Source organism: Leptothoe sp. PORK10 BA2 (assembly GCF_034932105.1).
Taxonomy (GTDB): domain Bacteria; phylum Cyanobacteriota; class Cyanobacteriia; order Phormidesmidales; family Phormidesmidaceae; genus Leptothoe.
The window spans coordinates 1-41,411 of record NZ_JAYGIG010000028.1 but is presented as its reverse complement, the minus strand read 5'-3'; the positions used below and the strand labels follow the sequence as shown (position 1 = coordinate 41,411).

The 41,411-nt window shown below is 56.4% G+C and carries 30 protein-coding genes and 1 pseudogene; 3 read left to right on the top strand and 28 right to left on the bottom strand.

The genetic code is table 11. The annotated features are described in order from the left end of the window. Positions 1–72: 72 nt before the first annotated feature. The 11 genes from VB741_RS09390 to VB741_RS09340 all read right to left on the bottom strand — a co-directional run bounded on the left by VB741_RS09390 (position 73) and on the right by VB741_RS09340 (position 21,392). Positions 73–582, bottom strand: coding sequence for a universal stress protein (locus tag VB741_RS09390; protein WP_323364907.1), 510 nt, complete (start codon positions 580–582; stop codon positions 73–75). A gap of 63 nt (positions 583–645) precedes the next feature. Continuing rightward, a complete protein-coding gene (locus VB741_RS09385) occupies positions 646–1,215 on the bottom strand; it encodes a universal stress protein (RefSeq protein WP_323364906.1) in 570 nt (189 codons plus the stop codon). Between the two features lie 45 nt (positions 1,216–1,260). Then, complete coding sequence (locus tag VB741_RS09380) at positions 1,261–1,791, bottom strand: universal stress protein (RefSeq protein ID WP_323364905.1); 531 nt, start codon at positions 1,789–1,791, stop codon at positions 1,261–1,263. A 140-nt stretch (positions 1,792–1,931) separates the two neighbouring features. Next, complete coding sequence (gene ppsA, locus VB741_RS09375) at positions 1,932–4,418, bottom strand: phosphoenolpyruvate synthase (protein WP_323364904.1); 2,487 nt, start codon at positions 4,416–4,418, stop codon at positions 1,932–1,934. Positions 4,419–4,744: 326 nt separating this feature from the next. Then, positions 4,745–5,464, bottom strand: coding sequence for a hypothetical protein (locus VB741_RS09370; RefSeq protein WP_323364903.1), 720 nt, complete (start codon positions 5,462–5,464; stop codon positions 4,745–4,747). 307 nt (positions 5,465–5,771) lie between these two features. Then, a complete protein-coding gene (locus VB741_RS09365) occupies positions 5,772–9,941 on the bottom strand; it encodes an eCIS core domain-containing protein (RefSeq protein WP_323364902.1) in 4,170 nt (1,389 codons plus the stop codon). Positions 9,942–9,946: 5 nt separating this feature from the next. Next, the gene (locus tag VB741_RS09360) at positions 9,947–11,911 is read right to left on the bottom strand and encodes an ATP-binding protein (RefSeq protein ID WP_323364901.1); all 1,965 of its coding nucleotides are present in this window, start codon (positions 11,909–11,911) and stop codon (positions 9,947–9,949) included. Further along, positions 11,908–13,545, bottom strand: coding sequence for a hypothetical protein (locus VB741_RS09355; RefSeq protein WP_323364900.1), 1,638 nt, complete (start codon positions 13,543–13,545; stop codon positions 11,908–11,910). Before VB741_RS09355 ends, VB741_RS09360 begins: the two co-directional genes overlap by 4 nt. Positions 13,546–13,584: 39 nt before the next feature. Continuing rightward, positions 13,585–18,435, bottom strand: coding sequence for a hypothetical protein (locus tag VB741_RS09350; protein ID WP_323364899.1), 4,851 nt, complete (start codon positions 18,433–18,435; stop codon positions 13,585–13,587). After that, positions 18,432–20,369 carry a hypothetical protein gene (locus VB741_RS09345; RefSeq protein WP_323364898.1) on the bottom strand — a complete coding sequence of 646 codons (1,938 nt, stop codon included), beginning with the start codon at positions 20,367–20,369 and terminating at the stop codon, positions 18,432–18,434. Before VB741_RS09345 ends, VB741_RS09350 begins: the two co-directional genes overlap by 4 nt. A 48-nt stretch (positions 20,370–20,417) precedes the next feature. Then, the gene (locus VB741_RS09340; RefSeq protein WP_323364897.1) at positions 20,418–21,392 is read right to left on the bottom strand and encodes a hypothetical protein; all 975 of its coding nucleotides are present in this window, start codon (positions 21,390–21,392) and stop codon (positions 20,418–20,420) included. Between the two features lie 38 nt (positions 21,393–21,430). On the opposite strand from VB741_RS09340, the gene VB741_RS09335 reads away from it, so the two are divergent. Beyond that, on the top strand, positions 21,431–21,652 hold the full coding sequence (locus tag VB741_RS09335) for a hypothetical protein (RefSeq protein ID WP_323364896.1): 222 nt from the start codon (positions 21,431–21,433) through the stop codon (positions 21,650–21,652). A gap of 121 nt (positions 21,653–21,773) precedes the next feature. Here VB741_RS09335 and VB741_RS09330 read toward each other — a convergent pair whose 3' ends face one another. From VB741_RS09330 to VB741_RS09260, 15 genes are all read right to left on the bottom strand, one after another. Continuing rightward, positions 21,774–22,169 (bottom strand): hypothetical protein, encoded by a 396-nt coding sequence (locus VB741_RS09330; RefSeq protein WP_323364895.1) that lies wholly within the window; start codon positions 22,167–22,169, stop codon positions 21,774–21,776. 140 nt (positions 22,170–22,309) lie between these two features. Next, positions 22,310–25,531, bottom strand: a complete 3,222-nt coding sequence (locus tag VB741_RS09325; RefSeq protein ID WP_323364894.1) for a phage tail protein — start codon at positions 25,529–25,531, stop codon at positions 22,310–22,312. Beyond that, a complete protein-coding gene (locus VB741_RS09320) occupies positions 25,531–27,777 on the bottom strand; it encodes a putative baseplate assembly protein (protein ID WP_323364893.1) in 2,247 nt (748 codons plus the stop codon). The genes VB741_RS09325 and VB741_RS09320 overlap by 1 nt, the downstream gene beginning before the upstream one ends. Positions 27,778–27,780: 3 nt before the next feature. After that, positions 27,781–28,212: a GPW/gp25 family protein gene (locus VB741_RS09315; RefSeq protein ID WP_323364892.1), complete on the bottom strand. Its 432-nt coding sequence runs from the start codon at positions 28,210–28,212 to the stop codon at positions 27,781–27,783. Further along, positions 28,209–29,804 (bottom strand): hypothetical protein, encoded by a 1,596-nt coding sequence (locus VB741_RS09310; RefSeq protein ID WP_323364891.1) that lies wholly within the window; start codon positions 29,802–29,804, stop codon positions 28,209–28,211. Before VB741_RS09310 ends, VB741_RS09315 begins: the two co-directional genes overlap by 4 nt. Continuing rightward, positions 29,798–30,496 (bottom strand): phage baseplate assembly protein V, encoded by a 699-nt coding sequence (locus tag VB741_RS09305; protein WP_323364890.1) that lies wholly within the window; start codon positions 30,494–30,496, stop codon positions 29,798–29,800. The genes VB741_RS09310 and VB741_RS09305 overlap by 7 nt, the downstream gene beginning before the upstream one ends. Next, on the bottom strand, positions 30,497–31,582 hold the full coding sequence (locus tag VB741_RS09300) for a phage late control D family protein (RefSeq protein ID WP_323364889.1): 1,086 nt from the start codon (positions 31,580–31,582) through the stop codon (positions 30,497–30,499). 29 nt (positions 31,583–31,611) lie between these two features. Further along, positions 31,612–31,779: a hypothetical protein gene (locus tag VB741_RS09295; RefSeq protein ID WP_323364888.1), complete on the bottom strand. Its 168-nt coding sequence runs from the start codon at positions 31,777–31,779 to the stop codon at positions 31,612–31,614. 58 nt (positions 31,780–31,837) lie between these two features. Continuing rightward, positions 31,838–32,869, bottom strand: a complete 1,032-nt coding sequence (locus VB741_RS09290) for a CIS tube protein (RefSeq protein ID WP_323364887.1) — start codon at positions 32,867–32,869, stop codon at positions 31,838–31,840. Next, entirely contained in the window at positions 32,866–33,384 is a 519-nt protein-coding gene (locus tag VB741_RS09285; protein WP_323364886.1) for a phage tail protein, read from the bottom strand. Before VB741_RS09285 ends, VB741_RS09290 begins: the two co-directional genes overlap by 4 nt. After that, positions 33,381–35,000 carry a hypothetical protein gene (locus tag VB741_RS09280; RefSeq protein WP_323364885.1) on the bottom strand — a complete coding sequence of 540 codons (1,620 nt, stop codon included), beginning with the start codon at positions 34,998–35,000 and terminating at the stop codon, positions 33,381–33,383. The genes VB741_RS09285 and VB741_RS09280 overlap by 4 nt, the downstream gene beginning before the upstream one ends. A gap of 4 nt (positions 35,001–35,004) precedes the next feature. Then, positions 35,005–35,463: a phage tail protein gene (locus VB741_RS09275; RefSeq protein ID WP_323364884.1), complete on the bottom strand. Its 459-nt coding sequence runs from the start codon at positions 35,461–35,463 to the stop codon at positions 35,005–35,007. 59 nt (positions 35,464–35,522) lie between these two features. Beyond that, positions 35,523–37,256 carry a phage tail sheath subtilisin-like domain-containing protein gene (locus VB741_RS09270; protein WP_323364883.1) on the bottom strand — a complete coding sequence of 578 codons (1,734 nt, stop codon included), beginning with the start codon at positions 37,254–37,256 and terminating at the stop codon, positions 35,523–35,525. Between the two features lie 54 nt (positions 37,257–37,310). Then, positions 37,311–38,174 carry a hypothetical protein gene (locus VB741_RS09265; RefSeq protein ID WP_323364882.1) on the bottom strand — a complete coding sequence of 288 codons (864 nt, stop codon included), beginning with the start codon at positions 38,172–38,174 and terminating at the stop codon, positions 37,311–37,313. Then, entirely contained in the window at positions 38,171–38,803 is a 633-nt protein-coding gene (locus VB741_RS09260) for a DUF4255 domain-containing protein (protein ID WP_323364881.1), read from the bottom strand. The genes VB741_RS09265 and VB741_RS09260 overlap by 4 nt, the downstream gene beginning before the upstream one ends. Before the next feature lie 542 nt (positions 38,804–39,345). On the opposite strand from VB741_RS09260, the gene VB741_RS09255 reads away from it, so the two are divergent. Beyond that, positions 39,346–40,065 carry a response regulator transcription factor gene (locus VB741_RS09255; RefSeq protein ID WP_323364880.1) on the top strand — a complete coding sequence of 240 codons (720 nt, stop codon included), beginning with the start codon at positions 39,346–39,348 and terminating at the stop codon, positions 40,063–40,065. A 216-nt stretch (positions 40,066–40,281) separates the two neighbouring features. Here the strand turns inward: VB741_RS09255 and VB741_RS09250 are convergent, their stop codons facing one another. Next, entirely contained in the window at positions 40,282–40,737 is a 456-nt protein-coding gene (locus tag VB741_RS09250; protein WP_323364879.1) for a hypothetical protein, read from the bottom strand. Between the two features lie 144 nt (positions 40,738–40,881). Here VB741_RS09250 and VB741_RS26295 point away from each other — a divergent pair. Further along, positions 40,882–41,016 (top strand): annotated as a pseudogene (locus VB741_RS26295) (IS4 family transposase); the annotation flags it as partial. Here the strand turns inward: VB741_RS26295 and VB741_RS09245 are convergent. Beyond that, positions 41,008–41,268 (bottom strand): CPBP family intramembrane glutamic endopeptidase, encoded by a 261-nt coding sequence (locus tag VB741_RS09245; protein WP_442786329.1) that lies wholly within the window; start codon positions 41,266–41,268, stop codon positions 41,008–41,010. The pseudogene VB741_RS26295 and the gene VB741_RS09245 overlap by 9 nt on opposite strands. Positions 41,269–41,411 lie beyond the last annotated feature (143 nt).

Sequence of the window (41,411 nt, the reverse complement as noted above, 5' to 3'; positions counted from 1 at the left end):
CCGTTACCGCCTCGACGCTCACGGCGGCGGCCTAATTCCTCCTAAGCTGATGATACCCTCATATGCTCACCTTCAAGAAGTTGAAAGCTTCTGTATCAACTGATACGATTTGAATTTATAATTGCTGGAACAGGGGGCTCGGTGATTGACATAGTGACTAACGCTGCCAACCATCATTTCCTGGGCTTGGGTCAGGCCTCGGTATCCCATCACGATCAGATCCGCATGCCAATCCTTAGCCGCTTGACAGAGCTGCCGACCGGCGCGTCCCTGATACAGATCGCAGCTAGCTTCCAGTCCATCGGCTTTGGCTTTACGCACAATCCATTCCAAACGCTTCCACCAGTCATCCACGAAGTGATTCCAATCCTTTTCGTATTGCCCCATGACAAAGCCACTGGGTTGGGCAATATGCTGGCGATCGTTGAAGTACAGCTTGGGTGGACTGCCAGGCTCTCCCTCACAAAGGACGTGAACCAGTCGGAGTTTTGCGCTTTGGAACTTGGCCAGTGAGCTGGCCTGTTCTAGCGCCTGCTCAGCCATCTCCGACCGATCGTATGCAACCAAAATGCGTTTCAACATAGCTTTTTTCCTCCCAATTTTTCGGGTAACGCTTCTTTGAACATCTCCTCTAGGGCAGACCTATTAAGCCACCGGCTTCGTGACTTCCAAGGCTTCAGCTTCAGGCGAGCTCACGGCAACAGCTGTTTTTTCTTCAACAATCGCCGCCTTGTTCCTCTGGGGATGAATGACCAAGACAGAGCAAGTTGCATGGTGGGTAACATAGTTGCTCACACTACCCATAAACAGTTCACTCAGGCCCTGTCGGCCACGACTACCAATCAGGATCAAATCCGCATTCCACAGGCGGGCAACATCGCATAGACGTTTCCCAGGCATGCCGCTGTTCTGGCTGAATTCGGCCTCTAGTCCAGCGGCCTGGGCGAGTTGTTGATAGCCCCGCAACTTTTCAAGTCCTTCTTCCTCATAGGCCTGCCAACGCCGGCTATAGTCATTCCAAGCAACTTCGGAAAGCCCCATGCCATAGGCTGGAGGCGTAGTTAAGAGGACACTAGAATCGCCATCCTCAGAGGAGGACAATACATGGACTAGCATGAGCGACGCCTGAAGTTTTTGTGCCAACTCAACCGCTGCGTCAAAGACTGCGGTACTGGTTTCGGAATGATCGAGGGCAACGAGAATTTTCTTGAACATAAGACTCTCCTTGGGCAGATAACAGGGCTGACGCCGATGGTGAGATTAAATCGATATCAGATCTTTTGCATTCAGCTCATTGGATCGGGCCTTAGCGGAGTTCCCATGGCTAATCAGTACCGAACAGGGTGAATGGTGCATTACGTAGTTACTGACACTACCCATCAACATTTCCATAATGCCTGATCGCCCGTGGCTGCCCATCACAATCAGATCGGCCTGCCATTCCTTCGCCATTGCGCAGAGCTCGCGGCTCGGATCGCCGAGGCGGATCTCACTGGACAGATCTAAACCGGTGAGACTCACGGTTTGTACTTTGTCCTCCAGCCAGGTGCGGTAGTCTTCGGCAAACTTATTCCAGCCCTTCTGATATGCTTCCAACATCGACTGACTCATGGCGGGGTGGTGATATCCGTCGAAGTAGGCGATCCGCTGGGGAGCGCCCGGCTCATAGTCTGTCAGGACATGGACCAGTCTGAGTTCTGCGCCATAGGCCTTGGCGAGGGCGATCGCCTCTTCCATTGCCGCTAAACTGAGCTGAGAGTTATCCAAGCCAACCATAATTTTTTTCAGCATCTTAATCCTCCTAATTGAATGTATGGAACATGGTCTGGGTCGATGTCAGCGCCGCTCTGCATTGAATGCATGGAACATGGTCTGGGTCGAGATCAGCGCCCGCTCTGCATTGAATGCATGGGACATGGTCTGGGTCGAGATCAGCGCCCGCTCTGCTCCAGTTCCGCAACGGCGATACGGGTCTGGAGTAAGGAATCGGGATTGAGGCTGATGGAGTTGATGCCCTGTTCTACCAAGAAGCGAGAAAATTCGGGGTAGTCGCTGGGGGCTTGACCGCAGATGCCGATCTTGCGATCGCGCCGTTTTGCAGTGGCAATCACCTGGGCAATCAGGGCTTTGACGGCTCCATTGCGCTCATCGAACAGATCCGCCACTAAGGCAGAATCCCGGTCAAGGCCCAGAGTCAGCTGGGTTAGGTCATTGGAGCCAATGGAGAAGCCATCGAAGATGTCACAGAACTGGTCTGCCAAGATGACATTGCTGGGAATCTCGCACATGACATAAACCTGGAGTCCATGCTCGCCGCGAACGAGGCCATGCTGGGCCATTTCAGCCAAAACTTTCTCACCCTCTTGGGGGGTGCGGCAGAAGGGAATCATGGGAATGACATTGGTGAGGCCCATGGTCTCTCGCACTTGTTTGAGAGCCTTGCATTCCAATCCGAAGGCTGCGCGATAGCTGGGGCCGTAGTAACGCGATGCCCCCCGCCAGCCAATCATCGGGTTTTCTTCTTGGGGCTCAAACTGCCGCCCCCCAAGGAGGTTGGCATATTCATTGCTCTTGAAATCCGACAGGCGCACCACCACGGGCTTGGGATAGAAGGCGGCGGCGATGGTGGCCATGCCCTGGGCGAGCTGATCGACGAAAAAGTCGGGTTTATTGGGGTAGAGGGCCGTTTGGGCGGCGATCGCCCGTTTCTCTTCTCCGTCCTCTAGTTCGTCGTAACGAAGCAATGCCAAGGGATGCACCTTGATTTGGTTGGCAATAATGAACTCCAACCGCGCCAGCCCCACACCGTCGCAGGGAATCGCAGCGAGACCAAAGGCCTCGGCGGGATTGCCCACATTCATCAGAATTTGCGTCTGGGTTGGAGGCAGTTCTCCCAGCTTCGTCTCTTCAATTTCAAAGTCGAGCAGCGCGGGATAAACCAGCCCCTCTTCGCCTTCGGCGCAGGAGACGGTTACCAGTTGGCCCGTCGCCAATTTGGCAGTAGCATCACCACAACCCACAACAGCGGGAATGCCCATTTCCCGAGCAATAATTGCCGCATGGCAGGTGCGCCCGCCTTGGTTGGTAACGATGGCGCTGGCCCGTTTCATAATCGGCTCCCAATCGGGGTCAGTCCGCTCGGTCACCAGCACTTCGCCAGCCTGGAACTCAGCCATGGAGGTAGCATCGGAGATCACGCGGGCGCGGCCTTGACCAATCAGGGCGCCCACAGCCCGGCCCGTGACCGCTGGCCCTGGACGAGCAGCAGGGGTCATAGTCAGACGATAGTTGCGCAGCGTACTGCCAGTGTTCTGAGACTGAACCGTTTCTGGACGAGCCTGGAGAATGAATAGCTCTCCAGTCATGCCGTCCTTGCCCCATTCCATATCCATGGGCGTCGGCATGCCGCGCACCGCGGAGTAGTGGGCCTCAATGATGCAGGCCCAGCGAGCCAGGGTGAGTACGTCGTCGTCGGAAAGGGCAAAGATTTTTTGCTCTGGCACTGGCACGGAAAGGTTTTTGGTCAGCTTGCCACCACCCACGTCATAGACCATTTTGATGGCCTTGCTGCCCAGTTGCTTGCGCAAGATCGGCCGACAGCCCTGGGAAAGGGTGGGCTTAAAGACAACGTATTCGTCAGGATTGACAACGCCTTGGACGACGTTTTCACCCAGGCCATAGGCTGCCGTGATCAGCACAGCGTTTTTGAAGCCGGTTTCGGTATCAATAGAGAACATGACGCCAGAGGTTGCCAGGTCAGAGCGCACCATTTTTTGCACGCCAACGGAGAGGGCCACTTCAAAGTGATCAAAGCCGTTAATGGTGCGATAGGAGATGGCGCGGTCGGTGAAGAGCGAGGCAAAGCAGCGATGGCAGGCATCGACGACGCCTTTGACCCCGTGGACGTTTAGGTAGGTTTCTTGCTGCCCAGCAAAGCTGGCATCGGGCAGGTCTTCGGCAGTGGCACTGGAGCGCACGGCTACGTCGACGTTGGGGGTTTGGTAACGATCACACAGCTGCTGATAGCCTAAGGCGATCGCTGCGCTCAGTTCTTCTGGGAACGGGGTTTCGAGGATCAGCGTCCGAGCCAATTTGCCGCGCTCTCGCAGGTTGGCAACATCTTCTACGTCTAGGTCTAGAAAAATTTTGCGCAGTTTGGCATCCAGGCCGGCTTGGTGAATGAAGTAGCGGTAGGCATCTGCGGTAGTTGCGAAGCCGGTGGGCACTTTGACCCCCTGGCGGGAAAGCTGTTGAATCATTTCGCCGAGGGAGGCGTTTTTGCCGCCCACACAGGGAATATCGTGGATGCCCAGGGCTTCAAAGGGCAGGAGAAACGGTGACGTTACGCTGCGCTCTAGGTTAGGGTTTTCGATGGGTTGGGGGGTACCTAGAGCTGGAGCGGTTTTGTTTTGCAGCATGGTTGTGCTTCTTTGGTAGTCTGGGCCGCATCGGTCAAATAGGCAATGGCCGCTCTGACCGACCCAATCTTGTTTTAGAGGAAGAACTTGAGGAAGTTGTGAGGGGGGCTTGGTGTTTGTCTGCCAAGTCGCTGATAGGGACTGTCCGTGCGCTCGCCCGAATGCTGATATCTTTACAAACTGCGGGCGATAGACTGGCGGCAACGGAAAGGACTGGACTCATAGGAGGCGATCTTTAGAAAGGGGCAGTCATTCAGACTGCCTGTTGGCGTAGACTCTTGCTAGAGAATCGCGTTCATAGTGTGACCGTGAAATGCACCAAGCCCTTAACAGTTGAGATCGACATCAAAATGGAAAGGATCGAGCGCATCGCTCGCACCTTGGGCAGCACTTCGACGGCTACTTTGCAGGCTATTGTGCATAGCCTGAATTTGAGCAGCGAAGCGGCCTCGACAAATGGTGAGATCAAAGGGGGGCGAAACCGTTCCGTTGTAGGTTTGAAACGCGCTGACATGTTGCTGCTCGTGGGGGGCAAGGACAGTGTCAATGGCGTCTTGCACTCGCTGCTGTTGGCAGGAAGTCAGGTGCGGAAAATCGGCAACGGACGGTAGGGTCACGGTGGTTGTGACTGTGAAAGTGGAAACCAATGTGCCGGTTACGTGGACACAGTTACTGGCACGACAGCCCTCGCAACCCTCTGCGGGAGCAGTGACCACATTCTCGGTCAAAAAGCTATTACTGAATCGAGCGCGAGTACGTCCTTGAAGGCGGAGGCTGTTGCCGTATACGACCGTTGTATAAGATTCTCCCTCACCTTCCAGATTAGGTAAAGGCTCCACAATGTTTTGAATGCCTGAAGTAGGTAAAGTTTCCGGCTCTGATTCATCTTGCTGAGTCACGTTAGCGGCTGACGGTTGGCGCTGTAGAAACAGGGGCATGCCAACCGTGCTACCCAACGCTTGCAAATTGTCTTGGCGGGCTGCTCGACGGCGGTGTAGGGAACGGCGGTAAGTAGGTCTTGGTTTGGTGGCAAAAACTGGCCGCATGGGGGCTCCGATTTTGAAGAGGGGAATTAGTGCTGATCTTTTTTGGGCCTTAGAACGTTTTTTAACCAGTCGAGAACAACTATTGCGATGAGGATGAGTCCGAACCAGCCCAAACCTGGGATGAGATGTCGCTCAATCCAAGGAGGGACAAGCTGATCACGACCGATGATGTAGCCTGCGATCGCAATAGCTACGACCACTACAAACGCTATAGAGTAATGTAGTTGCTTCGGTAAGACGTTCAAATCTATTTTTTTTCTATTCATTGTCTCTATTCTCTTAAATTTTCATTTTCAGTCTACTAATGCTAGCTCTCGTCATGAGGAGGCCACGGCCCTTTCCAACCTTCCGGACGGCGACGAGGTACAGGTCGCCTCACATCACCAGCTTCTCCACCTCGATCCCTTGCAACACGCGCACGTCCTTCCTCATGTCTGCCAGCAGTTGATCCTCTTGCACCTGAAGTATGCTCAGCCCCACCAGCTGGTGCGAGAGGATCAACCCCACCAGTTGGTGTTCCGCGTCCAGAACCGGGCGTTCTTTGGGTACTACCTGGAACTAAATCTTCTAATTCGTCCTTGAGACCTTGAATTATGGCTCGCGCGTCAGCATCCGGTACATGACCTCTATTGATAAGGTCGTCCATACCATCAGCTCTTGCTCTAATCTCAACTAGCTGTCGTCGAACATGATTCGGAAGATCCGTAGCGTTTTCCAGTATGTCGTCAATTTTATCAACGACATCTCTGCAACCGCTGCACAGATAAATAGCAACACGATTCCCAATGCGACGGATTGACAATGTATGAGATCGCCCTCCAATTCGAACAGATTGGCTAATACCGACTAAATCATTTGGATTGTGCGGCCCCCTGCCAAGGCGACGTCGCAGCTGACGCAGGCCTCTACCTCCAAGCGTTCGAATTTTACTGCTAATGTCACGAACCCCTTGGGTAGCCCTACGGCCAAGGGAGCCCACACCCCGACCAATGGCACGCCCTCCAGCCACAACGCCCCGACCAATGGCACGTCCTCCAGCCACAACGCCTCGTCCAACAGCGCGTCCTCCCGCAACAATGCCGCGACCTACGGCAGTTATGCCGCGACCTACGGCAGCTGCTCCTCTGGTCGCCGTTTGCCTTGCTAAGGCCCCCGCTCCACCGGCCCGGCGAGAGGCCCGAATCACTCCGGCTGCTCGATTGCGAACACCTGCTAAACCAGCCTGAGCACCTTTGGCTCCGACAATGCTCATTACCGCTTGGAAGCTGCCATTGATATTGCCGCTGACTTCTTCGGTTTCCCTTTGTAAGTCATCTGCGGTTTGGGCGGTGGCGACATCAATTAGGTTTTTGATGAGGGCCAATGCTTGTAGTACGAGGGCGACTTTGCCAACGGCAATGGTCCAGCCGCCAACAGTGGTGATGATAGTAGTGCAAACGGAAATAACTGGTAGTGCAATTGGAGATGCTGCCCCAAAGGTAATGAGGATGAGAGCACCCATGATGGCAGCGACTAAGCCAGCTAGGGCGGTGATGCTGCCTAATATAACGGCTAGGCCAGTGGCAATGTTGGCCGCTGAGGTGAGCAGGTTCCCTAAGGGGTCGCGCTGCCATTGTTCCAAACTAAAGAGATTGGCACCACCTGAAAGAATCATGCCAAGGCCGCCAACGGCCCCGGCGAGCAGCGATCGCGGATCAAGCAGCATTCTGGCTAAGCCGCCCCAGCCAGGCCAGCTGATATTACTCAAAATATTTTGGAACCGCCTGGACAAGGCTCTTCCCACCAGCCCAAAGCGCTCACCTGCACCAATTTGGGCCACGGAACGGCCACCCAGCTGTTGGTTAAACCAGTCAATTTCCTCACTACGCTGGTCCTCTATCTGCTGTCGTCGATCTTCACGGCTGGCCACTGATTCTGGATCAACACCGGTTACCCAAGGCGGAACATCGCTGTCAATTTCAGATCGATCTTGACGGGGACCTATTTCAACTGCAGGGGCGAGGGCGCTGGCTGCATCACCAGCAGCGGCTTCATCGGGGGCTGATCCTGCACCGCCGCCAGCAGCTTCGCCCTCCGCAGCGGGCTCAACACCAGAAGCTGGTTCGGGTGCTGCTTCAGATTCGGCAGGTTCCGCGCCCGGTTCTAGGCCGGTTTCGATGGCATCCTCAGACGCGTTGGGGGGCGCTGAGGGTTCTGGTGTTGGCACGGCAGCGGGTACGCCATCACTGGGCTGGCTGGTGTCTGCTTGGGCCTGGAGCACGCCCCCCTCTCCAGGTGTTTCACCCTGCCACGGTTGAACGGGTGGAATCCCTTGCATTTGGGTGGCATAACGCTGTTGGCTTTGGTGCAGCCGCGATTCCATCGCAAAGGACGATTCAATCAGCTGTTGCCCTTGATCATTCAGCTGGTTGGCTTGGGCATGAACCTCATTGGGGGCACTGGCCATGCCTTCTACCTGCGCGCGCGCTTGACCGGTTTGAGCTTCATGCTGACCGAGGCGCTGGTCGGTTTGATCTAGAACTTGCTGCCCTGCGCTGATTTTTTCCTGAGTCTGGGTGTTGAGTTCGGCCGCATGAGCGGCATCTGCCACTAAAGAATCGGCACGGCTGCGGGTTTGAGAGATGGCCCCATCCATCGTCTGGGCGTCGTCACCGACCTGATTGATTTTTTGCCCCTGTTCTTGCGATTTCTCAGCAGCTTCTGAGTCATCAGGGGTATTAGCTGCATTCTCGCTGGCCAGAGAGCCCGCTTCGCTCGCCATCGGACCGCTGTCTTCTTTGCCCTCATCGGCCTTGGTTTGGTAGCTAGGGGCTTCGGCTGCAACCGTTGCCTGTTTTTCTTGAGAGACGCCTAGCGCACTCTCGGCTTGGCCAATGACTTCGTGGCGATGCTGGGCGTGGTCTTGAGCCGTGGCGATGCCCTCTTCGGCTTTGGTGACTTCACCACTGACGCGGGCAATGTTCCCCCGAATGATTTCGGCATTGGCGTGCCCTTCCGCTGCTTGCGTACGCATTGCAGTACCCTGTTCGCGCAGATATTGAATGCGGCCCGCAATATCGGCAACGGCGCTATCGGCGTCTGGATCGGCGTCTAGCGGTTCGCCTGCGGCATCCACCGGTGTGACCGGTGACGGCGGTTGAACCTCAACTTCGGGACCTGGTTCGGGTTGGGCGGCGGCGGCGGCAAATGCCTGCTGGGCCAGGCCAGCGGCCTGCTCAGCGGCGCTGGAAGCTTCACCTCCTGCATTTTCTGTGCCTTCTGAACCCTCTGCCGCAGCCGTTCCCTCACCTTCCACCAAGGCTTCAGGAGCGCTCTCGGCTTCCTGCTGTGCAGCAGCAGCGGACTGCGCTATTTGGGGTTGCTCTTGGGCTGGTCGATCGACATCGGGAGCGGTATCGCCTCGGACCTCGGCAGAGCGCGATCGCAGCTCAGCTGGGTCAACTTGATTACGCGATCGCTCAGCATTCGCATTGGCAGTGCTCTCTGAATCAGTAGCGGCAGGCGATCGCTCGTCTTGGTCAGGAATTTCGTCTTGAAAGCGATTTCTCAATCGGGCACTTACCCCACCGCCATCCTCTGGATGCTGATAATCGGCGGGTTTGCGCTGTAACCGCTGAATCGGTTCATTGCCCGCCGTTTGTTGCACAACATGAGCCGATTCGTGGGACATCAGCTTCACATCATCCGCCCGTTGATTTTGACCCAGCCAAATATGATTTTTATGGGTAAAGGCTTGCGCCTTAAGCGAGTGAGCTACCTGACGATCTTCGTCGCGATCGTGCACCCGCACCGCACTCAAATCGGCCCCCAAAACCGGCTCAACTTTTTCTTTGACACCGGTTGGCAGCGGTGTGCCTGCATCACTAGGCCGAATCGATTCCGGCAAGGCTTGATGGTCAATTTCTGTCGGCGCTGAGGCCTGACGCTGAACCACCTCGTCTTCAGATGGTTCCGACTGGGCCTGCTCTTCAGCTTCACAGGCATCGCACTTGCGTTGAATATTTGGCTTGGCAGATGACAAGGGGAGAGGGTCGTCAGATCTTGAACCCGATAAAGCTGCCCGCTGAACGACGGCTTCAGCGACCTGGTCAGCTTCCTGCTCATAGTCGTCATTGGGAGGGTTGACTGTGAGCTTGGGTTGTAGCAGCGGGGATTCTTCTTCTGTGGCTTCTAACGGGATCTCTTCTTCTGCTTGATTGTCTTCTTGGCGCTGAAGGCTGTGGGATAAGGATTTCGTTTGTAAAAGTTGATCGGTTTCTTCCGCTTCTGGGGCAGCTTCTTCTGGCGCTACCTCTGAAAGGTCTTCCTCTGGTTGAGCATCCCGCTCTAGATCAGCAACCACCGACCGCTGTAAAAACAGTGGCATACCCACCGTTGTGCCACTGTCCGCTTTTCGATCCAATTTAAGGGCAACATCGGGCGCGGCGTGGGCGCTTTTGGTTGTATCTTCTGCCTTGCGGGCTTGAGCGGCTTCCATAGTGCTTACGCTCCTCCGCTAGTTTGTAGTGCGGCGGGGGGTTGGCGGCCCAGTTTGCGGTATTCGGCGCTGAGGCCTTGGACGATGTCGTTGAATTGGATAGGGCGATCGCCTGCTTGAGCCAGCACAGCCGCCGCTAAAACCGCGTTGCGAATGTGACCACCGCAGAGTTCGGAGGTGGTGGCGAGCTGGTTGAGCTGCTCGGGGGTGAGGGCGTGGCGATCGCCCAGGTGAGACTGCCAAAGTGTGCGGCGTTCTTGCGATCGCGGCTGCGGAAACTCAATCACCATATCCAGCCGCCGCGAAAAGGCTGAATCAAACCGCTGGCGGCTGTTGCTGGTGAGCAGGGTGATACCGTCGTAGCTTTCAATGCGCTGGAGGAGATAGTTGGTTTGGGTGTTGGCGAAGCGGTCGTTGGCTTGTTGTACATCGGTGCGTTTGCCAAAGAGAGAGTCGGCTTCGTCGAAAAGGAGCACGACTTCGGCGCGTTCGGCGCGGGCAAGGAGCTGGGCTAGATTTTTTTCGGTTTCGCCAATGTATTTGCTGACCACAGCGGCGAGGTCTACGCGGTAAAGGGGCATGGCCAATTGGGTCGCAAGCCAGCCAGCGGCAAGGGTTTTACCCGTACCTGAGGGGCCGACAAAAAGCGCTTTTACGCCGGGGTAGTAGCGGGTGGTGGCCGATGCGCCGAGGCCGTCGGTGAGGTTGTCGCGGGCACGGCAGCGCTGCAATAGGGTATGCAGATCTTTCTGGAGACTCTGCTGCATGACTAGGGCTTCGTCGGGGATGATTTGGGTGAGGGGTTGGGCAAGGGCGTCGAGGCCAATGCCTTCACCGCTCCAGGCCGCTGAGCAAATGTCTTCGGCGGTGGGCTGTGGGTGGTGGTTGAGGCTGCTGTAGTGGTGGGCGATGCGACCGATTTGGGCGATGCGATCGCTACTATGCCGGTGATTACGAGCCAACTCAGCGGCGAGTTCTGCATTGTCAATCGCTAGCTGCCAAAGGGCTTGACGTTCCGCACGAGCGGGAATCGGCAAAGCCCAAGTGAGGGTATCGCGATCCGGGGCGGAGAGGCTGCCGTCGGGGCCGCACAGGGCTAGAACGGGGCCGGCATAGTGGGGAATGGCGGGTAAGGAATGGCGATCGCCAGGGGCCAAATCCAGACAAAAAACGGGCACCAATCGACGGAGATACAGCCAGGGTGCGAGCCCATCTGGCAAATGCTCAGAGGATTCTATGAACAGGGGACGGCGATTGAGGGATTTGGTAAGGGCCGCTGCGACGGAGCGGCCTTCGATGGCGGAGCCGGTGCGAATGCTCAGCAGGCGATGGGGGTCGGCTTTGAAGCTGTTGGCGTATTGGCTGGCTGCGGTAAGCAGAGAGTCGGCGAGGGGGACGGGCTGCATTGTGCCGAATCCGAGCGTGGTGCCGGGAACAGTGGCATCGAGGTGGTCGAAGGCAAAGCAGAGATGGGTGGGGATGCTGAGGGTGCGTTCGGGCAGGGGAGCGTTGCTGTTGAGGATAGTGAGCAGGCCGCTTTGAACGGCGACACCGTTGAGTAAGGCGGGGATGGGAGCGCGGGGATGGCTCAGATCGCGGAAGGCGGTGGCGATCAGGCTGAGGGTGGGGCGAGAGCCGCCTAGGGGGGCTTGGACACGGGCTAGGGCGCGACCGACTAAGACATCGTCTTCAACGGCGGCGGCTAGGGCGACGCTCAGCATTTCTAGCAGGGTGAGGTGAAAGTCGCGGGAGAGTTTTAGTAAGGGGATGTCTCGGCGGAGGGGTTGGGCAAGGTAGGTTTTGAGGCCTTGCTGCCAGGTGGGGGCGGTGGCGGTGGCGGCAGTGAGCTGCGATCGCAAAAAATCTAGCTCCGGCTCCCTTGCGTCTGGAGCTGAGCCGATGAGCGTCTGTGCGATCGCAGCCAGCGCAAAGGTACGCAGTCTGAGGGGGGGATCGGCAGTTGGTGTCATGGGGTGCCTCCTGTGCGCCGCTCGTGAAAGGGTTCATAGTGAAAGGCCACCACTCGGCCAAACCAGGGCAACCAGCCAGGGTTGAGATCGAGTCCAGCTTTGCGGATGCGAATGTCTACCTGGTTAAGGTCAAAGGTGAGATCGAGGTGGGTAGGGGTAAGGGCAAGTTCGCCGGGGCGCTGGATGAGAGCTTTTAGGGTTAGGCCGGTATGGCGGCGGCTCCAGGTTTTGAGGGCGCTATACCAGAGAGGATGTAGGGGAGAATGAGGGATGAATGCGAAAGGAATGAGTGAGGTGAGGATGGGATCTTGGTTGGGAACGCCGAGCCGGTGGGCGACATAGCCTAGCAAGGTCTGGGAAAAGGTGTCGGGATCGTTGTATTGGGGTAAGTAGGCGGGTAGCTGTAGGTATTGCAACAGATTGAGCAAGTACATGAGACCGGCATAGTCTGTGTAGGTGCCTGAAAGCGTTGTGGATTGAACTAGCGGAGAGCGTTGGGGAACGGCAGCCGAAGTGCTGAGCTGACTTGGAGGAGAGACCAGTGCTGGCAGTGATTGTTCGGTGGGCGTTTCAGGCTGAGTGAACTCTGAGGTGGAAGAATTGTCAGGAAAATCAGCGACCTTTGATTGGGGTTCAGAGTAGCCTGAACCAGGCAGCGGGTTCCGTGAGTTTAAGGTAAGCGCTTCAGGCTGAGTGAGCTCTGAGGCGCGGAAGTCGTCAGGAAAATCAGCGGCCTTTGATTGAGGTTCAGAGTGGCGTGAGCTAGGCAGCGGGTTTTGTGGCTCAGTGGTCGTTGCGCTTGGGTGAGAAGAATCTGCTATCGGATCGCTGGATGGGGCTGGCGCAAAATGAAGGGAGATCTGGCGCTGGGCGATCGCCATTAGATTGTTCGTCTGCGCCAACGTAGGATGCTCAGCAACCAGACCCATGGCGGCAAGCCAAAGGGTACGCGAATCTTCGATGGGCCAGGGGTGAATCAGTGCTGCCAAGAAGGGAGCAGAAGCCAAGCCTACCGAGGGAATCGAATCAGCAAAAATTGGTACGCTCCAGCCATTTTGAGCTAAGAGTTTAGGACCATCTTCCGGTTGAAAAAGGGCAAGCAAAGGTGAGAGCACCCCTTGGCGGTAGAGATGCTGAAGGACGGTGGCCGTGGCGAAGGGTGCGAGGGGGTGAGTGGCCAAGTGAGAGAGCAGTAAATGAACCGTGTCAGCTTTAGAGAGGGCTGAGTTCCAAGTGGGCAATAGTCGGGGCCAAAACCAAGCGGTTAGGGATTGGCCCGTGCAAAGGCAATGGGCGAAGTGGCTGTAGGCGCTGAGGTCGTCGGGGAAGCTGACGACGGGGGCTTGGACGGCGGTGGGATGGGTACCGGGGGTAGCGATCGCAATCAGCTGCTGAATCTGTTTTTCTAGATTTACAGAAAGCCTCATGGCGCTTTGATCGCTGTGAATCGTACCGACATTTAAGTGGCGAATAAACAGTAGCTGACTGGTCTCAGCAGCAGGCAAACTAGCCGTGTGCAAAGCATCTTCGAGCAGGCGCTGCCCCCGCCAAACGAGATCTTGGCTGGGGGCACTCAGACTCACCTGATGGACTTGACGAGTATGGGTACGATTATGGGTAGAGGTTGTGGGCATTGGGGTTGACCTCACCTTTAAAGAAAGTTGCCTGAGAAATTATCTGAGCAAGTTGCCTGAGAAATTGCCTGAAGAACTGCTAGAAAAACGGTTGAGCGCATTAGCCGAGAAGCTGGCTGAAAAATTGGTGGCTAACTCGACGGGCGAGGCTACCGCCGCTGTCTGAACTGCTGTCTGCTCCTGGGCGACTTCGCCCGAATTGTCGATGCTCATAAAACGAACTTGGGCATTGGCAGCCAGCTGAACGGTGGCGGTGGCCGTTTGCGTGATCCGGGCAGCGGCGCGATCGCCACTGAGATCTTCAACGCGGCCTTGGGCGACAATGCGATTGTCGCCGCCATAGAGCAACACATTCATGCCAATCCGAACCCGAGCGGGATCGATGGCAATGCTGATATGGCCTCCTTTGTTAACAGAAGTGGGTTCGACAATGCGACCAGCGATAATTTGATTTACCGGGGCGGCGCTGGCGAGCAAAATGCAGATGCGTACGAGGTCGTTGAGGAGGGCAATCGCCGCTGCCTGCTGAGCTGAAACCCGCAGATATAGCCAGTCAGCGACGGACTGAAGTTCGCGCCGTTCGAGATAGTCAACGTCTCCCCAGCGGGGCAGGGCGCTAAAGTTGCGCAGGTTAATCGGGCTGTCGAATTGGCTGATGCGTTCGGCCCAGTTCAGCCGGAGGATGGGGCGAATGGCGCTGAAGCCCGCGTAAAGGCAGCCCAAGGCGCGGGTGAGGTCTTCAAATTCTTGGGCGGCGGCGGCAGAAAGGCCACTGCGAGCGTATTTGCCGTGGATCAGATCGCCTAGGGAGAGGGAGAGGGTGGCGCGATCGCGCAAGCCCTGCCAACTGGCGGCCAAGAGCGGATTGAGATCGAGCTGAGCGGTGGCGAGGCGATAGCTGCTCACGGTTTGCTGTTGGGCAATGAATGTGCGGCTAATCGATTGGGCAAAGAGGCCCGTTTGGTTGGCCGTTTGATTGGCTAAGCGCTGCAACCCTGGGTTGAAGGAGGCCGTGCTTTGCTGGGCCGTGAGCGTCGCCTGTTGAATAGCGCCGAACAGAATTTCGGGGCGATCAAAGCGGTTGAGCAACGGTGGCAGGTGGGTAAACCAGCCCATGGGCGATCGCCGCAACAGATCAGTGGCCTCTTGCAGGGCGTCGGGGAGAGGCCATTGGCGATTGAGGCAGGCGGGTCTGGCCGGGAGCTGTACACTCGGCAGCAGGCTGCGAACAGGGGTATCGGTGTCGGGGCCGAGGGTACGGGGCCGGTGATAGACCAAGAAAGGGACTTGGGTGGCGAGGATGTTCTGCCGTTTTTGATTGATTTCGCCGAGACGCTGTTGCTCTTCGGCGATGAGGCTGCGGGCGACCGAAACATCGTGGCGGGCTTCGGCTAGCTCACCCCCGATGACGGCAAGGCGGCTATCAGCCTGTTGCCGCAGGTTTTGGACGGCTTGGAGGGTTTGGCGGGCCTGTGTGATCGCCTGTCGGTAGTCCGAAATTCGCCCTTCGGCCAGGCGCAGCGCGGCCACGGTGTTGTCGAGCACACGCACGCTGGAGGAGAAGTATTCTGCTTCATCGGGGGTGGTGGGCAAATCGCCTGGGTCAACGGCAATCGATCCGGGCCTTTGCTTAATTTGGCCAAAGGTGGCATCGACCCCGCCCGGTACAGGAATATCTTTGAACAAATTGGAACTGGCGAGGTTGCTGATCACTGAGACTCGACCGGCCAAAGTGTAGTTACGCGCTTCGGGGGCGGGGGGTTCTTTTAATCGCTCGGCAATGGTGATGCTTGGGTTCACTTTGCCGATTAAAGGAGATTGTTGAACAATGCTCTCCTCGCTCTGTTTGGAAAAGAGATCTTTACTCGCCGATGACTGGGCTTCGAGCAGTCGTGTGTTGGATAGTTGAGCACCAAGCAGCGGCTCACGCGTGAGCCCAAAAGTTCCTGCTAGGCCAGTGGTGGGTGCTTCTACCACAAAGTTAGAGAGATCGAATGCGCCTACCCGGCTCACCGCTGCGCTGTCAAGATTGAACAGGGCGGGCTGGGCTAAAAGCGGCTGTTCGGCGGCCAGTCTGACTCCGCTAGAACTGAAAAGGCTAGAACTAACGACGGTGGGATTCACCACCTCTGCTTCTGCCCGTTCAAGGGTAAAAGCATTGCGAATGAAGCTAGTGGGCGCTTCAAAGCGAGTCAGCAGCAGCCCAGCATCTGTGGGCGCGCCAGGCTCCGTTGCACTAACTGAAGCTGTGGGGACTGTGTCGGTTTTGATCCGGTTGAAAAAGGCACTGAGGTCTTTTTGGGCAGCGGCAGCGGTGTCGCGTTGGGCGATCGCACTCAAAGTCGGCGATACCGAAAGGCGGCTGGCTTCTTCATTGCCCAGCACAAACTGCCGAACGCGGAACATGTCTGTGCGCACCTGCAAAAAGCCAAATTCGATTTGGTCATCAGCTTGATTGGTCAGGCGTTCCAGCTCTTGGATCAAGGCAGCCAGCCCTTTGTCATCCAAAATGGCCAGCGTGGTGTTGTCTTGTGACTGTTGGAACAGATCGCCCAGGGCGTTGGTGAAGGCGGTGCGGACGGTGGCAGGGCTGTTCGCGGCGAGGGAAATCAGGCGATCTCGCTCAGCCGCACTCAGAATGCCTTGAATGCGCAGCAGGCGGCGGACGATATCGGATTTGACAGGTGAGTCGGCCGGCAGACTGTTCAGCAGCGCATCGAGCTGCGTGTTTTCAGCGTCAGTGGCCAAACGAGGCAGCCGCACCGCATCGCGATCCAGCGGGGAGTTGGTCTGAAGGGCGAGCTTAAGGGCGGCGATGGGGGCAACCACCGTAGCGCCTGCTTGCGTTTCGAGGGCGTAGCGCTCTTCAAAAGGGGTGAGTCGTTCGTCAGCCATGAGCCAGAGCCAAGGCTCATTGGCGGCAATTTCTGTCGCGCCAGGGGGCAGGGCGGTGCCCACCCATATCTGCTCAGTGCCATCGCTGCCAAGCCGAGCGGTATGGCCCCAAGCGGCACGGCCATTGTACAGAGTGAACAGCATGCCAGTGAGGATATTGCCGGGGTTTAAGCCCACCTGATCGAGCGGAATTTCTAGGCGAACCCACTCGTCTAGGGCCGGTCGTTCGCCGAGGCGGCGGTGGCTGGTGGTGCCTGCGAGTCCACGATCGATCAAAGGATTAATCGCGCCCCAATAGGCCCGGTGCTCGCTGTCAGCGCCGAGCTGAAAGGTGAGCATCAGCTCGCTGGGGGGATGGTCGGGATCGAGATAGACGTAGGTGATCAGACGATCGCCTGCTTGCAATCGAAAGGTGGCGGCGGAGCTGGCCACGGTAAAGCCATGTTCATGCAGGCCTTGGGCGATCGCACTTTGATGCGCACTCGGACTGGTAAAGGGCGCATCGGGGGCGGCCTTTTCGCCGGTTTCGAGCTGATCGGGGTCGGGGTTGGGGTATGGGATAGGTTCCCCGGTGATGGCTAGTTGGAGGCGGTTGGCGCGATCGCGCACCAGCTGACGACGGTGCAACACGGCGGCTCGTCGATTAATGAAGCGGTTCAACGTGAGAGTAAATTCTGGATCGAGGCTTTCAACCTTAAGTAAGTTGGGGTCGTACAGCTTTTGGGGCACGGGCACCAGCAGTTTGACTTGGCTAGAAGCATCGTTGCTGACGGTGTCGTAGGGCAGCAACGATGCACTTTCCCGGAAAACCAAATCCAGCTGCTCTTCGGGGATGGGGGCGGCCTCGACGCGGTAGCCCGTGGGGAAAAAGAGCTGACTACGGACAGCAGGATTACTCGCTGTCTCAGCAGGCAAGGCTAGATTTTTGACTAGATAATTGGGCAGGCCGCCCACGGGGGGTAGCCAAGCAAAGTAATCGGCCAGCTGTTCGGGAGGAATTTGGCTGAGATCCAGTTCGCCTAGCTGCTCGGCAAATTGCTCAATGCGGGCCTGCCAGAGAAAGGGATTACCTGAGTCGGGTACGGAGATGGCGCGATGGTGGGCGCGTCCCCCTTGGCGAGCGACGGCGTGGCGATCGCTAAACAAACCCTGCCAGTTCAGATCAAAGCCCAGCAGTGCAATCGGGACGCCCCTTTCGGCCCAAGGCATGGGATCCCTGAGCTCGCGCCGGAAAATGGCATAGGCCAAACGGCTGCGCCAGCGGTTGACGGCTGCGGTCTGCGCGGTTCCCGTCTCGGCTTCTAGGGTCGGCAAGGCCAGCCATTCTGTCGGCCAAGCGTAAAAAATGAGCCGCGAGCCCTCGATCAGCTGACGGTTGGCAAAGGCCAGTCCGGCGACATCGATGTGGCAGGGGTCGCTACTGGCTTCAGCACCGCTACTCTCGGTGGTAATGGGCTGAAACAAAACAATGCCTGCTGGGGGTAAGGTCACCCCTCGGTTCACCAGCGTTTGCAGTGAATCGCCCAACCGCCTCGGTTCCAGCGGGCTATTGCCATCGCCCAAGGTGGTATCGGTGCCTGAAAGCACTTCTGGCGGGGCGTAAACGGGCAAATCACCGAGCCTCACGGTATGACGAGCCGCTAAGCGCAGTTCTTCGCCTTGTTGGCTGAGGCCTACGCCCGCTTCTATGAGGAGCAAGTCATTGAGCGGATTATCGGTAGCCGCATCGGTGGGTACAGGACGGCGGATGATCGTCGCTTCTAGGCCTTCTACGACGCCAGGGGAACGCTGCTGGCCGAGCAGGGCCAGATGGGTGTCGCGGTAAGTTTGCTCCAGCTGTAGGTTTTGATGGCTGAGGGCGCGGCCTGTAAAGAGGTTGAGGCGGCGGCGGCCGGGGCGCTGGCGGTCGGCGGTCGGTGCAGCTTCGGGTGAGGGACTGATGGCGACGACCTGCTCGTTCGGCAGCGGGTCGATAATTTTTTTAATGACGCTCATTGGATCGCCTCCAAGCGGTTGCGAACAAGGGAATTGACAGCGGCGGTATTGCCTCTGCCGGCAAGCGTGGTCAGCTCGCGGCTAAAGCTGGTGAGTTCGGTGGGTGAAAGGGTGCGGGCGATTTTATCGAGGGCAATGGCATCGCCAGAGGTGGCCAATGTATTCACCACCACGTCGTTTTCGCGAATTTCGGGGGCGATCGCTTCGAGGCGGCTCAGCCCTTCGCCCAAGCGCGGATCGCCAAACTGTTCGGCCACCCGCAGCACAGTGGCGCGGTCGATCGGCCGCTCGGTTGGCGGGACGGTTGGATCGCCCGACGGCGTTTCAATCGGTGCGTTTTCTAGCTCATTCAAGGTGCTGCGCAGCAGGAGTTCAGAGCGGCTGATCTGGGGTGAGGAGAGCAGTGAAACCACATCGGCGCGGCCCAGGGTACTGGTGCGCAGGTCGCTGAAGCGCTCACTGAGATTGAGCCGATCTAGGCGATCAATCAGGTTAGATTCCACGCTGGCATCGTCGCTGGCGAGGGGTATGGTGGTGCCAACAATATCGGCCTGATAGGGAATATTGCGCTGACGAATGTACCAAAGCTCAGCGGCATTGGCGAGCGCTGTGCGCCACAGGCTATCGACCGGGTTGGCGGGGGGCAAAATCGGCAAAACGGATTGGTTGAGCCGGGATAGTTTTTCGAGGGGGTTGCGTTTGGCGATGAGGCCGGGGGCGGCGAGGGTGAGCGGTCGCCTCAAACCGGGCTGAAAGATCGGCTGAAAGATCGGCTGTGGGGAGGGTGTTGGTGGGGGTACGGTGGCCGCCGCCAGATCCTGCCTAAAGCTATAGAGCTGCTGGCGGGTCATGGGGATAATCAGCAGCAGAGAAAGGGTTTCAAATTCTGCGGGGCTGTCTTGCAAGTCAATCGGTGGCAGGGCCAGGGAGTCTTCTACGAGGGCGGCAATTTCGTCGGTGGGGGCGACGGTGAGCTCGACGGTAACCTCAGCAGGAAAGTAGCGCTGGCTGAAGTCGGCAGGGTTGACGGCGGATTTGGGCAGGCGTCCGGCGGCGGGCAGCGTATCAAAGTAGCTGGCGGCTGAAAAGCCCGCAGTTGCGGTCGGCTCTATCTCGCGCAGCTGCTGGTCGTACTGCAGCAGGTGGGCGGAGCGCAGCGCCCGAGGCACGGTGTTGAGCCCAAGGGTTCCTTGGGCGGTGCTGCCTAGGTCGCGGCGCACCAAAAAGTTATCAATCCATCGCACCGCGCCCTGATCGAGGGCGACCATGGCCAGGGGTAGGAGGTTGGCAGGCAGGTTGGGCACGGTTTCATTGACAAAAATGTCGCGGGCGATTTGCGATCGCAACCGCTCCCCCTCCAAGTTGCTATAGCGCACCAGGGTCACCGCTGTGGCCTCGACAATTTCGCCAAATTGGCTCGTGATATTGCCTGGGCCGGTGCTGCTAGTGGGATAGCTGGCAATCAGGGTGTCGCTGTATTCCACGAGGCGCAGGCCCAGGATGAAGAGGCCGGTTTGCGATCGCGCCGGATCTCGAATCGCCTCGCCCACACCAAAGGCCGCATTGAGCATTTCAATTCGAGCCGTATTGGCCAAGCTGATCGTCAGCGGGTTTTCGAGGATGACGGACTCGCCGCTCGGGGTGACACCACAGCCGGGGGCGATCGCCACTTGAAAAGCCTCCAACTGATCGCCGGTTCCCGTTGGACGAGAGACCTCTAGACCCTGCAATACGCCAAAGCCACTCAGTCGATTGAGCGTGGCTTGACGGCCTAAAAAATACGTTTGCTCAGCGGTGAGATCCGCTGCTGCCAGGAACCGTCCATCAAAGTACAGCGGGCGGCGGCGCTCGGTAAGCAGAACCGTGCCGGTGCGCTGGAGGGTGGCGAATTCGCTGGCATCGATAAATTCTCGGGAGGGTTGGGAGGTGGCCATGGGGAGACTCCTTTGTGTGCGGAGAGACGGGGCGGAAGAGAGAAACGATTATGGGTTGGCGATCGCTATCCAGCGGGCGATCGCGCCATTGGGATAGAGGAAGCTGCGGCTGTAGTTGTCCACTTGGGCGGCGAGTGATCGCCCGCTATCTTCATCACCCGGAATGATTAGCAAGCGAGCCAGGAAAACCGATGTGGTGTCTTGGCCAGTGGCATGTTCGGCTCGGGGCTCGGGGCGATTTTGTTCATCCCAATCGGCGGTGGTTTCTTCCCAGCTCTCAAATAAAGCGGTTTGCAGTTCGCTGAGTGAAGTTGCCGTCTGCCAAGGACTGAGTGGTAGCTCCGTGGGCAGATCATTCGTGGCTTCGGGGCGCAGAATGAGATTGATTTCGTAGCTGTCTCGCAGACGGGCGGGGACGTTGGCGTTGGTGGCGTCGAAAGCGCCTGCGGCAAAGGCAGGGGTGCGTCCGCCCGCTTCGCAAACTTGGAAGCGGATGAACACATCGGCGACAATGCCGCGATTGGCAGCGCTGACGGTGATGCCATTGGGCGAGCCAGTACGGCTGATGAGCGTGTCGGCGGCGGCTCCTTGAGGGTGAGTGGCTTGCTCCTTCTGGGCGGTGGGCTGTTCGTCTAGCCAGGGCTGTAGGCGCAGGCAAGACGCCCCCGGTACTTCAATGAGGCGGCCTAGACGGTCGATGGCTAGTCCGGGCTGAACCAAAATTCGGGCCTCGCGACCATCGGGATAGAGGCGGCCAGAGTTTGTATCTTCGGGGTCTATAAGATCGTTTGGATCGCGATCGCCCGGTGCTAACGCCGATTGGAACAGGACGCGGAGGCCCGAGACGGTGCCGGAACCTTGGAGGTAGGCGAGCGATCGCGCCAACCGCCCCCGATGATACAGCTGCTCAGCCGCCAGATCGGGCGCATCGAGCAACACCCCAGCCGCGTAAAACAACCGATCGGGTAAGGCCCGATCAGCTGAGCCGGGGCCAGCCGCCAGTGGATCAAAGGTTGTAGACATAAGCCTCTCCATGCCAAACGTTACGAATTCAACAAATCATGCGGTCCTCGGATACCTCGACCTTCAGGCATTCGGTCCTCGATTCGGTCCTCGATTCGGCCCTCGACTCGGCCTTCGAATATCTGGCCTATCGAGATTCGGCCCTCGAATATCTGGCCTATCGAGATTTGGCCTATCGAGATTTGGCCCTCTTCCCCGCTCTGGGCGAATTTGAATCGTCAACACATCTGGGCGACTCTCGTTGCCATCTTCATCAATGACCACCAGAGAAAACCGATAGACACCTGGTAAAAGATCAGGGTCTACTTCAATCTTGGGTGCTCTCGTTTCAATAGGTTTGCGTAGTTCAAATTTGACCATCGTGAAAACCTAAGTAAGGACTTAGCCGTTGTCGATCGGGTTAATGGGCGTAATGGGCGGAATGGGTCTGACAATGACGGGGCCATCAAAAACGGGGCCATTGGGCCGCTCAGGAGCCTCGATTAGCTCCCAGCGGTAGGTGACAATGCGCCCGCCCACATCGCTTGAGCGATCGCCTGCCAGGGCAAAACTCTCGCGAAAGTTCACAGCTCTAGGCGCGTCGAGCACAGCGGTAGGCCGCTCACTATCTCGAATAATCACATCGACTTCATCGGGCGCAGATTCATTGCCCGCATCGTCGGTGACCACCAAGCGAAAGCGCAGCCGACCAACCGGAAAAGGATTATTCGGATCGATGGTCACTTCTACCTTAGGCTCGGTAGTTTCGACGGGTTTGTTGGGACTAAATTCAGCCATGGTGTTCTCCTTGGGTTATGCGATCAGTTTGTTCATATAAGTGTTTTAGACGTTCTCGGACGCCCCCCGACACCCAAACTTGGGGGCGCTGAGCCCGGTTCCCCCCAAACTTGGGGGCTAAGGGGGCACGGCAATCATATTTATCCATCCGGTACCTCCCCCTCTCTCAACGTCCAGCGATAGCGGCTAATACTCCGTCCCCCAGAAGCTTCGGAGTTACTGCCATCGAGGAAAAAAGATTCTCCGACTTGGGGCGATCGCTCCACCGCTGCCCGCGCCAACGGATAGTTCAAGTCGGCATTAAGGTTGCCAGTCAGTCGAGGATCTAGGCTCGCAGGCTGTTGCAAAATGTCGTAAACCCCAATCTGTGAGCGATCTAGCGTCACCGTTGGGCGGGGCTGTTCGGGTCGGAGGTAAGTGTCTCGGCCTACCAGTGCAGAGAGGGTGACTAAAAAAGGGCGGGTGGTGGTGACGACGCGTGTGAGCACATGGGCCGGTGATTCTAGCTCGGCGATGCGGCGAATGAGGCCCAGATCTTGCGGGGTGACATCGTTGTGGACATACACGGTGACACGGTAGGCGAGTCGGTCGAAGAAGGCGGCGATGGCAGCGCGATCGCTCGCATTCTCCAAAGGCAAATCCGCCTGAAACAGCGCCAAAAACTCTCGCTGGGTTTCATCGCCGAGCACCAGGGTATCTCCCACAAAGGAATTGCCACTGACCGACAGCCCCGCTGTTAGCGGATTGAGCGTATCGGCTAAATTTGCCCCGAGGATGGTGGCAAAGGTGCGCCGCAGCCGAAAATCTTCTAAGACAATTATTTCGCCGCCTTGTACAGCGCCATCGGTGCCAATATCCAAGGCATGTTTGAGACCATTGAGCGTGCCGCGCTGCCGGTGCAACTGGGGAGAAGCTTGCAGTAAGCGGCGACGGCGCGCGGCGGGGTAGCCAGGGTCAAAGGCAATGCCGACCCAGCTGCCGAGCCAGTCTAGCGACTCTGCGGGGACTGTCCGAGCATCGGTGAGTAAGTCGGCTTGGGCAATGCGGTCTTCTAGGGGGGTGAGAATGCCTTCAAAGTTGTCGAGAAAGCGCTCTAAAAAGTCGGCGGGGCTACTGATGCCGGGTGCATCGGCATCGGGGCCAAAGAGCGATTCGCGGTAAAGCGCGGGCAGATATTGGTTGAGGTAGGAGAAGCGGGAGGCGTAGGCCCGCAGGGCGGCGATTTCGGGCGTGTTGTGGCCGTCGCCTTTGAGTTCTAGGCGCACCCAAAGATAGCGACCTTGGAGCGATCGCACCTTCCGCCCCACCCGTTGAATCAGCGCCGTAAACAGCCCCTGCTGATTGCGCTGGATCGGACAGCCCAACAGCCCACTGTGATAGGGCACTTCTGAAGCTTGAGATACCCAAGCGCCCAAAGGAATCTGTCGGTCAAAGGGCGGATCGCCAGGGGTAAGCTGGCCGGGGGCAAACCGTTGGCCAAAGCGATGCTCGAACCAGTCAGCCGCATCTTCAGCTGGTGCGATGGGCTCGTCAGTCGCCGCCAAGAAGACGCGGATGCCCGTTTTGGGCGGTATCACCGCTTCTAGGTACAGCCGGTGCCAGACGGTTTGGACATTGTGGCTGTCTAAAAACTGGGGTGCGGTCGTACCGCTGGGGGCGAAGGCGCGGGTGGAGAGCGGGTAAAGGGGTTTAGGACCACTGGCGGTGGGATAGCTGGGCGGCTGGGTAACACCGTTGAAGAAAGGGCCGCTGCTGTATTGCCGGAGGGGATAGAAGCCGCCGCCAGGACGCAGGGAAATTGTGGCAGCAGGACTTTCTGGCGGTGTGGGACTTAAGGCGATTTCAGGCAGCTGATAAACCACCGATTCGCTCGTCAGCCCCGGCAGCAGCAGGGCAATTTGACGGGGGGCAAGCCATTTAAAGCTAAAGGGATGTTGGCTGCCTTCTAAGGTGATTGGCGGTTGCCAGTTCTCGCCTTGCCACAGCCGCAGTTGGGCCGACTCGCCACTCACCCAGCTGAGCAAGGCCAGTTCTCCTTGGGGGCTGGTGGCGATCGCAACCCCCAGTTCTCCAGGATTGAGATTGCCAGACCATAGCAGGTGCGATAGCGGCGGATTTGGATTCTCCTCACAGGGGCGAAAGGTGTCGGCGGTATAGGTCTGCTGCGCCTGACGCGGCAGCGGTTCGCCCTGGATGCGCACGAGCTGACGAGTGGGTTGATCGCGTCGGTTTAGGGCCCAGACGCCGCCGGCGGGATGGGCGGCTAAGCGCCAGGGGACAAAGCCTGTGGGTAAGGGTACCGAGAAGGGGTGCCAGCGATCGCGCCGATCCACCATCACCACCTGAGCGGTGTTCTCGCCCGGATTGTGCAGCACCCCATACAAAATGCCGTCGTAGCCCATGGTCAAGTCCGTAGGCCGATGCGCAGGCGGCGGCAGGTAAATGCCCACCTCGCTGCTGTCGGCGGGCAATGCACCACTCGCCACCACTCGGTTACTCGTCGCATCCCAGCGAGCTGTGGTGCCAAAGGCATCTTGTGCTTGGGGCACCGCATCCAGCAGACGCAAGGCGGCTTCAGTGGCTGTCGTTTGCAAGTTAATAAACAGCTCAAAGCGATTGTCACTCACCGATTGAATCTCACCCGAGCTAATGTCCAGGCTGTCACCAGGCAGGGTGAGACGGCCTCTCATACCGGGCTGGAATCCTCGCCCGGTAAAGACAAGGCGCTGAAAGGCGGGCGTATCAGGCGCGGTGAGGCTTTCTAAGCCCGAAATTTCTACAGGCATTTCTGCAGGAGCGGCAAGTTCGCGCAGCACCGTGAAGTGATAGGGCGCACTCTGGCGACCGTCGGGCAGCGTCAGCCGCAGTGACCAAGCCCCTGGCTGATTGGGAATGAGTGGCAAAGTTAGGATCTGGTCTGTACCAGCGGACTCTGCGCTACCAGCGGTCTCTGCGCTCAGCACGGCGCTGCGCGTGGTGTAACGCCCGTCTGGAAATCCCAGCGTCACGGTGGCTCGGGTTTGGCTGCCCAGATTGACTACCCGCAGCTGTAAATCAGTCGAGGTATCGCTGACGCGCAAGCTGGTGGGCAAAACGCCAATCATGATCAGATCGTCCCCCACGGGCGGCTGGGCAGTAAAGGTGAAGGGTTCACTGGTCGTCGGTGCCGCCTCTCCAACCGCTGGCAAAATCAGCTGTAGGCTCCAGCGGTTGGGCCAGAGGGGTAATAGGCGCTGGCTGGCTAGGCGCAAACGGCGGCGATCGCCATCGTAGGCCACCCCCGGCACATCGCCCGTGCCCTGAAGCGGCCAATCTTCGGCTTCAGAGAGCATCCAGAACTTTTGGCCATTAGCATCTGCCATCAGCACACCTCCACGACCACGGGGACGCCCACGCCCAAATCATCGCCTATCGCTGGCGGCAGGCTGGCGAGGGTGGTTGGGGTAGCCCCTTCGGCAACGATGACAGCCAGTAGCTCGGGCAGCTCCCAGGTGGCTAAGCGAATCTCCACTTGGCTGGGTTGGACTGGATTTTCTACTCGACGCCAGCTGCCGTCGGGCTGCTGGCTAAACAGATTCACCCGATCCACGCTGCGCACACCTTCTACGCGAGCTACGAGGGTTTCTAGGTCGCGATCGCGCACCGTCTGCCCCAACCGCCAACCCTGACCCGACAGATCGCCCGGAATCAAGGGCCACAGAAACTCAAACAGCGCCGTACGAATGCTGAGCAGCACACTGTCGCGGTTAAATCCATCCCGCAATTCCACCCCCACGCTCAAGCCCAAGGGCCGGTACTGGCAGCCAATCACATACAGCTCCGTGCCCAGCGGCCTACGACTGTCGAGATAGGCGTGAACGGCTTCTAAAAAGGGGCGATCGGGGCGGGGATTGGGGGGGGTGGCGCTCCCTTTGAAGGGCAAGACCATGACTGAGACGACACCGGGGATTTCATCGGCGCTGAGGCCGCCAGCTTGCGGCACCCGGTGGGGATGGAAGCGGGGCAAAATTTCGACCCGGCCAACTCGGACGCCGGGGGTGTCGGCGGCGAGTTGGCGATAGTCGCTGCTGGTGACGGCGCGATCGCGATGTCGCAAAAAAGCCGGAATGCGCTGCTCAGCCGTCGCTAAATCTTCCGCATCTTCGCCGCCTTGGGTGGGTAAAGGCTGCTGCACCTTAAGCTTGCTCACCGGATTGCCGCGCAGATCTTGCGCCGAAATTTCACTCAGGCTGCCCACGGGCAAATTGCCAGCCCGACCGCCCCCTGAACGCATTCGGGCGACACGAACCCGTTGCCCCACCGGCGGCAGCTGACCGCGCAGCCCATCGCCAAAGCGCACGGTACCGGCTTCCGCATCGAGCTGATATACCTTGTCATCGCGGTCCGCCAGCGACAGATCCTCAATGGCGCGCCAGGGTCGATAGCCTTGGTTCGGTTCGTCAATTTCAATCAGCAGACTCTGCGGATCGACAGACAGACTCGGTAGGGCGAATTCTGGGTTGGCGCTGCCGTTGCTGACCCCGATGATGCGATCGCGCAACGTCTGCCGCTGATCAATCTCAACCGCGTTAATCCCCACCCAGCTCAGCTCGAAATTACTCATCATGGCTGTGGGCCGCAGGCGAATCCAGGTGACTAAGCGAGCGGCGGTTTCGGGGTCGTCTAATCGCGGGGGGCGATCGCCCGTGCCCGCCTGCGGATCGGCCTGCACATCGTTACTGAGCGCCCCGATAAAATCAGGTGCAGGCAGGGCGAGGCGGAAAATCCCTGGACGAATGAGGCCGCCGGTGGAGTCGGCCACCTCCCGCAAGGGCAAGTACTCAGGGCGATCATTCACCTCACGGCCCGTACTGATTTCCCAAGTAAAGGGTAGGCGAGCACGCGGCCCAATTTCGAGTGCGTCTTCGCCAAAGAAGCGATCGGGCACTTCTATCAGCGGCACCGCCCCCACATTGAGCAAGGGCGACTGTCCGTTTTCATCCGTACGGCCCAAGGCCTCTCGTACCTGTGCCACTCGCTCAGGCTGAGGGGCTAGCAGCGCCAGCCACAGGCACTGGTCAATCGCCGCCGTGGCTAGGTTAAAATTTTCTGTCCCGTTCGCAAAGACGGGCGTGGTCACATAGGGCGTCGCCGCTGTTGCCGCCACCCCATAAATTTGGCTCAGCGCCGCCTGCAAATCGCTCGAAAAAGCCGCTGCTTCCGTGCTGCTGAGCGCACGCTTGTAAAAAGCCGCCGCCGTCACCGGTAAAACGGTGATTTCGCTTTGGGTTTCAAAGGGCACCGGGCCTTTGATCGTGGCGTAGGGCTGTAGCGACACGACGCCAATGGTTTCATCTTCGCGGCTAAGGCTGACCAGGCCCCGCGCCGGAATGGCAGGCCTGAGGCCCAAGCCCAACAGTCGCAAAAAGGCCAGCCGCTGACGTTCCGGAATCAGGTTAGCTCGATACAGTATGGTGTCGGTCAACCAGGCAAACAGCTCAATCATCGTCCGGCCCGGATCACCGAGTCGGGGTGACCACTCAGGGGTATGGGCGCTGACGCGATCCAGCAGTTCCTCCACTAGGTCAGTAAAATCGCGATCATCTAAAGCAGGCGGGCGAATCGGCATGGTTTATCCCTCCAACTCCATGGTCATCCCTAGCTGCTGGGCAAGGCCGCTGCGCTTGATTTGATAGACCAGTTCGATCCGAATGTGGGTCGGCTGCTCAGGCACTTCATCGACGGTGATGCGATGCAACAAAATTCTGTTCTCCCACAGCTGCAAGGCGTCGGCGATCGCCGATTGAATCCGGCGGCGAGTGACTAACGTGTTGGACTGTTGCAAAAAGTTCTCTAAGCCGCCGCCAAAGTCTGGCCGCATTAGCTGTTCACCAGGGCGCGTGCGCAAAATAATTTCAATCAACTGGCGAATGCTCTCGGCCAAGTTGGGGTAATGCAGCTGCCCTTGGTCGTCGGGGACGCTCAGCAGCGGCCAGCCGGTAGGAATGAGGCTGGGATTGGACGCTGTGGCGTTGGTTGAGCTGTTAAGAATACGAGCAGTCATGGCGCATTTCCTCCCGAGGACGACCGTGGAATGGGGACGCAAATTTTAATAAAGGGCAGCCAAAAGAAGATGAAATTGAGCAGCTGAAGAAAAATATTCAGCACGATAAAGGCGCAGATGGTGATGATGGGAATGTTGAATCCACAAATCCAGTCGAGGGCAGGGCCGCCACCGCTTGGCTTTTTGCCGTTCAACAAGTCATCCAGGGTCATGCCGTCAATCGCGTTGAACAATCCGGCGGGGACGGCAAAGGTGACATTGGGTGTGAGCTTGCTGAGATCGGTGCCAATCAGATCGGGCAGGGCAATTTGCACGGGCGCAACCGGGGTGTTTTCATACCAGCGGCGAATGGTGAAGGGATTGCTGGCTGGACTCCACCAAAGTTTGGGCGGACAGCCATCGTCAGATTTCACCCGGATAAAGGCCCGCACAGAATAGTCGCGATCGAGTTCGTCAAAGCGATTGAGCTGCGGAATTGCCAGGGTAATTCGCCGATCGAGTATGGCTTTGACCTGTTGGGCGATCGCCTCACCTGTAGCCCTATCAATCACGCCCCAGGCGGCGGGCAGGGTGGGAGAGGTTCCTTCGCTCAGCTGTTGAGCGGCTCGTTTAAGTTCGTTCCCGGCCAGCCGTTGATCGCTGCCAACAAACAAACTAAATCGATTGAGACTGTTGACAAGGTTTCGGCTTGTGGAGAGATTTTTGAGCAGTTCAAATTCTTCGCTGAGCTGCCGCAGGATCTCTTCGTAGGTGTCTTGATTGGGTCTTTGGCGGCGCCGATCGCGCCGATCAGTGTCAATATCTGCCGGCAAAGTCGCGGTCAAAAATTCCGACAAGTGACTTTTCACAAAGTCTAGGCCAAAGGCCGAAGTCACATTTTCAGCGGCGCTCAATTCTTGACTGGTGAGCGGAATCAGGGCGTAAAGAACTGTTTTTCCTATCGCCTCACAAACCTCTGGCGGGGCCACGAAGAGAGGATGAACCTGCTCGGAATAAGCGGCCTCTACCGCCTGCAATACCGAGAGCTGACGGTCGAGTTCGAGCCGTCCGGTTTTGATTTCTGGCGGGTTGGCGGAGCGTCCTGTGATCGCAAACTGTCTCGTCACCGATCGCTGAGGCTGCGGATCTTGCGTTAATGCACTATCGGGCAAAGGAATCCAGCCACGCAGTTTGACGGTGTTGTTGTTGGCGGGGTTTTCTAGCGATCGCCACCCTTCCTGCTGCTGAAGTCTATTCCCTTGGCTGTCCTCCGTATAGCGCCGCAGCACAAGTCCCGCACTATCAATTTTCAGTGGATCGAGTCGGGGCTGAAATGCATCTACATCGGCTCCAAACGGATCACACACCGCTTCGAGCAAGGCCACATGGAACACCCGATGGACGGGTTGGTAAAAGCGCCAAGGATCCGTAAATTGGGTGACGAGACTGTTGGCGATCGCCTGCAATCCCGGCTTAGCCAAATCCGCCAACACCCCGGCAATCGGATTCTCATCCAACCGCCGCAAAATTGTGGGCGCATCTCCGCTTAAGCCCGCAATGGGACTGTTCTGTGGCCCGCGCAGACCGCGCAATTTAACCCCATGATTCACCATACGTTTCCAGCTCCCGGCGTGTAGGTAGACGAAATCACTGTGGTCGCTTGCAACACATCGCACTTGACAATGCCAGAGAAATTCGACAGCGCCGCATTGACCGTGACCTGACCGGCAGTGACCTCCACTTGACTAGCACTCACCGAAACCTTACTGGGCGTCTGCACCGAAACGCCTTGGCTATCGACGGTAATGGTCGTCCCCGCCGCCATAAATTCAATCGTACCGCCGCCGGTATCTCTCAGTTCACCGCTCACCCCACCCGGCGTAGTGAAAGAAATTGTCGGCTCACTGGCTTCAACAATGGCAATGCGTGTACCGGCCTCGCCCACAATGCTCCAGCGATCAATGCGACCACTCACGGTTTCAGGTGGTGTTGCTGAACCATGCCATAGGCCGCCCACCACAATGGGAAAGCGAGGGTCACCTTGGAGAAAGTTAATCAGCACTTCATCGCCTACGGTGGGCAGAAAAAACGCCCCTCGGTTGTTTCCCGCAAAGGGCACCGCCACCCGTGCCCAAATCGGCCCGTCTTGATCCATCACGCCATCGGCATGGAGAGAAATCACCTGGACTCTCGCGAGGTTTTCGGGGTCGCTGACTGAAACCACCTCGGCCAAGTAACAGCCCTCAGTCCGACCCGGCGTAGATACTTCATATAGACCCTGGTCATAGAGATTGTTGGACAGCATTTACCGGTCCCCCCAATAAGCGCATTCAGCTTCAAAGTCAGTCTCGTAGCCTCGGGTCACATCAAAGCGGTGGCAGGTTTGCACCACGTAGTAGGTATTGTCGAAGCGATTGCCTAACCCCGTCAGCTTGGTATAAGTCCCCACGCGAATGGCCGGATTGCCCTCTGCCGTCGCGCACACCGTCACAAACCGACGGGCGCGATCATCAAAAGCCGCCGCTGCGAGTGCTGCCGCTTCAGCATCCGTCGGCGCTACCAAATGGCTGATGTGGTGGTGCCGCTCGCCAAGGGTGCGCCGCAACACTTCCGCGCCCGTTTGGCCCCGGCCGGGGCCTAAGGCATCACCTCGGCTGCTGCCAGACGTTCGCTGTCCCTGAAGCGGATTCCAGCCCGTTAGGGTGACTTCATTCACCTGATGGGCCAAATCAGCCAGCAGGCGAGCCTTTCTCAGCTGAGAGTGCAGGGCCAGTTCCACTTCTCCTCTGCGCACATCGTCTCTAGGCGACACATGCAGTTCTGTGCCGACGACTTGCACATCGGCGTCATAGCGGGCCAACAGCCGTCGCAAAAAACAGAGGTCACTTTCGTTCATTTGCACCCAGGTATCGGTGGTTTGGGTGAGTCCGGTAATCACGGGAGTCAGACTCAGCCGTTGAGCGATTTGGGTGGCAATGTCGGCCAGGGAGCTTTCGCTGTAAACCTGAGTGCGGCGAGCCATCCGGGCCTGCTGAGCCATGTCTTCGGCAAGCACGACTAGCTCGGGAGGTGATTCTTCACCAAAGTCGGCTTCTAGGCCCGTGATGTGACCGCGAAAAATCTCTTGAGGTCGCGTTTTAGTACCACTATATACCGTAATAGCGGAGCCTAATTTGAGGATTCGATCATCTTCAAAGGCAAAGTCGACCAGGCCCCCAAATTCGCTGGCAATGTTGCTAAAGCGCAGTTCTAGGCAAGAAAGTCCGCCGACTTGCTCGGTCATTTCCATGGCGAGCAGCAGCTCATTGATCTTGGCAAAAGATTGTTCGTCGATTTGCACCGTGGGTGTGGCGGTGTAGACGGCGTTGACAGTGGTAGGGGCTTCGGGCATAGAAGGTGCCAGGGAAAAGGTTAAAAAAATTAATCAGCGCGGAGGCGGGCAGTTCTTTTTGCGCGATCGCGCAACATCTGCGCAAACATCTGCTTAATCTCTGCCGGCGGCGGCGCAGGTGTTGCCGCCTCTGATGGCCCACCGGCTGAAGGTGGCGGCGCTACGGTGCCAACAACTTGGTCAAAGACAACGGGCATTTTGGTTTCCTCACTTGTTTTTCTGCAAACACTTCTTTTTCTCGAAGACTAGGTGCAATTAGCCAGAGCGGAATTGGAGGCGCGATCGCAAATCTGCATTCGCCCCCACATCCGCCTTAAAACTGCCAGCACCAGGACTGGTGCTTTGTCCGCCCACCTGAAAACTGGCCAAATCACCCGTGAGTCCAGCCGCTGGTGGCCCAATCAACCGCAGCGGATCGAGCTGAACAGAAGCGCCGCCAGTAGGGGTTTTCAGCTGACCAAACGCCCCTTCTCGAGCAGAGACACCGGCAGAAGACGCAAGGCCACCTAGGTTGAGAGAGAGGCCCAGTCCACTGCCGGATGATCTAGCAGATGAACCGCCAGATGAGCTGCCAGAGAAGCCGCCAGAGACACCAAGAGAGAGCCCATCCGAGATACCGGCTGAGAAGGCCACGGGTCCTCTGAGATCTATCCCTTCAGGCACCGTAATCGCCCCTGCAGGAAATCGCATACTCTCCAACCGGTTCAACGCGGCAAGTGCCCTGCCGGCTTGAGGATTACCGCTTTGGGTGGCTAGCTGAGTGACATCTTTTTGGGCATAGTTTGCCGGTTCAAATGGCGCGGGCACATCGACGCTGTCGGGTGTCAGACTGTTGTTTTGATCAAACTGGCTGTAATTGTTCGGCTCAAACACCGTGTCTTGTTGGGCCAGCGTCAAGTTAACGCTCGCTCGTAACGGAACACCCGTAGGAGCAAAAAAGTCGATGGTTTCTTTAAACGATTCCACCATGCCTCTAAAACTGTAGCTGCCCCATTCAAACTCCACCACAGGCGGCGCATTTTGGCTGTCGGGCTGCATAAATTGGGCAACTTTATCGGTGATGCGCCTAACATCACTGCCATCGTAGGTCGTATCAAATATTAAATCCATCGTCAGCTTGCCGCTGCTTTGAGTGACATGCTGTTTTCGCCTGTTGCCAGAGCCTTGTTCTTCTAAGGTGTTGCTGACGGTGTACTGCAAAGAAACCGGATTGAAATGAATCGGCACCTCTTGGTTTTGATTGCGCCCGCTGAGAACTTTAAAGAAGGCTTTTTGAAGTGCAGTCATTGTTTTTTGCCTCCACTAGAACTCGTGTTGACCAAGCTGAGGCCCTCGTGGGCCAAGTGCAATTCTTCAATCCCCACCTCTGAGCCTTTGGCATTGAGGTCAGCGGCCTTAAATTTAATCGGCAAAGCTTTATCCAGCTTCCAGGCCAATCGTTCTTCTCCTTGATTGTTGTACATGCGCACAATCGCGGCCAGGCGATAGGCATAGCCGTTGTCGCGCGTCACCAGCTCAAACCATTTCCACAAATCGCGAGTTGTGGTCATTCCCCGCTTCAAAATCACCGTCGAAAAGGTGACCGGCCCAGAGCGCTGCGCGTCCCCATAGTTCCGTCCGCCTTCTTTAATCACTTTGGGTTCCATGCTCGCTTCTAGCCCGGTGCATTCAGAAAAGGCTCCGCCACAGAGCGGCATGTTTTCACCGCCGCCCGTGGTTAGGCTATCGGTTTGAAATTCCACATGAAAGCGAAACACATGGAGCGGATAGAGCAGATTCTCTTTGACTTCATTCGGAATCATGCCACGGCCTCCAAAGATGTGATGCGGGATGTGATCAGCGCTGGCAGCAGCTGGCTTTGGGGGTTGTCGAAGAGGGTGAGGGTGACGGTGATGCGCTCTACGGGCAAGGCTGGGGCGAATTCAAGCCGGGCAATGACGCGGCCATTGTCGATATCGTTTTGGGTCATGGTGGTGCGATCGCACCTCACCGAAAAAGCCTCATTGGCCGAACGCCCCCGTAAGGCTCCGGCGTCAAACAAACTCTCCATTAAGCCGCGCAAACTCTCCGTTAATCGGCTCCACAGCAACGGCCCTGATGCCTCAAAAACCAAGGTTTCGCCCAGTCGCTGAGCCGCCCGCAAAATCACCCCGATCAGGCGATGAACGCTGGCAGGTCGCACCGGTTCACTAAGGCTCGTGGTGACATCGGAAAGCAGCTGCAACCCGCTGGGCGTAGGGCCAAAGAGAGATACCCGTTCAATCAGTGCTTTGTTGTTTTGAGGGCTGGGTTGGGATTGTTGCGATCGCGTCAAAGCGGGCACCAGTTCAACCACATCACTCAGGGGCAACGTCGCCGCGCTACGATAGGTTCCCTGCACCAGCGCGTTGCGAGCCAGCATCCCCAGCAAAGTGCCTTCCGGACTTTCGAGCTGTTCGGGCAAAGCGACGGCACCGAGCGATCGCATCCAGGGATACACCAGCTGCACCACCCGACTTACCAAACCGGCTGAGGATCGATCTTCCGGCAGGCGTGAAAGGGCGAACAGTGCCTCTGGCCCCTCTAAAAAGCGCAAAAGATTGTCGTTAGACAATGTTTCAATTTGCGGTAGGGGAACCGCGGCCACGAGCTGAATGGGTCGCAGTGAGAGCTGATGGCGCTGTTGTTCTAAAACATTCGCCACCAAATTGAGGGCTCTGGCCCAGGCTTGATAGCCCTCGACGCCACAGCGCGGCGCGGGTATGGCCCGGAGACTATGATCGGCGGGAGAGTCGGCTTGAGGAGCTGAGCAGGTAACAAAGCGTTCGGGCGCTTTGCGTACCGGGGGTTGGCTGCCGCTCAAGGGTATGGGATCGTTTGCGATCGCATCACACAAATCCGGCAGACACAAAAAAGAGACATCGGTGAGCCCAAACAGATGAGCGAGGCCGTGCCAGGAGGTGCGATCGCTCGGCTGCGCGGCAAAGCTGCCTGCTGCATCGGCAGAAAGGAGCGTGGAGACCAAGGGGAGGCGTTCGCTGCGCTCAGTGGCCATTGGCCAAGGATCGCCCATGCGCACCACATAGCAACGCCGACCGCCTTGCACAAAAAACGACCGCACCGCTGCGCCCAAATAAGTACTGCCCTTGCGAACAGACTGGGTTGAGACTAATCGATCATCCGGCGCAAACAGCTGATTAAACACGGCCCAGCTATCAATGGGAACGGGTACATCCAATAAAGAAAGATCCCCGTCACGAGCCCCTGAACGGGCATAGGGGCCACGCTGCCAGCCTTGATCTTGCAGCCATTGACGAATCGCTTCGGGGACAGGCGATCGCCGCCTACCAACAAAACCCACAAAGCAGGCCACATCCGATCGATTCGGATCGATCGTGACCCTCGGTGCTTGCGTGGTGAACCTTAGCCCTGTGGTCATGGCCTTAACCTAGCTTCTCAAATTCAATCGTTTCTGCCGAGAGGGTGAGTTCTTCTAGGGCCAAATCACCGCCCCCTTTAGCGGCAAAGGTCGGCGCGGTATATTTCATCGGCACAACTCCGCGCAACTTCCAGGCTTGAATGCTTTTTCCCGCCTCGTCGCGCAGGGTAATCACCACCTCTCGCTGAGCATCTGGCCCTTTGGTGCGCGTGTCCTGCACCCACGCCCACAAGTCGGCAGAATCGACCACCCCACGCTTAAGCGTGACATCGGAAGCTTTGAAAATCCCAGCCACCTTACGGGTGCGATTTTCTTTTTCATTGCCATTGCGATATTCCGCAATGGTCACTTCAGTGCCCAGCCCCGAGACGTCAGAAAAGCCGCCCAAGGGCTCCTCTGGCCCCACTGGGCCATTGAGATTAACCAAAAAATTAAACGCAGGATAGGGATGGGTGCGCGCCATAATTGTTTTCCTTTTCTAGGCAGTAAGAACAAGTTGTGAACAGAACGATTAGCGTCTCTTTAGTTGCTCGCATCGGAGGTCTTTTGGCCAATGCGGAAGATGACAAATTCGGCAGGTTTCACCGCAGCGACACCAATGAGACAAATTAAGCGCCCATTGTCGAGATCGTTTTGGGTCATGGTGGAGCGATCGCACCTCACAAAAAACGCCTCAGCCGGAGAATTACCCAACAGCGCCCCCGAAACCCACTCGTTGTACAAGAAAGAAGAAACCGTATCGCGCACATTCGTCCATAGCTGTGGCCCATTGGGTTCAAACACCGCCCACTGAGTACCGCGATCGATCGACTGCTCCAAATAATTGAAGTAGCGGCGAATATTCACATACTTCCACTCTGGATCAGAGCTGGTTGTCCGCGCTCCCCATACCCGATAGCCCCGGCCTGGGAAAAAGCGTAGGCAATTGACCCCAAAGGGATTAAGCGCCTCTTGCTCAGCAAAGTTCACCTCCCGTTCAAACCGAATCGCGCCCCGCACCACTTCGTTGGCCGGTGCCTTAAAGACTCCCCGCTCCACATCATTGCGAGCATAAATACCCGCAATAAATCCACTCGGCGGCAAATTAATTTCTGCCGGGATACCTGCATCCCCCGGCCTTGAAAGCGGATTGACAACGGTTACCCAAGGGTAGTATAGCGCCGCATATCTTGAATCGATTTGGCTTTTACTGGCCCTTGCTTCAGTGATAGAGAGTTCGGCAGCAGTATCTAATACCGCAATCCGATAGGCCCGCCGCCGCTCAGCATGCGCAATGAGCGCCCCCTGAATGCCCTGCGCTTGCGCAAAAGCCGAATAGCCCGGTGCCGCCACAATTGAAATATCTTCCACATTGGCTAGCTCCCTTAAGGCCGCTTCAAAGGCCGCTTGGGTAGGCTCTCGGCCATCGCTGCCACCGCTGAGAGCAACCGTCCGAACCCCGTCATTTAACAGCGCGGCATCGCCGAAAATGGCTGTGCGCAGGTCAAATCCTGAAACCGTTGCCCCCAATTCAATCGCATAGAGATTTTGCAGGAAGTCGCTGCGCTTCGCGGGGGCAGCACTCAACACTTTATTCACGGCAAGCGGATGCGCCGGACTAAAGCCGAGATTGTCATAGCTCAGCTCGTTGCCATCGGTGTCAGTGGTTAAAATGCTTAAGGTGACAAAATTGGCCGTGGTGCCAGCCGGTAACGGCAGGGTTAGAGTTGTATTACCACTATTACGCCAGCTGCCGTCAGCCGCTTTAATAAAGTAACTGTCCGCGCCAGCAGCAGTCGTTTTGAGCAGCGTTCCTGTTGGTGCACTATTCAGGGTAACTGCGCTCGCGGGCGCTTCAGATTCTCTAAAACTGACTTGACCGTCATAGGTACTCCCTGGAAAGCGAGCTTCAACACTAATGCTGCCATCCGCGTTGAGATCAAAGCTAGCTTGACCATCGCCAGCCGCAGGCGGAACATATACCCGCGAAACATAAAGCCGCGCGCCGCCTTCATTAAAAAAGGCACGCACCGCGTGAGCTAAATAATTGGGCAGCGAATTTCCGCCCAGGGTTAAATTATCGAGCCCACCATAGATGCGCTCAAAGTCACCAAAACTTGTGAGCAAATCGAGCGGATTGCCGCTGTCTGGATCGGCTACCGGGCCACGGCGAGTAAGCCCCACAAACCCAGCAGTACTGGTGCTAACGCCCTCAATTGAGCGGGCACGAAAACTGGTTTCTTCGACATAGACACCAGGTGCTAAATATTCAGGCATAGCAGTCTCTCCTTAGCAAATATGAGCAGAGTGGACAGTAGGTGAAAGGCCGTATCACGGAACAGCGCTTAGGGTTACAGCCAAGCGGTAGGGAAGATCCCGACCAGAAGCAAGGCGTAAAGAAACAGACCCCACTAATAGACCACTGCGCTGAGTATTGAGTCTGTCTGGATCAGGGCGAAAATTCGGATTGGGATCGATCAATTGAGAGAAATCAGCGGATTCAGAAATCGTGGTCAGTGCTGGATCAAAAACAACTTCTAATGTGGCATCTACTTCTGTTGCCGTTACCGGAGGTGGCCCTGGGCCTGCTCCTGCGCCAGTCGCCCAGGTGGTAATCGGAATACCAGGAACAGCAATCAGAGCTTCCCCTCGCCAATCGGCCTGGGTCAGCGTCGTGGTTTCAGTCGTCGTCGCCCTCACTACGGCCCACGGCAGTCGTTGATGGGTGATAGCGGTGACAACAGTGGCTCTTAAAACAGCCCAACCTGGATTAACACGGGCATTGGGAGAGGGGTAGAGCGCGACACGAACAGGTTGAAAAAGTGAGGTTGCAGCCGCGACACTGGCCGGATCAATCGCCGGATTGCGCGGCAGCGAAAGCGAGAATTGTCTAGGCAAATACTGGCCGCTAGGATCGCTCACCTCAAGGGTTAGCGTCTGCGTGGCAGGCGCCGCCGCTAACTCGTCTAAATCAAAGGTCTCGCTATAGTCTTCAAATCCGGCTGCCTCCATCAGCACGTAATGACCACTCAAGTTGCGGACAAATCGACTCAGCGGACGGCTATTGGGTGTTTGCAAAGGTGTTTGCAGCTGTAAGGGTTGTCGAACGCTGCCACCTGTGGTTGCATCGACAAATCGCAAGGCGACCACCATGCGGCGATCGCGCCATTCTCTCACCACCACCGTTGAGCTCATGGGGTCACCTCGGCTAAATCGCCCCACATCAACCTGCTTGCCACCACAGGGCGATCGCTACTAATCTGCTCCGATTCAATTCGCACCACCCGTGCTACATAGCCAAAACTCAGCCGATAAGGTGGTTTGATCGCATCCCAAATGCGCATCATATCTTCGTGGGTCAGTTCAGCCGGGATAATTTGCACCACCTCTTCTGAGTCCCAATTGGCCTGAGTGCTGAGATAAGAACTATCTAAAATGGGATGAGAATGCAGCTGACGCATAGCCCAAGCCAAAATCAGCTGCTCTGCCACCGCACTTTTTGACCATACCGTCATCAAATAGTGCAAATCCAGAGACAGCGGCACCTCCCTGTGAGGAAATTCGCTCCCCTGACGCAAATTTCGCAAATGTTCATTGATATTGACACGGTAGAGGCACAGAGAAAGCACATTGTTATCGGTATCGTCCTCCATTTCGTCAAGTGCAAGGCTGGAGAGCAGTCGAAAGCTACAGTCTGGGACAGGGTTGACCGCACCCGGAGCGCCAACACCTGGCTCATTCTGTTGAATGAAAGCATCATACATGTTCCTTAAATAGGTGACGAGCGAGTCTCCTACCGAGTGAATTGCCCAGACATTAGCCATGGCGGATACTGGTTAAGAAAAGGAACGAGCTACTTGGATAAAGGTTACCTCTTCATTAAATCGATAACGCCTCTCAATCCGCTAGTAACATGTTTGAGCTAAGCGCCCTGATTTCATCACCGGTGTAATCGCTCACTTGTAGCTCAGTGATTACACAGAAGTCTATCTGTATAAAATGTGCTCAACCCATACATAGGATTGGTAAACAATTCAAAACTTATTGGCTAAAGTCTTCAATATCTGCCAATATTGCAATATCAGGTCCCAGCCCAGAGAATACCTGCATTTGCCAAATTGAATCTACCTGAGGAATCCTGACAGGCAAGGGTCAAACTGTCTGCAGTTTTGTTTATTATTCCAATAATAAACTTCCCAACAACTAACACCTAAAGGATTTTTCAAGCGTATATTTTTTGTCCTTGCTGGAGCAGAGGATAAAAAATGCTCTGGACGTTTGAATGCCTGCTGAATAAAAAGCCTCCCTCAAAGGCTTAAATAAACTTAAGACAATTCTTGAAAGAGTTTTGGAAGGAGGTTGAAACGTGACTCAAAGTGTTCAGCTAACGAGCTCTTCTATTCCTAAGACATTCGATAGACAATCATCCATTAAAACCATAGCCGCTAAAACCATAGTCGCCAAACAAATCTCATCCTCAGAAATTGCCTATACCCCACTGAGAATTGTGACTCAGTTCAGTGCTAATAAAGGTCATTTTTATATCATTGCATTATCTTTTAAGGTCGTGGCTGATTTGAGTGACACTGAATATCAACAACAGCTGATCGAGATGATCAGTCGGCTTTTTTATCTAGAAAAACTAGAACAGGAGCAGATCAACAGCAAAGTTTCAGTCATCGATAGCTTTGAGTTAGCCTCCGAACGCTATTGTATTGTTCAAGTTATCTCCCAACCTGCTTCATCCTCCTGTGCTGTATCTGTAACGAACATGGCAGAACAGATCTTGTCCAGTACTGAGTACACTTGCGATCGCGAAACCCTTTCAGATCTCCTCACGCCCCGAGAGCAGGAAATTATTTGCCTCATTGCAGTAGGGCTTTCTAACAAACAAATTTCTAAATACCTAGATATCAGCATCTGGACAGTGTCTGCCCATTTGCGACGAATTTTTGCCAAACTCAAGGTAGATACCCGTGCTGCAGTTGTATACCAATGTTCGACGCTGATTCAAGATTGGCAGAAAAGGGTAACCCAAAGAAGCGTGGGACATGAAAAAGGGGTTCCGTTGCAAAAAATGCCATAGTCTCTGACTTGGCATACTGAGATGCCCTGCGCGCAACCTACCCCATGACCGCCTCAAAACCATTCAAATGGAGTCACTTCCAGTCAAATTTGAGCTTACTGGGGAGCGTAACCTATTGCCTCTAACCGACCCACTAGCCGTCGTCCGCTCCAGCGTATTATGGCGCTGTAACCTCCTATACACGTGATTCCCTTGGCTAAAACTTTATCTCAAGGCTCACCTGAACATACGCTTTTTGACAAAGAATCCGCTAAAACCAATACCAGTCAGCCACAGAAATCCTAAGATAAAAATTGTCGAGATTCCAAATCCTAAACTCCAGCCAAATTGAGTCGTGTAATCAATCACAAGAAATATGCTGAGGATGAATTCAGGTATCGCTGCCAGCAGAGCAGCCCTTCCCACTGATATCCTATGATTACGTGCAAATATACAAATCCCACAGGAGAGCACAGGGAGTATCCAAGCTAGACAAATAAAAGGAATAGTAAGCGTCCAACCAACTCCATTCCAGCCTGCAAATAAGGATTCTTGGAACGAACAGGGGTACTCTCTACCCTCGTCGATACTACAAGTCCCCTTATAGTTAGAAAAAGCCTCCCATAAATTTAAAGCCACAAAAATAATCGGGGGTATTATTGCCGTACCAATAACTTTTGCCCAGAATTTCATCGTTCTAACTCAAAATTCAAATATTTGTTTAACCCAATGCAACACCGTTCATAAATGTGACTTATTGCCCTCAGTACAGGACAAAAACTTGCAGAATAGGTAGAGAGGGGGTTTCATAGGTTAACCACAACTGCCGAACCCCCCATGTTTGAGCTTAATACCTTACGAGCTAGATTGCAGCCCCATCTTGGTTGGCATGGAGCAAGAACGCTGTTTGTCGCGGCTTTTATCATCGCGTTATTGCGTGCCAGAACGGTTAACCTGAGTGAGCTATCCACCGCCTGATACGTTAAATAACGCAGTGACGATGACACTTAACGCAATAAAGCCGACAAAAAATGGGGTGAATGACCAAGCGCTTGGTGGTGTTCCACTTAATGGGAATGCAGGCAGGTGCCAGAAGCCCCAGATCACGCTCAGAATCAATCCCGACCAGATGGGTGCAAACTTTCGTTGCAAGAGCGGCAGAGCCAACCCTCGCCAACCCAAATCCTCAATCGGGCCTTTGAGTGCAGTCAATCCGAATGCCATCATCAGCGACTGAACTGGTAACTACTCAGGCTTAAAAAATTAGAGAGTTTTCCCAGGTTACAGAGATTATCAGCTAGCGTAATCCAAATATAGGAATTGGTAACCTCCTTGAGCAAGCCCAAGGGTCGCATCAAACTCAGTGA

Excerpts from the sequence above, each read along its gene's own strand:
- VB741_RS09390 (WP_323364907.1), bottom strand. The coding sequence starts at position 582 with ATGTTGAAACGCATTTTGGTTGCATACGATCGGTCGGAGATGGCTGAG.
- VB741_RS09385 (WP_323364906.1), bottom strand. The coding sequence starts at position 1,215 with ATGTTCAAGAAAATTCTCGTTGCCCTCGATCATTCCGAAACCAGTACC.
- VB741_RS09355 (WP_323364900.1), bottom strand. The coding sequence starts at position 13,545 with ATGCCCACAACCTCTACCCATAATCGTACCCATACTCGTCAAGTCCAT.
- VB741_RS09350 (WP_323364899.1), bottom strand. The coding sequence starts at position 18,435 with ATGAGCGTCATTAAAAAAATTATCGACCCGCTGCCGAACGAGCAGGTC.
- VB741_RS09270 (WP_323364883.1), bottom strand. The coding sequence starts at position 37,256 with ATGCCTGAATATTTAGCACCTGGTGTCTATGTCGAAGAAACCAGTTTT.
- VB741_RS09330 (WP_323364895.1), bottom strand. The coding sequence starts at position 22,169 with ATGGCTGAATTTAGTCCCAACAAACCCGTCGAAACTACCGAGCCTAAG.
- VB741_RS09360 (WP_323364901.1), bottom strand. The coding sequence starts at position 11,911 with ATGACACCAACTGCCGATCCCCCCCTCAGACTGCGTACCTTTGCGCTG.
- VB741_RS09335 (WP_323364896.1), top strand. The coding sequence starts at position 21,431 with ATGCGGTCCTCGGATACCTCGACCTTCAGGCATTCGGTCCTCGATTCG.
- VB741_RS09365 (WP_323364902.1), bottom strand. The coding sequence starts at position 9,941 with ATGGAAGCCGCTCAAGCCCGCAAGGCAGAAGATACAACCAAAAGCGCC.
- VB741_RS09320 (WP_323364893.1), bottom strand. The coding sequence starts at position 27,777 with ATGCCGATTCGCCCGCCTGCTTTAGATGATCGCGATTTTACTGACCTA.
- VB741_RS09295 (WP_323364888.1), bottom strand. The coding sequence starts at position 31,779 with ATGCCCGTTGTCTTTGACCAAGTTGTTGGCACCGTAGCGCCGCCACCT.
- VB741_RS09300 (WP_323364889.1), bottom strand. The coding sequence starts at position 31,582 with ATGCCCGAAGCCCCTACCACTGTCAACGCCGTCTACACCGCCACACCC.
- VB741_RS09245 (WP_442786329.1), bottom strand. The coding sequence starts at position 41,268 with ATGGCATTCGGATTGACTGCACTCAAAGGCCCGATTGAGGATTTGGGT.
- VB741_RS09305 (WP_323364890.1), bottom strand. The coding sequence starts at position 30,496 with ATGCTGTCCAACAATCTCTATGACCAGGGTCTATATGAAGTATCTACG.
- VB741_RS09290 (WP_323364887.1), bottom strand. The coding sequence starts at position 32,869 with ATGACTGCACTTCAAAAAGCCTTCTTTAAAGTTCTCAGCGGGCGCAAT.
- VB741_RS09285 (WP_323364886.1), bottom strand. The coding sequence starts at position 33,384 with ATGATTCCGAATGAAGTCAAAGAGAATCTGCTCTATCCGCTCCATGTG.
- VB741_RS09340 (WP_323364897.1), bottom strand. The coding sequence starts at position 21,392 with ATGTCTACAACCTTTGATCCACTGGCGGCTGGCCCCGGCTCAGCTGAT.
- VB741_RS09345 (WP_323364898.1), bottom strand. The coding sequence starts at position 20,369 with ATGGCCACCTCCCAACCCTCCCGAGAATTTATCGATGCCAGCGAATTC.
- ppsA (WP_323364904.1), bottom strand. The coding sequence starts at position 4,418 with ATGCTGCAAAACAAAACCGCTCCAGCTCTAGGTACCCCCCAACCCATC.
- VB741_RS09380 (WP_323364905.1), bottom strand. The coding sequence starts at position 1,791 with ATGCTGAAAAAAATTATGGTTGGCTTGGATAACTCTCAGCTCAGTTTA.
- VB741_RS09250 (WP_323364879.1), bottom strand. The coding sequence starts at position 40,737 with ATGAAATTCTGGGCAAAAGTTATTGGTACGGCAATAATACCCCCGATT.
- VB741_RS09310 (WP_323364891.1), bottom strand. The coding sequence starts at position 29,804 with ATGGTGAATCATGGGGTTAAATTGCGCGGTCTGCGCGGGCCACAGAAC.
- VB741_RS09325 (WP_323364894.1), bottom strand. The coding sequence starts at position 25,531 with ATGGCAGATGCTAATGGCCAAAAGTTCTGGATGCTCTCTGAAGCCGAA.
- VB741_RS09370 (WP_323364903.1), bottom strand. The coding sequence starts at position 5,464 with ATGCGGCCAGTTTTTGCCACCAAACCAAGACCTACTTACCGCCGTTCC.
- VB741_RS09280 (WP_323364885.1), bottom strand. The coding sequence starts at position 35,000 with ATGACCACAGGGCTAAGGTTCACCACGCAAGCACCGAGGGTCACGATC.
- VB741_RS09265 (WP_323364882.1), bottom strand. The coding sequence starts at position 38,174 with ATGAGCTCAACGGTGGTGGTGAGAGAATGGCGCGATCGCCGCATGGTG.
- VB741_RS09260 (WP_323364881.1), bottom strand. The coding sequence starts at position 38,803 with ATGGCTAATGTCTGGGCAATTCACTCGGTAGGAGACTCGCTCGTCACC.
- VB741_RS09275 (WP_323364884.1), bottom strand. The coding sequence starts at position 35,463 with ATGGCGCGCACCCATCCCTATCCTGCGTTTAATTTTTTGGTTAATCTC.
- VB741_RS09315 (WP_323364892.1), bottom strand. The coding sequence starts at position 28,212 with ATGACTGCTCGTATTCTTAACAGCTCAACCAACGCCACAGCGTCCAAT.